Below are 55,880 nucleotides of genomic sequence, written 5' to 3' on the forward strand. Positions count from 1 at the left end.
CCGGTTTCCGTCCATTGTGTTGCAGTGCGCAGGGAACGGGGATCCACGGGCAGCGCCAGACTTTCAAAACCACCCCAGCTATAGCCGATCGTAAACAGCTTCAGACCGTCGATCATAGCTGCCACGAAATCGGATGACGGACTACGGGTCACGAATGACAGCAAGCCGCTGGCCCCTCGGAAATCCCGCTGCCACAGAGCATGATCCGGATGAGACGGGAGCGCGGGATAAAAGACACGCGAGACTTCAGGCCGCTGTTCCAGCCAGTGGGCAATGGTCAACGCACTTTCCTGATGCCGTTGCAGACGGACATCGAGGGTACGAAGCCCGCGCAGAACAAGCGTCACATCGTCTGGTCCGACGTACTGGCCAAGCTGGAAATGCATGTCTCTGACCTGCTCCCACGCCCGGGGGCCACAGGCGATCGTGCCCAGCATCACGTCGGAATGACCACCGATATATTTCGTTGCCGCCATGATGGACAGATCAACACCCAGTTCCAGTGGCTTCAGGAACAGAGGCGTTGCCCAGCTATTATTCATCAGGACGAAGATATCACGCTCATGGGCTACGGCGGCGATAGCGGGAACATCCTGAATTTCGAACGTGCCAGAGCCAGGAGATTCGAGGAAGACGGCACGGGTATTGGGTTGGAGCAGTTCGGCAATGCCAGCCCCAACGCGCGGATCGTAATAGGTGGTCTCGATATTCATTCGTCGCGCCGCCGTATCACAGAAATGTCGGACCGGGCCGTAAACGCTGTCGGGAACCAGCAGATGATCGCCTGCACCACATACCGCCAGGATCGCTGTGGTGCAGGCCGTCAGACCGGACGGGCAGAGCACCGTGCCGATAGCTCCTTCCAGCGCGTTGATAGCCTCACACAGTGCGGTTGAGGTTGGGTTACCCCACCGACCGTAACGATAGGGCTGCGTCCTCCCAGCCAGAGCAGCGACAGTGGGAAAGGCGACAGTCGAACCGCGATAAAGGGGGGGATTGATGAACCCATGGTGCTCTGATGGATTGACAGCAGCATGGGCTAGGAGCGTGCGATCATTCATTTTCTTACTCATTTTGTCTCCATTTCCTTTGAACGTAGGAAATCCCTGACAAAATGTGTTTTCAAAAATCTGACTTCATCGACGTATTCGGGAAAGAATATTAACTTTGCCCGATGATAAAGCTGGATCAGATCGACCGTACGATTTTACAGACGCTTCAGGCGGATGGACGCCTGAGCAACAGCGATCTGGCGCAGCGGGTCGGTATTTCCGCGCCCGCGTGCTGGAAACGGCTGAAGCGGCTGGAAGCCGACTGCATTGCGGGATACCATGCAGAACTGGACGCAAAAGCGCTTGGCCTCAATCTTCTGGCGTTTCTCAGCATCATGCTCGACGACCATTCAGAAGAAACGATGACCGGGTTTGAAAGCGCAGTCTCGAAAATGCCCGGAGTGATCGCCTGTCATAATGTCTCGGGAAAATATGATTATCTGCTACAGATCGTCGTCCGGGACATGGACGATTTTCATAACCTCTCAATGCGGCAAATCCGGATGCTGGGGTGCATCAAGGAAATGCATACGCATTTCTCAATCCGCGAAATCAAACGGTCCGGCAGCTTGCCCCTGTGAAATCACGCCGGAAGCCCCTCTGATCAGGGCCTCCCTACCGCATGAAAATAAAGGTTTTTTGACGTGTCATTGATGGGCAATCCTCACCCAGCTTCGCTCCGGGCCCAGCACTCGACCCGTTTGGCATTCCTCATCGCCGGTTTTTCGGGTGCGGCATGGGCGCCGATCATTCCCTATGTCAAACTGCGATGCGGCCTCACAGACGCCCATCTTGGTCTGCTCCTTTTATGTCTGGGGATGGGATCGATCATCGCCATGCCCGTTGCTGGAAGTCTGGCTGGACGCTTCGGCTGCCGGTGGATCATTGCAATGGCCACCCTGGCCGTCTGCTGCGCTTTGCCTGTTCTGGCGTCTTCAGACTTTATGCCTTTCCTTGTCGCTGCCCTGGTTATTTTCGGCGCGGGGGTTGGATCGATTGACTGCGTCGTCAATGTCCAGGCTGTTATTGTCGAGCGCGCGTGCCAAAAAACCATGATGTCGGGCTTTCATGGCCTTTTCAGCGTAGGTGGCCTCCTCGGAGCCATAGGCGTGAGCAGCCTGCTCAGCCTTGGCTGCACGCCCACTCAGGCCTCTCTTGTCGTTGTTGTTTTGCTGTTTCTGAGTGCATGTCTGGCGCTCCCTGGTCTACTGACCGGGCGAACCAGTTCGGACGCCGGGACCGCCTTTGCTCTCCCTCATGGGATCGTTCTGATCATAGGGATTATGTGCTTTATCGTCTTTCTGGCGGAAGGAGCTGCCATCGACTGGAGCGCGGTCTTCCTAGCGACAGTGCGCCACGTCGAGATGCGCTATACGGGGCTAGGATACGTTGCGTTTGCTTCCACAATGACAGTCGGGAGATTGCTGGGAGATCGGCTGGTTCGCCACATCCCCGGCCGTGTGCTGGTCGTAGGTGGAAGTCTTCTGGCTGCCATGGGAATGTTTCTGGTGACGATGTTTCCGGTCTGGCAGCTGACCCTTGTGGGCTACGCACTGGTTGGCGCAGGGTGTGCCAACGTAGTTCCAGTGCTTTATTCAGCCGTTGGAAGACAGACTTTCATGCCAGAACATCTTGCAGTGTCGGCCATAACAATGCTCGGATATTCAGGAATTCTGGTTGGCCCTGCGGCCCTGGGGTTTGTCGCCCAGAGTGCAAACCTTCCCATCGCGCTCGGAAGCGTGGGGGTTTTGCTCATCTTTGTCGCCTTGATGGGGCTGATACTTCCCCAAGCTCTCATCAGTGGTGAAACTTCGCGCTAAGAAACACGAACCATGGAGATGGATCGAAAATCCCCTATGGCTTCTTCTCACCCAGTATTTCCGGAGTGTTCATTCAGCGGCCGAAAAGGAGTCAATGACAGGCCAAAATGCTTCGTCCTGACCTTTGCAGCCCGCAGGATCGGGCTTGAAAACCGTATGTTCGTCCCCCCATTTCTTGAGCGCCATGATGACGGGTTCGAGAGTCTGGCCGCGTGGGGTCAGGCTGTACTCCACCTTGGGCGGAACTTCGGGATAAACCGTCCGTAACACGAACCCGTCACGCTCCAGTTCGCGAAGCTGGGTTGTCAGCATTCTCTGCGTGATGTTGGGCAGTCGCTTGCGGATGGCGTTGAAGCGTAAGGTCCTCTGAAGCAGATGATAGAGGATCACGCCTTTCCATTTCCCGTCGATGAGCTGAAGCGTTGCCTCAACAGCGCAGCCGGGGCTGCAATCAAGTGACTGATGGCGGATACGGGTCATAACGGTATCATTTCCGACACTATGGGCGTTAAAAGTGCGTTCTTGTCTGAAAACAGCATAGTGCTCACTCTTCTCCTCATTCAACAGAGGAGCAGACATCATGCGGGCCATCGGTTATCAGACGCCGCTTCCCATCGAAAATCCGGCGTCTCTTCAGGATATTGATCTACCGAAACCCGTCCCTTCGGGCCGGGATCTTCTGGTGGAAATCAGGGCCGTGTCGGTCAATCCGGTTGATACAAAAGTCCGCCGCAGCGCAACACCGGAGGCGGGTCAGTGGCGCGTTCTGGGCTGGGATGCGGCAGGCGTTGTCGTGGGCACTGGACCGGACGTCACGGATTTCTCTGTCGGCGATGAGGTCTTTTATGCGGGGGCGATCAATCGCTCAGGGATCAACGCGGAGTTTCATCTGGTCGATGAGCGGATTATCGGTCGCAAACCCCGCTCCCTGAACTGGGCCGAAGCCGCGGCCTTACCGCTGACAGCAATCACCGCCTGGGAGATGCTTTTCGATCGCCTGGACGTTCGTCGGCCTGTCCCGGGAGCGACGCCGTCCATATTGATCATTGGAGGCGCAGGTGGAGTCAGTTCCATGGCGATCCAGCTGGCCAAGGTTCTGACTGATATCACGGTCATTGCCACGGCTTCGCGCCCCGAAACGCAGGACTGGGTCACATCTCTCGGGGCAGATTACGTAATCGATCACAGTAAGCCTCTGGCCACACAGGTTGCTGCCCTTCCTACGGGTGCCCCCGGTTTTGTTTTTTCAACGACGCAGACAGATCGGCATCTGGCAGAGATCGTCGAACTTCTTGCCCCTCAGGGACATTTCGGCCTGATTGATGATCCTGCTGAACTCAATGCCGTATCACTCAAGCGCAAAAGCCTCTCCCTGCACTGGGAGCTGATGTTTACCCGCTCACTGTTCGGAACGGTAGACATCAGCGCACAGGGGAAACTCCTGAACGATGTGTCGCGTCTAATAGATGAAGGCCGTCTTCGCACGACGCTCGGCAAAAATCTCGGGCATATCACCGCCGCCAATCTGAGGGAGGCTCACGCTCTGATCGAGAGTGGTCAGGCAAAAGGCAAGATCGTGCTCGAAGGTTTTCCTGCCTGAACGGAGACGATCATGGCGAAAACAGTCAAAGCGCTTGAGAGGAGCAGACCTCATGAATGACGAAGAGCATCTGATGACCCTGAACCGGACGGGAGGTCGCTTCGATCTCAATAAAATTGCGACGGCGTTTCCCGAAACGGCAGACACGATGCTGCTGGACACTTATCTGACGGACAAGCCGGAAGCCAGCATCCGGGTCTTCCGGATCTATCGGGAGGTGCCGCCGCATTACCATACCCAGTGCGATGAAGTGCTTCATGTCCTGTCCGGGACAGGCACATTCTGGATAGATGATCCCAAGGAGGAGGCGCCGTTTGCCCCCGGCCATCTTCTGGTGTTCCCCCGTCGGGCCGTGCATGCCGTACCCCGCATTCTGAGCCATCCAGTCGTTTTTCTGGCCATTGATACGCCGCGACGGGCTCCAGACGACGTGGTGTTCGTCGATCCTGCTGACGGTACGCCGTCCGGTTTTATTGCCGGGATCTGACATCATGGGAGTCATGAAGCAACGTCCACGGCATGCTTTCCTAGAAAAAGGCCTGCGCAGGATCGCCATTGCCGTTTTCACGGGTTTCGTTGGGGTATGCGGGCATCCTGATCCTTCCCGTGCTCAGACCATCAGGATTGAGGCGACTACTAACGCAATAGACTGGAACGCCGTAGCGCTTGCTGGCGGTCATGTGTTTGTCTCAGGCCCTCGCTGGAGCGGGTTTTCCGGACCGGCCGTGGGTCTTCTGACAAAGAATGGAAAGATAAAGCCTTTTCCAGATGCTGACTGGAATGGCTGGAAACCCGGGCAGGATGCAACGCATCGGTTTGTCAGCGTCAATGCCCTCCACGTTGCTCCTGACGGCACGCTCTGGGTTGTTGATACTGGAACTCCGTCTTTTGGAGGTGCTCCCATACCTGAAGGAGCCAAACTGGTCCGCATTGATCCGGCAACAAGTCATGTGCTGCGGATCTATCCTCTGGGGCCAGAGATCGCGCAGGCAGGCAGCTATATCGACGATATCCGTTTCAACGGGAGGCATGCTTATCTGACGGATGCGGGCAAAGCAGCGCTGATCGTTCTTGATATCAAAACAGGTCAGGCACGTCGTGTTCTGGACAACGATGTTTCCACACGCGCACGGACAGATCGACCGATTGTCATGGACGGACACGTCGTGGAGAGCCACCCGCATCAGCCGCTTCTGGTGAACGTCGATCCGCTTGAAGTCAGTCCGGACGGGAAATGGCTGTATTTCGGGCCGCTTGAAGGGCCGTGCTCTCAAGTTCCGACAGCTTTGCTCGATGATCCCAATGTGTCGTCAACCGATCTGTCTGCGGCTGTGAGACCCTGGGCAGATTTACCTCCGATCGGAGGCAGCGCCATGGATGCTGCAGGAAACTTTTACTTCACCAATCTGAAGGATAACGGCGTCTATCGCAGGGACGCTTCCGGAAAGATCACGAAACTGATCTCGGATTCACGTCTGCACTGGGCTGATGCACCTTGCCTTGCTCCGGACGGTCGTCTCTGGCTGCCCGTCGCGCAACTGGATCGTCTTTCGATGTTCCATCAGGGACATTCCCGCAGTCACCAGCCGTTTTTGCTGGTATCTATCGATCCTCATGTTGGTCAGGTCAAACCCGGGCGATAGGGCTATGATGACCGTCAAACGCCGCGATAGTCGCCTGCGTGATGCTTTCTCGCGTGCAAAGGTACCCGCGAAGTCGCCGTGCTTTGGCGGACGTGTTCACCTGTAATACCACCGATGTTTACCAGGATCTCTCTTCGGAAAATCAGGGGGAGCAATCCATCGGCGCGTCTGGGCGGTACGATGCCGTCGCCATCCAAGATATGTCAAAGCACGGGCAAGAATAAGCTGCTCGTCAGATCGTATCGGCCTTTTATAAAACAGAACTTGCTCCGCGATAACGTTCAGCGGCAGCCCTCCAGACGGGGACTGATCATGGACCTGGATCATCCTGCCAGAAGCCAGCTGCGGCAGGAGATCTTTAATCGTCAGTTTATCTGACCAATGCGAAGCACTGGCAAACAAAAGCTCCATGATTTCATCTACCGTTGGCTGTGCAATCGTAGATTTGTCTTTCAGGAAAAGAAATGTGTTAAGTATCTCAAAAACCTTAGTGTCTGAAAAATTACTGCTTGTTCTGTTGAATAGGAACCATCCTTTAGAAATATCCGAAGGACATGCCTCAAATAATTTATGTAAGTCATTTACGGTAGTTGGTCTTGCAAATATATTATCAGGATCATCTACTTTGTAGCAATTAGTCTTGTAATAGGGGTCAATCTCTCGAGTAACATCACACAGGATCCAGAAAACAATATCCTGATAGACGCATTTCATCTCCAGGGAGTCCCAAGGGCTGTCCCAAGCAAAGTCAATCTCAGCGACGTCAAACATAGCGCTAGCTTTCATCATGGAAAGGAAAGATCCGCAGATATCCTGCGCTGATAAAATCAGCAGCTACGACCAGACGTTGCTCAGTGTGGTCTGCATGGCGGAAGAAGCGCTGCCGTCACGACGGACGAGTCTTTCGACATCGCGCAGTCGAAACAGAGTTCGCCTTGGACCGATTTTCAAGCGTTCGAGCTCGCCCGCAGCGACATATCTGTCGATCGTCGAGAGGGACACGCGTAGTCGCTCAGAAGCTTCCCGACGCGTTATGAAGATGTCGTCAGAGCGACGAAGGGGGAAAACAGAACTCATGATACGCCTTTCCAACCAGCCCCTCAGGGGACTAACGATGATACTAATTTCGTTTGGTTTTTTTCGGCGTTCAGTGTTCTACAGGGTCTCTGCTTGAAGCGGTGGCAGAGAGCCTTCTGGGCTTGCTAGAAGTTTTTCGTACTGTAGTGTCAGCTAACTTAAGAACGTTAGCCGAACACGGACGACGATTTCAAGAAATTTCTGAGCGAGTTTTTGCGGATCGCTGCTTCAGTTGCGTCCTCAGATTATCTGGATGCCCCTGAGAAACACAGGATTTCAGTCACAGGTCGCATCGATAAATTTACAGGACGACGCATATCGCGTCCGGGCGCTGCACGATGACGCATTTTTTAAGATGGGACCCAAGATGGGATCGATTTTGATAAATCAGATAACTGCCTGAAAAATTTTGGGTTTTTTGATTCATCTGGCGGAGAGGGTGGGATTCGAACCCACGGTACGCTTCCACGCACGGCGGTTTTCAAGACCGCTGCCTTCAACCACTCGGCCACCTCTCCATCCGGCAGACTTCATTTCTGAAGACTTCTGTTCGGATCTGGATGCTTCATGCGACGGGAAGCATTTGCCGTCAAGTCGCTATGTTACATATACCCTCTCTCCTTACTCTTTGAAACGGAGGAGGGGGAACTCAGCAACATTGAAGCATGCCATCTAGAACGTCATGGAAGGCGCCTTGTGCGTTTCCGGCTGCCATAACCTCCAAGGATATGACGTCCATGACGATCCTTCGTCCTGTTGTTTTTCTTCCCGTCATTGCGGCTCTAGGCCTGATGGGAACTCCTCTTCTGGCTTCGGCGCAGGCGCACCATGCGTCCGATTGGGTTCAGCCGCCTCCGGGAGGTCCGCGTGGCGCTCCCGGCCATATGATGCCTCCTGTTCCTCCCGGCGTTACGCTGACGGCGGCTCAGAAAACAAAGCTCAAGGCCATTTTTGAAAAGGCTCATCAGGATGAGCGCGCGCTTCGTCTCGAAGGGCGGGCGATTGAGGACAAGATCCACGATGCCCTCAGTGCTGTCGGCGATCTGGATCGTGTAACGCTGACGGATCTGAGTGGGCAGGAAAACGCCCTCAAGGCGAAAGTCTCCGCGCTGCATCTCGAAACCATGGAGCAGCTTCATGATCTATTGACGCCTGCTCAGCGCCAGCAGGGCAAAGAGACCATGGACAAGCTCAAGGACCTTCATGAACAGATGAAGGCTCTGATGGGGCATCCGCCAGAAGGCGAACCGGACGACATGCCCTGAAAACCGAGGTTTCTGCGTCTATCGCTTGACGCCTCGGCGGCAAGGCGATAGACGAACTCTGTTTCCGGACACGCCACCTCGCGAAGACTCGCGCAGTGGCGTGTTTCTGTTTGCTTTTAAGGTGACCCGTTGTTCGATCAACTCTCAGGCAAGATGTCCGGTGTCCTCGAAGGGCTTTCCAAGAACGGGAAGCTCTCGGAGGCTGATGTCACCGAGGCCATGCGTGAAGTACGTCTCGCCATGCTGGAGGCAGACGTTGCTCTGCCTGTGGTGCGGGACTTCGTCAACAAGGTTCGTGAGCGGTCTGTTGGGCAGGAAGTGCTGGAAAGCGTTTCTCCTGGTCAGGCTGTCGCCAAGATCGTCAACGATGCCCTGATCGACGCATTGGGCGGGGCAGGGGCGGTTCCGCTGAACCTGTCCGCTAATCCGCCGGTTCCGGTGCTGATGGTGGGTCTGCAGGGTTCGGGTAAGACGACGACGTCCGGCAAGATCGCCCTGCGCCTGTCCGGTCGTGAGAACAAGAAAGTCCTTCTGGCCAGTCTCGACGTCCAGCGTCCGGCCGCGCAGCTTCAGCTTCAGCAGCTGGCCGAGCGCGTCAACGCCAAGACGGGTCGCGTTCAGGCTCTGCCGATCATTGCCGGACAGTCGCCTGTCCAGATCGCAAAGCGTGCGCTCGAGACCGGTCGTCTCGAAGGTTATGACGTCGTCATTCTCGATACGGCAGGCCGTCTGTCCATCGACGAAGCGCTGATGGATGAAGTGCGGGAAATCCGCACGCTCACCAAGCCTGCCGAGACATTGCTGGTCGTTGATGCGATGACCGGTCAGGACGCCGTCAACACCGCAAAGGCCTTCAACGAAGCTGTCGGCATTACCGGTGTTGTCATGAGCCGGATGGACGGCGACGCCCGCGGTGGCGCGGCCCTGTCCATGAAGGCCATCACGGGCGCGCCGATCAAGCTGACCGGTTCGGGCGAGAACCTCGAAGCGCTTGAAGAATTCCATCCCGAGCGTGTCGCGGGCCGTATTCTCGGCCTGGGTGACGTTGCCGGGTTGGTGGAACGTGCTGCTGAAACCCTCGATCACGAGGAAGGTGAGCGCGTCGCCAAGAAGATGCTCGCGGGGAAGTTCGATCTGGATGACTATGTGTCCCAGATCAACCAGATCAACCGCATGGGCTCGATTTCCGGCATTCTCGGCATGATGCCGGGGATGGGAAAGATCAAGGATATGCTGGGCGACAAGGAGCTCGATACGTCGATCTTCAAGCGTCACAAAGCCATCATTTCCTCGATGACGAAGCAGGAGCGCAAGACGCCGGAGATCATCAAGGCGTCCCGCAAAAAGCGCATTGCGGCAGGCTCGGGAACCACGGTTCCGGAGATCAACCGCCTGCTCAAACAGTTCAACGACATGTCCACCATGATGAAACGCATCAGCAAGATGGGCCTTGGTGGCCTGATGCGCGGCATGGGTGGTGCAGGAGGTCTGGCGGATCTGATGAAGGGCATGGGTGGCCCCGGGGGTAAACCCGGCGGACGCCCGCCTTTCGCCTGATCTGTCCCGTTTTTTTACAAGTTCTGTCTCTCAGGAGTATTTCATGAGCCTCAAGATCCGCCTTGCACGTGCAGGTGCCAAGAAGCGTCCCTACTACCACATCGTTGTCGCCGACAGCCGCAGCCCGCGCGATGGCCGTTTCATCGAGAAGGTTGGTTCCTACAACCCGATGCTGCCGGCTGATCACGCCGACCGTATCCGTCTGGTTGACGAGCGCATCAAGCACTGGCTGTCCAACGGTGCCCTCGCCACGGACCGTGTTGCCCGCTTCCTCGGCAATGCAGGCCTGGCTCCGAAGCCGACCTACAACGAGCAGCCCAAGCAGTCCGCTCCGAAGGCGAAGGCTCAGGAACGCGCCAAGGCTGCTGCTGCCGCTGCTGCGGCCTGATTGAGCTGCTTTTCAGGAAGCCCGAGACGTGCCCCGCTTCAACCCTGACAGCGATGTCCTGATTGCCACCGTCGGTCGTCCGCACGGTGTTCGCGGTCTGGTGCATCTGCATGCTGCCACAGATGATCCGGCTTCGGTCGAGACGCTGGGCGTGCTGCATGACGGGCAGGGCAGGGCATGGACGGCACGCTGGATTTCGGCGGGCGTGGCTGCACTGACGGATGCCGAGGGTCAGGATCTCCCTGACCGTACGGCCGCCGAACGTCTGGTTAATGCCAAGCTGTATGTTCCGCGCACCGTTCTTCCAGAAACCGGAGACGACGAATTCTATCATGCCGATCTGATCGGCATGACGGCTGTCTCGGAAGACGGAGAGGTTCTCGGGACGGTGTCGGTCGTTCACGATTACGGCGCAGGCGTCAGCCTCGAAGTGGATCGTGGTCTGATCGTGCCGTTCACGCTGGCTTGCGTACCGCGCGTTGATCTTGCGAAACGGGAAGTGACGCTTGTCCCTCCTGTTGAAGTCGAGGTCGAAGGGGATCTCTCCGGCGAGGTCCAGGTGCGGGCATGAGCTGGCGCGCGGACATCCTGACCCTTTTCCCTGACATGTTCCCGGGGCCGCTGGGGTTCTCCCTTGCGGGCCGGGCGCTGGAGCGGGGGATCTGGTCCTGTGAAGCGCATGATCTGCGCCAGCATGGACTGGGACGTCACCGGGCCGTCGATGATACGCCTTTTGGTGGCGGAGCCGGCATGGTGATGCGGGCAGACGTTCTGGATACGGCCCTCTCGGCGCTTCCCGCGCTGGATGGGCGTCCGGTTGTCTACCCGACGCCACGGGGGAAGCGCATGTCGCATGAAGATGCGGAGCGCCTGTCGTCCGGACCGGGGGTCGTCGTTCTCTGTGGGCGCTTTGAAGGCGTGGACGAGCGCGTTCTGGAGAAGCACGATATCGAACAGCTCTGCATGGGCGATGTCGTGCTGTCGGGCGGAGAAATTCCTGCCCTGACTCTTCTGGATGCGTGCGTACGGCTCCTTCCCGGCGTCATGGGGTCAGATGTCAGCGGTCAGGACGAGAGCTTCGCCGAAGGGCTTCTTGAATATCCACAATACACCAAGCCGGCAGTGTGGGACGGGCGGGACGTGCCCGACATTCTTCTCTCCGGCAACCATGGTGCCATCGCCCGCTGGCGCCATGAACAGTCAATCGCCGTCACGAAGGCGCGCCGCCCGGACCTCTGGGATGCGTATCTGGCACGACAGCAGGTCCATTGAAGTTTTGTTTTCAGGAGTTTGGTCATGAACATTATCCAGCAGTATGAGGCGCGCGAAATCGAGCGTCTTTCCGGCGTCCGCGCTGTTCCCGAGTTCATTGCAGGTGACACGGTCCGCGTTGGCGTCCGCGTTGTCGAAGGCACGCGTGAGCGTGTCCAGAGCTTCGAAGGTGTTGTTATCGCCCGTTCCAACAAGGGTCTGAACAGCAACTTCACGGTTCGCAAGATCTCCAACGGTGAAGGCGTTGAGCGCGTGTTCCCGCTGTATGCACCGTCGATCGCCAGCATCGAAGTCGTGCGTCGCGGTAAGGTCCGTCGCGCAAAGCTGTATTATCTGCGTGGCCGTTCGGGCAAGTCCGCCCGTATTGCCGAGCGTCCCCGCGATCTGCCGAAGGCGGACAGCAAGGCCGCTTCCTAAACCGTTCGGAGTAGAGACAGGATGCCCGTTACCAATTCGCCCAGAACCCTTTTTGACAAGATCTGGGACGATCATGTCGTCGAACGTCTCGAAGACGGGACGTGCATCCTCTACATCGACCGGCACCTCGTTCACGAGGTGACAAGCCCGCAGGCCTTTGAAGGTCTGCGGCTGTCCGGGCGTCGCGTGCGTCGTCCGGATGCCACGGTGGCCGTGGTGGACCACAATGTCCCCACGTCCGACCGTTCCAAGCCGATCGAGGAGCCGCAGAGCCGCCTCCAGATCGAAACGCTTGAGAAGAATGTTGCCGAATTCGGCATCCCCTATTTCCCGCTGCGCTCCGCCTCTCAGGGGATCGTGCATGTTGTCGGGCCGGAACAGGGTATTTCGCTGCCGGGCATGACGATTGTCTGCGGTGACAGTCACACGTCAACGCATGGCGCTCTTGGTTCGCTGGCGTTCGGGATCGGCACGTCCGAGGTCGAGCATGTGCTCGCGACCCAGACGATCCTGCAGAAGCCCGCGAAGAACATGCGTGTTTCGGTTGAAGGCAAGGTCGGTCCGGGTGTGACGGCCAAGGACATCATGCTGGCCATCATCGGCCGCATCGGTACCGCCGGTGGCACAGGTCATGTTATTGAATTTGCAGGATCTGCGATCCGCGATCTGGACATGGCGGGGCGTATGACGCTGTGCAACATGTCCATCGAAGCCGGTGCGCGTGCTGGTCTGGTTGCGCCTGACGAGACAACCTTTGCTTATGTGAAGGGGCGGCCGTTCGCGCCGAAGGGCGAAGCGTTCGAGCAGGCCTGTGAGTACTGGCGTAGTCTGGCGTCTGACGAAGGTGCTTATTTCGATACCGAAGTCACGCTCGCTGCGGAGGAGATCATCCCGTCCGTCACATGGGGTACCAGCCCGCAGGACGTGCTGCCGATCGATGGTTCCGTTCCGTCTCCGTCAGACGTTGCCGATCCGGCCCGTGCTGCCCAGATCCAGCGTGCTCTGGATTATATGGGTCTTGAAGCCGGGCAGAAAATTGCCGGGACGCCAGTGGATGTCGTGTTCATCGGCTCCTGTACGAACAGCCGTCTGGAAGATCTGCGCGCTGCTGCGGACGTGGTGCGTGGTCGCCATGTTGCCGAGGGCGTTCGGGCCATGATCGTTCCCGGCTCCGGTCTGGTGAAACATGCGGCTGAAGTGGAAGGACTGGACAAGGTGTTCCTTGATGCCGGTTTTGAATGGCGTGAGGCAGGCTGTTCGATGTGTCTGGGGATGAACCCGGATCGTCTGACGCCGGGCCAGCGCTGTGCTTCGACATCCAACCGTAATTTTGAAGGCCGTCAGGGCCCGGATGGTCGCACGCATCTCTGCTCGCCTGCCATGGCGGCAGCCGCGGCTGTGACGGGACGTTTGTGCGATGTGCGTGAACTGGTGAAGGAGACTGTCTGATGGACAAGTTCACGGAACTGACCGCCATTGCGGCGCCTATGCCGACCGAGAACATCGACACGGACCAGATCATTCCAGCCCGCTTTCTCAAGACCATCCAGCGGACCGGTCTGGGAAAGAATGCTTTCGCGGCCCAGCGATATGACGCCGATGGCAATGAAAAGCCGGATTTCGTGCTTAATCAGGAACCATACCGGCACGCCGAAATCCTGATTACCTACGACAATCTGGGCTGCGGATCTTCGCGCGAGCATGCCCCGTGGGCGTTGCTGGATTTCGGGATCCGTTGTGTGATCGCGCCCAGCTTTGCCGATATCTTTTTCAATAACTGCTTCAAGAACGGTATCCTGCCGATCCCGCTGCCGCGCGAGATCTGCGACGAACTGATGGACGATGCCCGTCAGGGGTCGAATTCGCGTCTGACGGTGGATCTGGAGCGTCAGGTGATCGTGCGTCCGAATGGCGAGACCATCGCGTTCGAGGTCGATCCGTTTCGTCGCCACATGTTGCTGGAAGGGCTGGACGATATCGGACAGACCATGGCCCATGATGCCGAAATCAGCAGCTTCGAACATCGCACCAGCCGTGCGTGGGTGCCGTCAATTACCATAGGGACTGTGAAATGAGCGACGCACACAAGCTTCTGGTTCTGGCCGGAGACGGAATCGGCCCGGAAGTCATGCGCGAAGTTGCGCGGATCGTGCACTGGATGAGTGCGCATCGCGGACTGAAGCTTGAAATCACGGAAGAACTCGTTGGTGCAGCCTCGCTTGCCGTGCATGGGGTCCCCATCCGCGATGAGGTTGTTGAACTGGCCCGTCAGTCTGACGCGGTGCTGTTCGGCTCTGTGGGCGATCCGGCCTGGAGCCATGTCGGGTTCGACAAGCGCCCGGAAGTGGCGATCCTTAAGCTCCGCAAAGAACTTGAATTGTTCGCCAATCTGCGTCCGGCCAAGCTGTTTGATGCCCTGATTGACGCCTCCGCGCTGAAGCCGGAAGTGGTGCGCGGACTTGACCTGATGATCGTTCGCGAAACGGTCGGCGGCATTTATTTCGGTGAGCCGCGTGGAATCGAAACGCTGCCTGACGGCTCCCGTCGCGGCATTAACACGGAAGTTTACACAACGTCCGAAATCGAGCGTGTGGCGCGTGTAGCGTTCGATCTGGCCCGCAAGCGCGACAATCGCGTGTGTTCGGTCGAGAAGTGCAATGTCATGGAAAGCGGCCTTCTGTGGAAGGAGGTCGTAACCGACCTTCACAAGCGCGAATATTCCGACGTTCAGCTTTCGCATATGCTGGCCGATAACTGCGCGATGCAGCTCGTGCGTGACCCGAACCAGTTTGATGTCATTGTAACTGGGAACCTGTTCGGAGACATCCTGTCCGATCTGGCGTCGATGCTGACGGGTTCACTCGGGATGCTGCCGTCTGCAACGCTTGGCCCGGTTCGCGCCTATGGCAAACGCAATGCTCTGTATGAGCCGATCCATGGCAGCGCGCCGGACATCGCAGGCAAGGGGATTGCCAATCCGCTGGCCCAGATTCTGTCTTTCGCCATGCTGCTGCGGTATTCGCTCAATCGCGCCGAGGATGCGGATCTGATTGAAACAGCTGTGTCGAACGTGCTGGCTTCGGGCCTGCGGACCGGAGACATCATGTCTCCGGGTATGGCTCGAGTCGGAACCGAAATGATGGGGCAGGCCGTCCTGCGCGAGATGGAAAAGCTCGCCTGACTTTTTACGGGACCTGTCTGGCACATATCAGGCGCCTTCCTTAGGGAAGGTGCCTTTTTTGTTGGTCGCAGCCCGGCTGCCTGTGGTCAAAACTGTTGGAACATGCCTAGGATCGCGTCATCGAAATGATCCGGAACCCTGTCATGTCCTTTATTGCCGACCGTCTGAACCGCATTCTTCCCAGTCAGACGATTGCCGTGACCCAGAAAGCGCGTGCCCTCAAGGCAGAGGGCCGTGATATCATCAGCCTTTCTGCGGGTGAGCCGGATTTCGATACCCCCGACTTCATCAAGCGTGCGGCAATTCGGGCAATCGAGGCCGGCAAGACAAAATATACGGATGTTCCGGGCACGATCGAACTGCGCAAGGCTGTCGCGGCTCGTCTGAACGCCGACTTCGATCTAGACTACAAGGCCGAGGAAATCTGCGTTTCCACGGGTGGCAAGCAGGTTATCTATAATGTCATGGTCTCGACCCTGAACGCAGGCGATGAGGTCATCATCCCGGCTCCTGCATGGGTGTCTTATCCCGACATCGTAACGCTGGCCGATGGAACGCCTGTCATTATCCAGACGGCCCCCGAAAATGGCTTTCGCCTGACGGCAGAACAGCTTCGTGCGGCCATCACGCCTCGTACGAAATGGCTCTGCCTGAATTCGCCCTGCAATCCGACAGGGGCGGCGTATGACGAGGTAGCCCTGAAGGAATTGACGGATGTCCTGCTGGACTATCCGGATATCTGGATCCTGACGGACGATATGTACGCCAAGCTCCTGTATGATGGGGCTGTTGCCAAGACCGTTGTGCAGGTCGAGCCGCGTCTGCGGTCCCGGACCGTGACGATGAATGGTGTCTCCAAAGCCTATGCCATGACAGGCTGGCGGATCGGGTTTGCCGCAGCGCCGGTGGAGTTCACAAAACAGCTTATCAAGCTGCAGGGACAGAGCACGAGCAATCCCTGTTCCATCGCGCAGGCGGCAGCGCAGGAGGCCGTATCCGGCCCGCAGGATTTCATTTCGGAGATGGTGGCGGTCTATCAGGAGCGGCGCAATCTGGTGATCGGCATGCTCAATGATGCACCCGGTCTGACCTGCGCTCTCCCTGAAGGGGCGTTCTACGCCTTTCCGTCCATTGCTGGCGTTCTGGGCAAGACCAGCAAGGGCGGTCGCCTGATTGATAGTGACGAGGCTTTTGTAACGGCTCTTCTGGAAGAAACCGGCGTGGCGGCCGTGCATGGAACGGCGTTCCTGACCCCGGGATATTTCCGGATTTCCTATGCCACCAGCACGGATCTGCTGGTCGAAGCCTGCACACGGATTCAGAAGTTCTGTCAGGGTCTTTCATGAGTTTTACCATCGCATCACGCCTTGCGGACCTGCCGCGCCCTGCAACGATCGCTATGGCTGCCCGCGCCCGTGAACTGAGGGCGCAGGGCGCGGATGTCATTTCGCTCGCTCTGGGACAGCCAGACTTTCCATCTCCTCCAGAGGCGATTAAAGCCGCTTATGTAGCCGCAAAATCCGGGGATACGGGCTATCCACCAATTCCCGGGCAGAAGCCACTGATCGATGCCATTATCCGCAAGTTCAGGCGTGATAACGATCTGGACGTTGCGCCTAATCGGATCATGGTTGCGAATGGCGGCAAGCAGATCATTTTCAATGCACTGATGGCCTCACTGGAAATTGGCGACGAGGTCATCATTCCTGCGCCGTACTGGGTGAGCTATCCGCTGATCACCCGGATGCTGGGCGGGGTTCCGGTTGAGATCCGCTGCCGGGAAGAGGACGGCTTTCGCCCGGACCCGGAAGCTATCCGCGAGGCGATTACGCCGCGTACGAAATGGTTGATTCTGAATTTTCCGAACAACCCGACCGGTGCCATTCTGGAACGGCAGGACCTTGAAGCCATAGCGGACGTGCTGCGTAAAGCGCCGCATGTTCTCGTGATGAGCGACGAGATCTATGAACATCTGACGTTCGACGGCCGCAAACACCTCTCCTTGCTGAATGTCGCGCCTGATCTTGCGGATCGGATTCTGATCGTGAACGGGATGGCGAAAGCTTACGCCATGACGGGATGGCGCGTTGGGTTTGCCTGTGGTCCTACCCCGCTGATTCAAGCCATGGTGGCAGTGCAGGGCAATTCCACGTCGGGCGTTTGCACGCTTGCACAGGCCGGATCGGTGGCCGCGCTTGATGGGGACGCTGACGGAATTGCACACATGCTGGCGACGTATGAGCGACGTCGGGCTCTGGTTGTAGGTGCCTTGCAGAACGTGCCCGGACTGACCTGCGTGATGCCGGAAGGGGCGTTTTATGCCTATCCGGGGATTGAAGCGCTGATCGGCAGAACATCCGGGCAGGGGCGTCTTTTGGAGACGGATGTGGCGTTCGCGGAAGCCCTTCTTGAAGAGGCGCATGTCGCGACGGTTCCGGGTTCGGCGTTCGGATATAGCCCGTATCTTCGCCTGTCTTTTGCGGCGTCTGATGAGCAGCTTGCAGAAGCCTGCCGCCGTATTGCACAGTTTGTGGGCGAGATCCGGCAAGTCTGACGGCAACAAAGACAGGGCATGGACGCAGAAGCAGGGGAGTGTCAGACTTGCATCATGACGAAGACACTCCCTCCCTTTTCCGAACTGTCTTTCCCCCGGCCTGACGAGCAGTCGCTCAAAGCGCGCTACGATGCCATCGCGTTTCTGCTGGATGCCGGGGACCGGGTGGAAGCCCTGAAGGCTTTTGATGCTGTCCGACGCGAGTATGAGGCGTGGGCATCGCACGTTCATCTGCAATTTTCGCGCAATACACAGGATGAGACCGCCAAGGCAGATCGGGATTATGCGGATCGGTTGTCTCCGGTCGCAACTGATCATGAGGTGACGGTCAAGAAGCGCCTTCTGGCCAATCCTGATCGCGCGGGCCTGGAAGCCATTGTAACGCCACATGTGGTGCGGCTCTGGGAAGCTGATACGACCACATTCGATCCGCGTATCAGTACGGATCTGGAAGAGGAAGCCCGTCTTTCAGGGGAATACACGGCGCTTCTGGCGGCTGCGAAAATCTCTTTCGATGGCAAAGTCCTGAATCTGTCGGGGTTGGTGCCTTATCTTCAGGGCATGGATCGGGATGTCCGTCATGCGGCTGAGAAGGCGCGCTGGGATTTTTTCGAGCAGAACGGCGCTGAACTGGATGCCCTTTACGGCAAACTGGTCGCTCTGCGGGACCGGATGGCGAAAACCCTTGGTTTCGATAACTATATCGAACTCGGGTATCGCCGGATGCGCCGGACAGATTATGGTCCTGAGCAGGTTGCAGCCTTTCGGGAGAAGGTTCTGGCTTATGTCACACCCCTGATCAGCGCGCTCATGGAGCGTCGTCGTCTGAAAATGGGCTGGGACAAGGTGATGGCGTGGGATGAGGCTCTGATTGACCTTCAGGGTAATCCCGAGCCCGCTGGCGATCATGACCTGCTGGTGGCGCACGCTGAAACCATGTTCCGCGACCTCGATCCTTCAGGGGAAATGGCGGATTTTTACGTCCAGATGCGCGATCTTGGGTATCTCGATCTGAAAAATCGAGAGGGCAAGGCGGGAGGCGGCTTCTGTACGTCTTTTCCGACGGTCGGGACGCCTTATATTTTCGCTAACTTCAATGGCACCCATAACGATATCGGCGTTTTCACCCATGAAATGGGTCATGCGTTCCAGAACTGGAAAAGCCGTGATCTGCCGTGGATCGATCAACTCTGGCCGACCATGGAAGCGGCGGAAATCCACTCCATGGGCCTTGAGTTCCTGAGCTGGCCGCAGATTGGAGACCTGGTCGAGGATGGCGCGGCAGAACGATATCGGCGCATGCATCTGATTGATGCGCTGTCGTTCTTTCCCTATGGCGTCTGTGTGGATCACTTCCAGCATGAGATTTATGCCCATCCTGACATGACGCCAGAAGAACGGCATCAGACTTGGGAGCGGCTTGAGAAACTCTACATGCCCTGGCGGGACTGGGGCGATCTGGCCTATCCGGCCAAGGGTGGCCGCTGGCAGGCCCAGCTCCATATTTACCGGCTGCCGTTTTATTATATCGACTATGCATTAGCACAGTGCTGTGCGCTGCAACTCTGGCTGGGGTCGCGTCTGGACCGGGAAGGGACGCTGGAAATCTACCGCAGGCTCTGCGCCGAAGGTGGGTCGAAACCGTTCGCGCAACTTGTGTCCGAAGCGGGGCTGACCTCTCCGTTTGAAGCGGATGTACTCGCTGAAGTCGTCCATGAAGCCGAGCAGGTGCTCGCGCTCTGAAAATTCTGTAAGGCTCCGGAAAAAACCGGAGCCTCAAGGACTTATCCGCGTTTGTTCCAATCGGAAATGAGGTCAAGAACAGCCTGCGGTGACATGCTGCGGGCATTGCCAAGCGCCTTGGAGCCGTCGCCGTTCAGGGCATGGCCTTCCGGTGTTACGATAATGACGGTCGGGACGGCCTTGATGGTCACGCCATAGCGTTCCGCCAGATCGAGATTGGTGTTGATGCGCCCGACATTGATCGGCACCACCACGAACTGGCTGTCCAGCCAACGTGCCGCATCAGGTAGTGCGAAAATACCGCTGAGCATTTTGCAGTCCGGGCACCAGTTGCCGCCAAAATCGAGCAGAACCTTACGATGCGTTTTCTTCGCGAGCGCGAAGGCCTGTTCCACCTGTTCGTGCGCTACAGCCGTGTCAGGATAGGGTTCGGCGACGGGAGGAGCGGATGTTTCGGTCAGTTTGGGGGCAGGGACTGCTGGCGTTGTGGACGCGGCATGTGCCGGAAGGGTTGCAGTCAGCGCCAGACCAAGGCCGGCGGCAAGAAGGGAACGGTTCATGAAAAAGGCTTTCATTGATGTTGTCCTCTGCATGCCATAACGCAGAATGACAGGAACAGATGATTAAAGCCCAATTTTCAGGAAAGGTCATGCGTTTGAAAAAAGCAGCACCCCGCCCGCAAGTCGCGTCTCCGCGTGAAGTCAGTGTTACGGAAACCCTGATCCGGACAGCAATCCTAGTGGCGTTAACGCTGGCCTTTGCATCGGTCTTCCGTTTCTGGCAACCGGCCATCAAGGCCGCGCAGCATATCGCTGGAACGTCTGTCTGGCAGGAACTCTACAGCCTGTTTCATATCGACTCAGGGGTCGGGCGCGAGCAACTGATTCTGACCGGAATCATGGTGGCCTGTTTTCTGCTGGCACTTGCCGTCCAGTCCATCGGATTTCTGATCTTTCGGAGACTCAGAAAAAACCGGGCCTGACTTTCAGGGCCGAAACGGCTGCCAGACACCAAGCAATTATGAGCATCGTCCCGCCATAAGGTGCGATCCGGCCAATCGAGACTGGCCCCAGCTTCAGGTCAAACAGCGCAAGCAGGGTGACGGGCACGCAGAACAGAACCATGCCGACTGCCATGCACAGACACGCCATGCGGATCAGCCGCGGCGACAGGCGAGCTGCGTTCAGAGAAAGTAGACACAGCCCGAGAGCATGCCACATCTGGATTTCCACTGCGGAATGCAGCATGGCCCTGCCGCCCGGAACGGCAAACAGCCGGTCCGGCAGATGGGCGGACAGGGCGCCAAGCATGACGCCGAACGCTGCGGACAGGGCAGCGAAAACGAAACTGCCTCGAAGCAGAACTGGTGTACCGGGCTGGATGGGGTTTGCGGACATGCCGTGAATGTATCATGTGTTGTCTGAACAGCGAATGAGAGACTGTCATGAGTGCATTGTCAGTCTGTCGCGGCCTGTCTTTTCGAGGCAGGCGCGTTTGAAAAAGGAAGCTTCGATGACTGTTTCGTATCTCCGCCTGTGTCTGTCCGCGGGCCTTCTGGTCGGTCTTGCGGCCTGTAACGCTCCCGATGCGCCGCCTGCGCCGGCGTTGCCGAGCGTCGCTTCGACTTACAAGCTGACGACGGCAGATGCGGCGTTCCTCCAGCAGGTGGATGAGATGGATCAGACCCAGATCGCCATTGCGACACTGGCCGCGACCCATAGCAACAGTGACGTGGTCAAAGCCTTCGGTTCGACCGTTCAGGGTGATTACACGACCAATCAGAAAGCCGTCGCCAAGATCGCCTCAGACGCCAATCTGACGGTTGCCGCCAAGATTGATGCGGCCGATCAGGAGCATGTCGAGTCGTTTTCCCATCTTTACGGTGCTGCATTCGACCGGATGTTCCTGCGCGATATCGTCAGTATCCGGACACCGGATCTGAGCAAGGCCATCGCGACGGCTCAGGCTTCGGGCGGCTCGCCGGACATCAAGACCCTCGCTACGGACACGGACAAAATGCTGACGGATCACACGTCCCGCGCCCGTGATCTGATGGGCGATCGCAGCATCGGTCATCACGCAAAGCATAAAAGAAGCCACTGAGACCAGCGCGGAGGATTAGACAGGTCATGACGATCCGCATCGATAAGATCGTAACACGGGGTGGAGACGGCGGGCAGACGTCTCTTGGAGATGGCACACGCGTCCCCAAGTCTTCAGACCGGATCGAAGCGATGGGGACTGTTGATGAGCTGAATGCCCAGTTGGGAATTTTGTGCTGTACCATGGCGCAGGATTCCCGGATGGCTGTGCTTGAAGACGAGATCCGTCAGATCCAGTCCTGTCTGTTCGATCTTGGTGCGGACCTTTGTCTGCCTGACCCAGAACGTACCCCCAGCCTGCCTTCGGAAGCCATTATATGGCTGGAAAGCAGGCTGGAGGCTCTGCGCCGACACCAGAAGGAACTCAGAAGCTTCGTGCTGCCAGGGGGCTGTTCCGTCGCGGCTCAGGCACATCTTGTCAGAACCGTTGCGCGCCGGGCAGAACGGCGTGTTGCGCTTCTTGAACAGAGGCCGGTAGAGGGACTTCGTTTTTTGAACAGATTGTCTGATTACTTCTTTGTTCTTGCGCGTCACGCGAACAATCATGGTGAAACCGATATTCTCTGGTCGCCGGGTCGTTGGCATGAAAAGAAAATATAAATAAACGCTTATTGCCCCGATGGACAGAATGGGCGTGAAGTGCTAGGAAAACCTCGTCAGAACGCTGGGGTTTCTCTAGGCGAGTCGACTTTTCATATCCTTGTCAGGACATGTTTCGGCTGAGCGGGTTTAAATCCGGTCAGCTTTTCTGCCTTTCGGCAGACCTGTTTTGCAGGGGAAAATCCATAAATATCATATTGGTTGAAGAATACAGAATGCAGGACGAGCATCAGGCTAACGAAGAAGACAAACTGCGACAGGCTTTGGCCCGTCTGGGTGCCGGGGCGTCCTCACGCACTCCAAACAAGTCAAGGCCCGTTCCCCCGACTGCCGAGCGCAGGCGTCGTTTCGTCCGCGACGGGCAGGTTGTGGTCGAACATCAGGGCGGTCGTGGAATTGCAGCGCGTAATGTCGGGCAAGACGATCAGGAAGAACTTGAGCGTCTTCGTCAGTCGGTCAAGCGTGAACAGCGTCGCTGGGAAGAGGCCGAGCGGAGCCTCGGGGAAATTCGCAGCCAGCTCAAGGCGTTCGAGACGCGCGAAGCCCATGCGAAAATCCAGATCAGTGAACTGAACCGCGAGTTACGCGAAAATCAGGACACGATCCAGACATTGAAGGCATCTCTTCATCAGGCGCGTGAGCAGGCTGCCGAAGCAGCACGCCGTACACCGCGCCCTGTTGGACGTCCTCGCAAGGAGCCTGCTCCGCAGGTGGTGGATGTGGCGGAAGCCGAGATTGCCGAACAGGAACCTGTGCAGTGGTGGGTGAAGGCCTGAACTCAGGCCTTCATTTATTTACTCTGAATGTCTGACCCGGCGTCCGAACCAGAGCAGAACACCACAGAAAACAGCCCATCCTAATCCGGCATTCAACAGGGCTGGAACGGGAAGCGCCAGAGTATCGGAGCTTCCCGTAGCGCCTGTCATCGCCGCAAGTGCTACGCCGATCAGGCTTTCCCCGACAATGAAACCTGAGGCGATCATCGTTCCCTGTTCCCGTGGGAAACGGCGTAGAAGCCACGCAAGCCCCGCACCAATCCCGATGGTTACCGAGACCTCTGCTGGGAGATAGATGCCCATTCCTACGGCTAAGGGCGGGAGAGCAAGGTTGCGGCGGTTCAGCACGATATCCACTACGACCAGACAGATGCCAATAACTGCTCCGATTTCCAGCATCACCCAGTCCAGTTGATGTGTCAGGATTCCGGTGGCGATAGCAGCCATCAGGGCGGGCTGGGGTGCGGCGAGTGCGCGCGTCGGGTCCATGTCGGCGCGCGGCATCGCGCCGACGAAACCATAGGCGTGATACAACACCTGAAGCACCCAAGGTATGACAATCGCGCCAACGGCACAGCCGATAAGCAGGGCAACTTCCTGCCTCCAAGGCGCCGCACCGACGAGCTGGCCTGTCTTGAGATCCTGCAGATTATCGTTGGAAACGGCGGCTGAGGCAGTGATGGCGGAGAGGACGAACAAGCCGAACGCGATGGCGATCGGGCGCTGGTCCACCGTCAGGATACCGCCGCTCTCCAGCCCCCAGAGGGCAACCGAAATAACAATGATGGCGATAATACCAACACCGGATATTGGTGACGAAGACGATCCGATGATACCAGCCATATAGCCGCACGCGCTGGCGACCAGAAAACCCAGCCCGAAACAGGCGATCAATCCCAGAACGACCAGTGTTCCCAAAGCGCCACCATGCGGCATGACAGGCCACAGGAAATAGCCGAACAGCGCAGCGAGCAGTATTGCAAGACCTGCGCAAAGACCAATCAGTGTAGGAGGAGAAAGATCGCGGTCGCTGTCATCGCCGGTTGCCAGATGGGTGACGGAAAGCGCTTCTTTCAACCCTTGTGCGACCGGACGGGCAAGAGCGAGCAGCGTCCAGACCGCTGCCACCGCAATGGTGCCAGCACCGATGAAACGCACCTTGTTTAGCCAAAGTCCCGAGGCTTCGGCCAGTGGCGTGGCTGAGGGGGCGAGGTGGCCCAGAACCGGCACCATGACGCCCCAGGCTAGAAACACGCCGAGGAGCATCGCAATACCGCCGCCGATGCCGACCAGATAGCCGGTGCCCAGCAGGGCCAGCGAAAAACTTCCGTTCAGACGAAATGCCGATGACCCGACGACGGTAGCAGCAGAAAATCCGTCCGACAGAAGGCGCAGCCCAGATGTGGCAAACGCCACAGCACCCGAGACAAGAGTGCCGAGCGTGAGGGATTTGAGGCTCCGGGCATCACCTTCCGGCGAGGAGGCGCGCAGGATTTCCGCACAGGCTGTGCCTTCTGGGTAGGGCAGATCGGAGTTGCTCACGAGGGCCCGGCGCAGCGGGATGGTGAAGACAACGCCCGTCATACCGCCCGCCATCGTCAGCAGCAGAGTGATGACATACGGAAATTCATGCCAGTATCCGACCATGATGAGGGCCGGGAGGGCCGCAAACACGCAGGACAGGGTACCGGCAGCAGAAGCCTGCGTCTGGACCATGTTGTTTTCCAGCATGGTCCCGCCGCCCATGAGGCGCAGGACGGCCATCGAAATGATGGTGGCTGGAATGGACGAGCCGAAAGTCAGACCGATTTTTAGGCCTAGATAGACGTTTGCTGCCGTAAAGACGACCGTGATGAGGGCTCCGAGAATAATCCCCCGGAGGGTCAGTTCGCGATTGTCCATGTATTTCTGTTCCGAAATGATGGCAGGCACAGAGCAGCTCGCTGTGACTGCATGTCGGGGCTGATGCTTCAGCCCCGCCGATTTTCATTGGTATTTTTACTGGGTGTGGCTGTGGAAAGCGACCGGGGAGAGGTGTTCGCGGTTATAGCCCAGTTCGCCGTGTGTCAGCTGATACCCGATTTCGAGCGTATAAGGATTTTCCTGCGCCATGTTGTCGGTGGCTGGCAGGTCGATCAGGCGCAGGTCCGTGCGGACGGACTGTGTGCTGACATTCGGCGGGAAGCGGAACGTGTCCGTGAAGACTTTCTTGTCCACGATCTTGCCGTCCCGCATGATGACAATGAAATACGGCACATCGATCGTATTGCTGGTCGCCGCCGGGCCACGGGTCAGGTTCATGGCAAGGCTCAGGCGTGTGCGGACCGTCTGATGGCCATGTGGCCCTTCCGGACCGCGCTCGCAGTCTCCGGACAGAGATGTGATCTGCGCGTGGCTGACGAGGCTTCCGATATCCGCGCTCTTGCCGTCATAGACGAACTGGTCCGCTGCAGATCCTGGGATATCGAGCGCCGGACAGGCGGGGGCGAAGAAACTCTGGTTGGATTCGTCGCAGCCGGCCAGACTCGAAAGGGCCAGGAGGGCGAAAGCCGGAGCAAACAGGGGCGAGGCGAAGCGCCGGATGGCTGGCATCAGCTGAAGAAACTCCTACAAAGAGGCTCGGCAAAGAAGCCCGGACGTTGCGACGAGAGGCAATCCGGTCGATACTGGTCCTACATATCGAACTCCGCCCGCTTGGGGAACACCATGTCAGAACAGACGACTTTCGCTCCTGCCCGCACCAATGGTGTGGGCGCTCCTCCAACCCTTCGCGTCCTGCTTGCCGGTCCGCGTGGATTCTGTGCCGGTGTGGACCGCGCCATCCGTGTCGTGGAAGAAGCGCTGCGTCGTTATGGCGCTCCGGTCTACGTCCGTCACGAGATTGTCCATAACCGGACGGTCGTTGAGGGGCTTGAGGCCAAGGGGGCCATTTTCGTCGAGGAGCTGGACGAGGTGCCCGAGGACGGACATGTTGTTTTCTCTGCGCATGGCGTTCCAAAATCCGTTCCCGCCGAAGCCCAGCGCCGGAACCTGCTGTATCTGGATGCGACCTGCCCGCTGGTGTCGAAGGTCCATCGTGAGGCCGAGCGTCACTTTGCGGGCGGTGGTCCGGACCAGCTCCATATCCTCATGATCGGCCATGCGGGCCATCCGGAAGTTGTTGGCACGATGGGGCAGCTCCCGCCGGGCGCCGTCACGCTCATCAATGATGCGGAAGAAGCCCGCACGATCCAGCCGGAAGACCCCGCGAAACTGGCCTTCATCACGCAGACCACCTTGTCGGTCGACGATACGGCCGAGATCGTGGACATCCTGCGCTCACGCTTTCCGCTCATCGAGGGGCCGAAGCGCGAAGACATCTGCTACGCGACGACCAACCGTCAGGAAGCCGTGAAGGCGATTGCGCCTGAGAGCGATCTGGTGATTGTGATCGGTTCTCCGAACTCGTCCAACTCGCAGCGCCTGCGCGAAGTGGCTGAACGGTCGGGTGCGCGGCGCGCGCTTCTGGTGCCGAAGCTCGAAAATCTGGACTGGAGCGTCCTTGAAGGCGTGGAAACGCTGGGCATCAGTGCCGGTGCATCCGCTCCCGAGAGCCTTGTGCAGGAAATGGTGACAGCTCTGGCCGAGAAATATTCGCTCAAGATCGAAGAGCGGATCGTCAAGGAAGAGAACATCAACTTCCGTCTGCCCGGTCCGCTGGCTGGCGAGGAAGACTGATTTCTCATGGCCGTCTATACGGAACTGGCGGCCGAGACGCTTGAAGCGTTTCTTGGCACTTACGCGATCGGCACTCTGGTCTCATTTCATGGCATCGCCGAGGGTGTCGAAAACAGCAATTTCCTCCTCCGTACGACGGAGGGGGATTTTATTCTTACGCTGTTCGAGCGTCGGGTAAATGCCAGTGAGCTTCCATGGTTTCTGGGGCTTATGCAGCATCTTGCGGGCAGGGGCCTGAACTGCCCGCTTCCCGTATCCGACCGGAATGGCACCGCGCTGCGGACACTGGCAGACCGTCCGGCTGCCATCACGACATTCCTTCCCGGTGTGTCCGCCACACAGCTCGATGGGGGGCTGTGTCTGGAACTCGGCAAGGCGCTGGCCCGGCTGCATATTGCTGGTGAGGGATATAGCGCTGTTCGTCCGAATGCGCTGTCTCCGGCGGCGTGGGGGCCGCTGCTTGACAGCTGCGGAGAGAGTGGAGACGTACTGTCGCCCGGCCTGACAGCTGAAGTGCGGGCTGCGCTGCAGCTGATCGAAAGCGCATGGCCTCTGCCGGATGAACTGCCGCGTGGGCAGATCCATGCGGATCTGTTTCCGGATAATGTTTTCTTCCAGAACGGGCAGGTGTCGGGGCTGATCGACTTCTATTTCGCCTGTACGGATTTTCTGGCTTACGATCTGGCGATCTGCCTGAATGCCTGGTGTTTCCGGGACGAAAAGACATTCGCGCCGTCATTCGCTGCGGCCATTCTTCAGGGTTATGAAAGTGTTCGCCCGCTGACTGAGGCGGAGAAATCGGCGCTTCCCCTGCTGTGTCAGGGGGCTTCGATCCGCTTTCTGCTGACGCGTCTGTATGACTGGATCAACACTCCGGCCAATGCACTCGTGACTCGCAAAGACCCGCTGGCCTATCTGGTGCGCCTGCGGCATTTCGCAGGTGTTTCCCATGTCTGAGGCCTCTGCGGAGCGGCCTCAGGTGGAAATCTGGACGGATGGCGGGTGCAAACCCAATCCCGGCCCGGGGGGCTGGGGTGCGCTTCTGGTCTGCCGCGGTCAGGAAAAAGAGCTTCTGGGCGGGCATCCGGAAACGACCAACAACCGTATGGAAATGACGGCTGCCGCCGAGGCGCTGGAGGCTCTGAAACGCCCCTGCATCGTGACGCTGCATACGGACAGCGAATATCTGCGGAATGGCATCACCCGCTGGCATACGGGCTGGGTGCGCCGGAAATGGCGGAATGCGGCTGGGGACCCTGTCGCCAATATGGATCTGTGGCAGCGTATTCTGGAAGCTGCGAAGCCGCACGAGATTGAATGGCTCTGGGTCAAAGGGCATTCGGGCGATGAAAACAACGAACGCGTGGATCAGCTTGCAACGCGGGGACGTGAAGAGCTCTGAAAATAGCGGTTTTTCTCAGGTCTTTGAAGAAAAACGAAAAAATCTCCAAAAAAGTTCATTTAGGGGCTTTACCGACCCCGGTCATTTGGCTACATACCACCTCGCCGGTCCCGAATAGCTCAGTTGGTAGAGCAAGCGACTGTTAATCGCTGGGTCGTAGGTTCGAGTCCTACTTCGGGAGCCAGCCTTTCTTTTGAAAAGCTGCTTCGACCGCAATAAAAAGCTCCCTTTCGGGAGCTTTTTGCGTTTCTGGCCTTACTGTTCTTCGGGAAAGACGTCTTCCAGACGATCCAGCGCCCAGAGTCGCGGGAAAAGCCGCGCCCATGCGGCGGCCACCAGAATGGTGCCAACGCCGCCCGCGATCACGGCTGCCTCTGGTCCGATCGCCGTTCCGAGCATCCCGCTCTCAAATTCGCCAAGCTGGTTGCTGGACCCGATGAACAGCGTATTGACGGCTGAGACACGTCCACGCATCGAATCCGGTGTTGCAAGCTGGATCAACGAGGAACGGATGACGACGCTGATGACGTCAGCAGCTCCAAGGATCATCAATGCGACAATCGAGACCCAGACCGTGTGGGACGCGCCAAAGACAATCGTCGCTATGCCGAACACGACGACCGACACGAACATGACGAGACCTGCACGCCCCTTGAGGGGGTAACGGGACAGGCCCCAGGACATCAGGAGTGCGCCAATCGCCGGAGCCGCGCGAAGCAGTCCCAACCCGACCGGACCGACATGCAGGATGCCGTCGGCATAAACCGGGAGCATGGCTGTAGCGCCGCCCAAAAGAACGGCGAATAGATCGAGCGTAATCGCCCCCAGCAGGTCACGGCGGCGGTTAAGAAAGGAGAGACCGGCAAAGACCGAGGCGAATGTGATGGGTTCTTTTGGAGGAACGGTGTGCACCAGTTTCAGGGAAAATGTTCCCGAGAAAGCCACGGCAAACCCGATGGTTGAAAGGCCATAACAGACGACTGGCCCAATGCCGTAAAGCAGGCCGCCAAGGCTCGGGCCGACGATGGAGGCTGTCATGAAGAGCGAGGAGAGTAGGGCCTGTGCGCGGGGCAGAAGGGATGGAGGTGCGATGGCGGGGAGAAATGCCTGCTGGCAGGGCATCTCGAAGCTGCGCAGAACGCCATAGAAGGCTGCGAACGCATAGATGCCGCCCGTCGTCAGCCCGTGAAGTGCGGCGGCAACGGCAAGGGCGGCCGTAGAAAGAATTTCGCAGATCTGACAGACAAGGACGATGGTGCGCCGGTTGAAGCGGTCCGCAACGTGTCCTGCGACGAATGTCAGCGGGATCATGGGCAGGAACTGTGCCAGCCCCAGATAGCCCAGAGAGGCTACGTCATGCGTCAGCGCATAGATCTGCCATCCGATGGCGATCGTCATGGTGGTCGCGGAAAGCTGTGAGAAAATTCTTCCGACGATAAGAGCCGGAAGGCCGGGGAGGGTGCGCAGGGCCGGATCGATCATTGCGGCACTTTAGGCACTTCCGTCTCTCAAGTTTATTGCAAAATTGCGAGACGGAAGGCAGAGGAAGATCATGACAGCCAATCAGCCCCCCCAAACCGTTCATTATGCGACCGTCACCTGGGACCAACTCCATCGTGATGCGCGTCTTCTGGCCTCAACCCTCATGCAGAAACATGGGCCTTTCCGCGGGATCGTCGCCATTACCCGTGGTGGCCTGATCCCCGCCGCCATTCTTGGCCGCGAGATGGGCTGCCGCCTGATCGAAAGCGTTTCGGTCATCAGCTATGCGGGCGAAGAAGGCACGCAGCATGAGCCGAAAGTCGTCAAGCCGCCTGTTGCTGCGGGAGATGGCGATGGCTTCTTGATCGTGGACGACCTCGTGGATTCGGGTGTGACCGCCCGTATCGTGCGCGAACTGCTGCCCAAGGCAGTCTTCGCGTGCCTCTATGCTAAGCCTGAGGGCAAACCCTTCACGGATCATTATGTGACGGAAGTTGCGCAGGACACCTGGGTGCTCTTTCCGTGGGACACAGCGCCGCTTTTCGTGCCGCCGCTCGTAAGAAGCGAAGGCGAGTAAAAAAACCCTCTTGCCTCGACCGGCCAGACATCCTAGGTTCCGGCCGGTTCGGGGCGTGGCGCAGCCTGGTAGCGCGCTTGTTTTGGGTACAAGAGGCCCCCGGTTCGAGTCCGGGCGCCCCGACCAGTTAACGGCCAATTGATGCGCCCTTAGCTCAGATGGATAGAGCAACAGCCTTCTAAGCTGTGGGTCGATGGTTCGAATCCATCAGGGCGCACCAGCCATTTCAGAGACATCGGCTGGCGCTCCATTTTCCTTTAAATTCAGTCTGCTGGATTATTGTCCTGATAGGCTTTGAGAAGCACTTTCTGCATCTCGGCATCGGGTGCGCCCAGAAAAGTCTGTTTCAAAGGCCCCTCCCGTTTGATGCTCAGCAGGCCCCATGCGGCTGAATGGTCTTTCGCAAAAATAACCTCAAGTTGCTCTGCTGCACAGTCATGCTGGCGGCACATATGCCCCAGAAGATAAGCCTTGCCCCCGATGCTGAAATCGCTAACCGGCACGGAGGTCGCATGCGCCGTCATCACCCATGATGGCAGTGTCACCATAGCCTGATAGGCCTGTCGAAACCCTTGCGTGTTCGCCAGATCTGCCGTTATTGGAGGTGTCGCTGCCGAGGCAGTCTGGAATGCCGCACATGCAAGTATTGCAGGAAGCAGTCGGGTTATATGCATGATTGTGCCCTTCAGAAGGTATTCAGGTTTTTCAACCGAACGCCTTGTTCTTCAAGTTTTTCCAAGGTGGCCGTTGGATCAGTCGAAATCCCTCGACAGGCTTCCGGCACTATGTCGGTTTGATAGCCGCAACTTACGGCATCCAGCGCTGTCGCTATGACGCAGTAATCCAGAGCCAGCCCACAGACGACTACATGGTCTATGCCAAGACCTTTCAATAACCCGTCGAGCCCTGTTGAAGTTGCACGATCATTGTCGAGAAACCCGGAATAGCTGTCCCGCTCCTTCAGAACGCCTTTGCGGATAATGTGCGTTATTGGCTCGGGCGTGAGTGCTTCAGGAAAATCAGCTCCATGGGTGCCTGCAACGCAGTGAACCGGCCAAGGACCGCCCTGAGAGCTGAAGGAGCAGTGATAGGAAGGGTGCCAGTCCTGCGTTGCGATCACTGCCCTGAAGGGGTGTCTGGCAAGCGTATTGACGGCCTCAAGAATGCTGTCGCCGTCCGGTACGGCTAGGGTACCGCCGGGCAGGAAATCATTCTGGATATCGACAAGGATAAGAGCGGAGCAACTGAGATCGATCATGTCACGATCTAAGCAGTCTGCGTCCAGCAGAGGAAGTCAGTTCAAACGTGTCACCAGTAACTGGTTGATTCTGAAGCCTTCCACGTCAACCACTTCAAACCGGAATCCGGACGATTGCACACTGTCCGCCTTGCGGGCCATGCGACGCAGGCGGTTCATGACAAAGCCGCCGACCGTGTCGAAGTTCTGGGCATCGTCGAACATGGGAATGTCCAGTTCGCGGATGACGTCGCCGATAGGGGCTGCGCCGTCGATCAGCCAGGATTTATCGTCACGGCGGACGATGGCCTGTTCTTCAAACGGACTGACCAGACCGTCCATCAGGGCGCCCATAATGTCCTTGTAGGTGATGAGGCCGACCACGAGACCATATTCGTTGACGATCAGGGCAAAGCCTGCCGAGTGCGCCTCGAATTGTGCGAGGGTTTCCCACAAATTCAGGGTGTCGGGGAGCGAGAGGACATCGCGGCGCATGCGGAAGATCTGACTGGCGATGGTGGTCAGACCCGTGCTTTTGGGCTGGGGTTCGTCAACAACGGCAACCAGAACGTCTTCTGCGCGAATGGAGCCGATGACCTTGTCGAGACCGCCGTCGCAGAGCGGGTAGCGCGAGTAGGGCCGAACTCGCACTTTGTCGCGTTGGCTTTCAGGGCTTTCCTGTACGTCCAGAAAAACGATCTCGTCGCGCGGGGTCATGGCGGACGTGACGGCGCGGTCCTGAAGGCCGAGCACGTTCTGGATCATCTGGTGCTCTTCTTCCAAAAGCACGCCGGAAGCTGTTCCGGCCGCGAGAATGGCGCGCAGGTCTTCAGGCGTGACGGGCTCGACGGTTGCGGCGGCCGGGATCTTGAGAAGTTTGAGCAGCCAGTCGGAGATTTTCGAGAAAACCAGAACCGCCGGGTAGAGAATTTTTAGGGCGATGGCAGGAAACCAGCCGACCTTGAGCGCGATCCGGTCGGGCGCGTTCATGGCAATCCGCTTGGGCAGAAGATCCGCAAACAGGACGAAAAGGCCGGTGATCAGCATAAAGGAACAGGCTGAACCCAGCTTGCTGGCAAGTGCTGGGCGTGTGCCCATCGCACGAAAGCCTGCCGCGATCGGGTCGCTCAGCATGGATTCGCTGATGATGCCGCCCAGAACGCCGACCGCGTTCAGGCAGATCTGAAGGACCGTGATGACCTGACCGCTGTTGCGTCGCAGTTTGAGAAACGCGACAGCACGGGGGTCTCCTGCTTCGGCTCTGGAGCGAAGGCGCACATCGCGTGCCGCAGCAAAAGAGATCTCCGATAGCGAGATCAGGATGGAGACGCCAATCAGCGCGACCGTGGCGGCTAAGCCCAGCAGGAGGAAAACGATCTGTTGCTGGGATGAAGGAAGGACTGACATGCGGGAGGCGTTATACCCTGAAAAAGTGAAATATTACCAACTTTCTCACGGTTTTGGTTTTGCAGTTCTGTTACAGCCCTGCCAAGTTGCGCCAGCCGTCCTCATCCGTGGTTTCGATCCCGAGTTCGGCGGCTTTCTTGGCTTTCGAGCCTGCTTTTTCACCGAGGACGACCAGAGACGTTTTTTTCGAAACGCTATCCGTCACCTGCGCGCCCAGCCGTTCGGCGATGGCTTTGGCTTCCGGACGGGACATGGTTGTCATGGTCCCTGTGAACACGATGACTTTTCCGGAAAGATGGCCTTCCTGAGGGGCGTCTTCGGGAGTGATCTCCGTTAGTTCCGTTGCCAGATCATCAAGAGTTTCGACGTTATGGCTTTCGGCGAAAAAGGCGGACAGTTCGTCGGCGATCGCATCGCCTACGCCCATAATCGCGCCGAGGGCGGCCCGCTCTTCTGAATCCGGGCGGGCGGCCAGCATGGCGTCGCGCCAGTTTTCGAAAGTCTGGTAGTGTCGTGCCAGAAGCTGGGCATTGCGTTCGCCAATGCGACGGATGCCAAGGCCGAAAACAAGACGTGCCAGCGGGATCGTCCGTCGTTCGTCAATTGCACGGAACAGGTTGTCGACCGACAGTCGCCCCCAGCCGTCGCGCTGGAGCAGGGCGTCTTCATGCGCTCGCAGGCGGAAAATGTCGCCCGGTGTGCGGATATATCCAGCGTCGTGGAATTCGCGGATGCTGCGTTCGCCAAGGCCATCGATGTCGAAGGCATTGCGCGAGACCATGTGGATCAGCCGTTCCACGACTTGGGCTTCACAGGTCAGACCACCCGTGCAGCGACGGACGACTTCCCCATGAACACGCTCGGCGAGAGATCCGCAGACCGGGCAGTGATCGGGATAGACGAACGGTTCCGAGCGCGGTTCCTCGCTTGGCACCGGGCCAAGGATTTGCGGGATGACGTCTCCAGCGCGCTGAAGGCGGACCAGATCGCCGATGCGCACGTCCTTGCGGGCAATTTCGTCTTCGTTATGCAGCGTGGCGCGGGAGACGATGACACCGCCGACATTCACCGGCTCCAGATGCGCGACTGGCGTCAGGGCACCTGTGCGGCCCACCTGAATTTCAATTTCCAGTAGGCGGGTGATGGCCTGCTCAGCCGGAAATTTCCAGGCTACGGCCCAGCGCGGCGCCCGACCGACGAAACCCAGCCGCTCCTGCAAGCTAATATCGTCCAGTTTGAAGACGATACCGTCGATATCGTAGTCCAGCCCTGACCGCTCGCGGGCCAGCTTGTCGACATAGGCGGGAATGTCGCTGGCATGGCTGATCATTTCAGAGAGTGGATTGACCCTGAAGCCCCAGCTCCGCAGTTTTTCGAGATAGTCCCAGTGCGTCGTGGCAACGGGCGAGGATGTATAGCCCTGAGCGTAAGCAAAGAGAGAAAGCGGTCGGCTGCGGGTGATTTCGGCGTCCAGCTGTCGCAGAGAACCCGCGGCTGCGTTGCGGGGGTTGGCGAAGGGACGTGCGCCGCGTGCGACCTGCTGTTCGTTTAGGGTGAGGAAGCTACTTTTGGAGAGGAAGACTTCGCCACGGATTTCGAGATGTTCGGGAACAGGGCCGGTGAGTTCGTGAGGAATATCGTTCAGGGTCAGAAGGTTGGCGGTAACATCCTCACCTTCGATACCGTCTCCGCGTGTGGTGCCACGGACGAAACGACCGTGTTCGTAGGTCAGGCTGATGGAAAGGCCGTCGATCTTGGGTTCAGCAACGAACTGGAGGGCCTGAAGGCGTTGTTCGTCCAGCCCGAGAAAGCGCCCGACCTTCGAGACAAAGCCGTCAAAGCCTTCCGGGTCGAAGACGTTGTCGAGGGACAGCATTGGAACGAGGTGACGGTATTTCCCGAAAGCGGAATCAGGCGCCGATCCGACCCGCTGGCTGAAGCCATTTTCAGATCGAAGGTCCGGGTGTGCCTCTTCCAGAGCCAGAAGTTCGCGCCGGGCAGTATCATAGACGGCATCAGACACTTCCGGCTCGTCGCGCCCATGATAGGCCTCGTCCCACCGTGCGAGGTCCGCTTCGAGTTCAGCGTGACGCTCGGCGGCGGAGACTGGGGCAGTGGTCATGAAATCTGATGTCCAAGAAGGCTGTCGGCGGCCCCGCGGGCCGCGTCGGTAATGATGTCACCCGCAAGCATCCGGGCGATTTCTTCACGCCGGGCGTCATGAGGCAGAGGTTCGGCCAGTGTTTCGGTCCGGTCGTTACGGACACGTTTGGCGATTCGCAGATGGTGGTCGCCACGCGCCGCAACCTGTGGGCTATGGGTGACGACCAGAACCTGCACGTCCTGCGCGACCTTGTGAAGCCGGTCGCCGATTGAGGATGCCGTGGCACCGCCTACGCCAGAATCGACTTCATCGAATACCAGTGTGCCGATATCGGAGCGTTCTGCCAGCACCACTTTCAATGCCAGCATCAGGCGTGATAGCTCGCCACCGGATGCCACCTTGGCGAGCGGGCCGGGAGACTGTCCGGGGTTGGCAGCGATCAGGAACGAAGCCTGTTCCATGCCCTGACTGTTCCAGTGATCGGGTTCCAAAGGCAGAAGCGAGACGATGAAGCGCGCGCGTTCCAGTTTGACGGGGCGCAACTCCATGCTGACGGCTTTTTCAAGCTTTTCGGCTGCTTTCTGGCGAGCAGCAGAGAGGGTGCGGGCAGCGTCTTCATAGGCCAGACGGGCTTCGGTCAGGGCTGTCTGAAGGCGGGCCAGTTCGGCGTTACCGGAATCCAGTGCGCTCAGTCGTGTTTTCAGAGCGGCGAGAAAGCCGGGCAGTTCGGCCACGGAAATATTGTGTTTGCGAGCTTCTGCCCGAAGCGCAAATAGCCGCTCTTCCGTTTCTTCCAGCAGGCGCGGATCCCCTTCCGTGTCTGCGGCAAGGCGGCTCAGCAGCATCTCGGCTTCAGCAAGGGCTTCTTCAGCTTTTCCGAGGGCGTCGAGCGCGTCCTGTGCCTGTGTCTGGTGGCTGTCTGAGAGGGTTTCCGTTTCTGTCGGGGCTGGCAGCAGTCTTGCGAGCGCGCGGCTGGCTGCACGGAGGGCGGCAGCAGGCGCGGATGAGCGGCGGTCACGGGGGGTGAGTTCTGACAGGGCGGCAGCAACGGCTTCGCCTCGGCGTTCATCACGCTGGAGGCTGACGCGCGTGGCCGCGAGCGCATCTTCCTCGCCTTCCTGTGGGGCCAGACGCTCCAAGTCGTCCACTGTCTGACGCAGCCATTCTTCCTCGCGTGCTGCGGCTTCCATGTCGGTGCGCGCGGCTTTGAGGGCATTGCGTGCTGCGGCCCATTGCCGGAAGGTGCTGGCTGTTTTTTCCCGCAGCGGCGGGGCAATTCCGAATGCGTCCAGCAGATCGAGATGGGTGCTATGATCGGCAAGCCCCATCTGTTCGTGCTGGCCCTGAATCTCCACAAGATGGGCGCCCACGCGACGTAACAGGCCGACGCCGACCGGCTGGTCGCAGACATAAGCTCGGGAACGGGCATCCGGCGTTACGATCCGTCGCAGGACGATCGGGTCCGACGGGTCTTCGCGGACAATGCCGTGTTCGTCGAGCAGGGCAAGAACGGGGTGACGGGTGTCGACTTCAAAAATAGCCGAAACGCTGGCCTGCGTGGCGCCTGAGCGTACGAGGCCACCGCTGGCGCGTTCTCCGAGGGCCAGCCCCAGACTGTCGAGCAGGATGGATTTTCCTGCCCCGGTCTCGCCAGTCAGAACGGTCAGACCGGGGGCGAGACCAAGATCGAGTTTTTCGATCAGAACGACGTCGCGGATCGAGAGATGGGTCAGCATGACAGCAATGTTGGGAGTGGTGTGACCAGTTTTAAAGGGCTGGTATCAGAAGACGCTGTGCCACATCCGGGAGAAAAATCCACGATGGTCCTGCTGGCCCGGACGGACGACAGGCTTCTTGAGATCGCCATTGAGCAGCTTATTCTCCCGAAGATCATTATAGGCATAACGATACCACTGGCTGTCGGGATAGTTGTAGCCGAGAACGGAAGCAGTCTGGCGGGCCTGATCCTTGAGACCAAGGGACAGATAGACTTCCACGAGACGCTCAAGAGCCTCGGCAACGTGGTTGGTCGTCTGGTAGTCCTGCACGACGCGCTGGTAACGTGTCATGGCGGCTTCGTAGTTGCGCTGTTGCTGATACCAGCGGCCAACAAGCATTTCTTTGCCAGCCAGATGGTCGCGGCATAGATCGATTTTCAGCTGGGCATCGCGGGCATATGAGGTTTGGGGGAAGCGGGTGATCACTTCTTCAAGTGCGTCGAGTGCCTCAACCGTACCCTGCTGGTCACGTTCGACATTGGCGATCTGTTCGTAATAGCAGAGGGCGCGCAGATAAAAGGCGTAGGCTGCATCAGGGCTGGTCGGATGCAGCTGGAGATAACGTTCGAGCTGCTGAACCGAAAGTGCGTATTCGCCTTGAAGGTAATACGCATATCCCTCCATCAGCTCCGCATTTCCAGTGAAGCCGGAATAGGGGTAATTTTGCTGAAGCAATTCGAATTCGCCACCAGCCAGTTCGTAATGGCCCGTATGCAGCGCATCGATTCCGTAATTATACAGAGTCTCGGCATCAGCGGTTTTTGGAATCGCGGGTTTTTCGTGCTGATGCGAAAACAGGGAGCAGCCGGACAGCAGCAGAAGCCCGCTGACAGCCGCAGCTCTCAGAATGAAACCACCATTCGTGACCGATGCTTCAAAATGACGCTGAGTGCTGCTTGTCATACCTGCTCTTCCCGTGGAAGCCCGTCTTATATCACGGGAATGCGCTGACGAAAGACCTGCCATGCGGCCTCAAGCGGCAACGCGCGTGCGCAAAGCTTTTGTAACGGACCGGGAAGGGGCTGTGGAAACGAAACGCCAGTTGGAAGCATCTGAAAAAACGGTTCGCAGAAGCTTGTTGTTGAGCGTATGTCCGGATTTATGGCCAATAAATCCAGCCTGCATCCGGTGTCCGGCACAATAAAGGTCGCCAATGGCATCAAGTAATTTATGGCGGGCAAACTCGCGTTCGATTTTCAGCCCAGCAGGATTGAGGATGTTTTCGCCATCCACGACGACGGCATTTTCCAGTGATCCACCGCGCGCAAGACCAATACTCTGAAGATATTCAATATCCTGACGATTAACGAATGTCCGGCAGAACGCCACTTCTTCCATGAAGCGCTGCTCGTTGAGCTGCATGGCGTAACGCTGATTTCCGATGGCCTGTGCTGCAAAGCTCAGGGAAATGGCCAGTGACAGTCCGCGCTGGGCAGGGCGCAGTTCGGCAAATGCTCCGTCTTCGCCTTCGACGCGAACATTACGCAGGATCTCAATGACCTGGCGAGGTGTATCAAGGATCTTGCGACCAGCGCACTGGATCAGGAATGCAAAGGCGTCAGAAGAGCCGTCGAGAACCGGCAGTTCAGGACCGCTGACCGAAATCAGGATATTGTCGATCTCGCAGGCATTGAGTGCCGCCATCAAATGTTCGATCGTCGCGACACGCAGGGAGGGATCGGCCTCGCACGCGACGACAGTTGAAAGGCGCGTGTCCACGATGTGGTCATAGGTCGCCGTAAAAGAAGGTGACCCTTCTCTGTCGGAACGCTGGAACCGGATTCCCGTATTGGCAGCAGCAGGAGAAAGATGGAGGTCGACCGTGAGACCGCTATGCAGGGCGATCCCCTGACAGTGAATGGGGTGTGCAAGAGTTGTCTGCAGATTTTTTGAAACGCTGCGCTCAGTGCGGGAAGGCGAACCATCAAGGCCCGATGCCGTCTCTGGCTTTATGATATCAACGCCACGCGCCGTTTTTACACCTTGCTTGGGCGTCACCTGCATAAAGCCTCCGAAAAATCTGGTTCCGGAGACTAGAAAACAGATACTGGACTTTGGTTCCAGTCAACGATTGTTGCCGGATATTACCCCTCTTGCCCTGCGAGCAAGAGGGGGTGTTGATCAGCGACGCAGATAGGTTGGGATATCCAGATTGGAATCATCGCCGCCGCTCGAAGGCTGTTCGGGATGCTGCGGGGCCTGATGCTGATAATTGTCGCGTGTGCTGGGTTCCGCACGCTGCGTGGGCTGCTGGCCCTGTTGCGGCTGGGGCGGACGGCTGCGGAAGGCACCTGTGACCATGCCAAACAGGCTGCGGGGCGGTTCGGCCTGCTGCTGGGGAGCGTGGCGGGAGGGATCTGAAAACAGACCAGCCCGCGGAGAAGGCTGATGAGCGCTCTCCTGCCTGTGCGTCGGGTTTTCAGGGGCAGTCTGCTCGGGAGCAGGGGCTTCCTGCGCGGACAGAGGAGCTGTGTTGTGAGCCTGTGTCTGTTGTGCGTCGAGTGCGAAATTCGGGCGCGGCGGGCCACCAGCATAGGTCGAGCCGGGCTGGAAAGACGGTGCGCTGGCACGGGAAGACGATGTTTCCCGGGCAGCAGGCTGGGACATGGGGTTTGCGTGAGGCGCGGAGGCCTGAACAGGTTCGGGAGGAGCTGACGGGTCCTGAGAGGGCTGGGTGTCGATGCCGGTTGCGACAACCGAGACGCGCACGCGACCGTTCAGCTTCTCGTCAATCAGGGCGCCGAAGATGATGTTTGCATCGTCGGCCACTTCCTCACGAATACGGTCTGCGGCGGCGTTGACTTCGTACAGCGTCAGGTCTTCGCCACCAGTAATATTGATGAGAAGGCCGCGTGCGCCTGCCATGGAGGCGTCTTCCAGCAGCGGGTTGGAAATCGCACGCTCGGCTGCGAGAACTGCGCGGTCTTCAGCGTCTTCTTCGCTGGAAGCTTCGCCCGTACCCATCATGGCCTTGCCCATCTCTTCCATCACGGCTTTGACGTCCGCGAAATCGAGATTGATCAGGCCGGGGGAGACCATAAGGTCCGTAATGCCGCGAACGCCCATGTTCAGAACGTTGTCGGCCATCCGGAAGGCTTCGCGGAATGTCGTGTTCTGCGTTGCGGAATTGAAAAGATTCTGGTTCGGGATGACGATCAGCGTATCGACGTGCTTCTGAAGCTCGGCAATGCCTTTTTCAGCAGCCGTTGTGCGGCGACGCCCCTCGAAATTGAAGGGCTTCGAGACGACGCCGACTGTCAGGACGCCGCGTTCGCGTGCCATGCGCGCGATGACCGGAGCCGCACCCGTACCCGTACCGCCGCCCATGCCAGCCGTGATGAAGACCAGATTCGCGCCTTCAAGCTGCCGGTCGATTTCCTGAGCGGCTTCTTCGGCGGCTTCACGACCGATTTCCGGCTTTGCGCCTGCACCCAGGCCGCGCGTCAGATGTGGGCCGAGCTGGACGCGGCGTTCGGCCTTGGAATGGGCCAACTGCTGGGCGTCGGTGTTGGCAACGACGAATTCGACGCCCTTGAGATCAGACGCAATCATGTTGTCGACGGCGTTCGTCCCGCCGCCGCCAACGCCGATCACGGTAATCCGCGGTGCCAGTTCAACATGGGAATTGGGAGTAGGGGTAAGGTTCAGCGTCATGATCTGGTCCGGAACTTCAGGAAAGCGACAGGTGAGGGCGTTATGATCTGTATTAGCTTATACATTATTGCGTATGAAGCCTACGAGACGTTTAACAAGTCCGCGAGGTCTTGGTTCGGGTGCGGAAATATCTCCGAAATCCCGATCCGCACCCGCTGCCCAGGCCAGAAGCCCCGCAGCGGTTGAAAAGCCTGCCGAAGCCGCGGCTGTCTCGGGCAGGCCGTAGATGTTCTGGGGTTTTCCCATCCGGACAGGACGGCCCAGAATACGGGTAGCGACAGGTACGATCCCCTCAAGTAGGGATGCTCCGCCTGTCAGGACGACCCTGCCGTTGGCCAGTCGGCCCAGTCCGGCATTGTCGAGGGACTGTCGGACGAGTTCAAGGGTTTCCTCAATCCGGGGCTGGATAACGGAAATGACCTTGGAACGCTGTAGGCGCACCAAACGGTCGCTGTTTTCGCCGATCAGGGGAACCGACAGGATTTCCCGCTGGTCGTCAGAACCCATCTGGGCTGCGCCATACATCGTCTTGAGACGTTCGGCCGTTTCCAGAGACGTTGACAGGACGCCTGCGATATCGCGCGTGACATGCAGGCCGCCGACGCGGATCTGGGCCGTGTGTAGCAGTTTGCCTTCGCAGAAAACGGCCAGAGAGGTGGTGCCACCGCCCATTTCCACAACCGTGACGCCAAGCTCCCGCTCTTCCGCCGCGAGAACCGAAATGCCCGAGGCAAAGGGGCTTGCAACCAGCCCGTCCAGCTTGAGTTCTGCATGTTGCAGAACGGCGTCCAGAGTGCGCAGGGCGCTGGAGTTCATGTCCACGACATGCATCCGGGTCGCCAGTTCTTCGCACTGGTGGCCGATGGGATCGGCAATTCCGGGAATGGAATCCACGACATATCCGATGGGGAGCGTATGGATGACCTCCCGGCCCTCCATCCAGGCGCGGGCCTGTCCTTCCGCAATGAGGCGTTGAACGTCCCCGGCCGTTACCTCACGTCCACCGATCGGGATCTGGGCGTCCACCAACCGGCTCAGCGGTCTGCCGCAAGACAGGTTGACGACGAGGGAGTCCATGCGTCGTTCGGCGGCTTCCTCGGCCTGACCGACCGTTGCCCGGATTGCGGCTTCGGCTTCGCGGATATCGACGATCGATCCTGAACGGATACCGTGAGAACGGCGCCATCCGTGACCCAGAACCTGAATGGAACCGTCGGCCTCGCCCTTGCCGATCAGACAGGTCATTTTCGTCGTGCCGATATCCAGCGCGCCGAAAATCCCCGGACGCCATGCGATACTACGATGCGTCTCTTCTGGTGGAAGCGGCAGGATGTCGCGCGGGACACGGTTGACGCTGACGTCACGCTCGCCGCCAACGGGGATGAGGGACCGGCCTCTCAGACCACCCCGGCGCCGGAATGCCGGAAGATCTGATATGGAGGTAAGGTCATTCATGGCTGCTTCGTGCTGTCTGCTGGGGGTGGAGGAGAGGACGGAGACGGATCGGGTTTTGCTCCTTCGGCAGGCGGAGTGGCTGCAACTGGGGCGACCTGTGGAGGCTGGTGGACGACCATTCTGTCCGGGAGGCGCAGATCAATCGACTGTACCGGACGTTCCAGCAGGCGCATGCTCTGTTGGTAACGCGCCAGACGCGCAAAAGCTGCAGCTTCTTCGCCTTCAGGCAGCAAAACAGTGGTGCCATCCTTGAGCGTTGCATTCCAGCGGCGGCTTCCGACCCGGATCAGGGCCGTGACCTGAGCCTTGACCAGCGGTTCGTGGTTGAGCGCGTCAATAACGCTTGCGGCGGCAGTATTCGCGCCTTTACCCACAACGAGAGGAAGCTGGAGAAAGGCCTGCGCATTCTTTCCCGTCAGTCCCTGATCGGGAACTTCTTCACCGGCTCGGTTGATGAGCATGAAATGCCCGCGGTCCTGCCAGACGGCAATCGGGGTGCGCTCGACCAGTGTGATGATGACGGTATCGGGCATGTGCCGTTCGACCGTCGCGTGGTCGATGAAGGGAAGCTCGTCCAGTCGCTGGCGGGCGGCTTCGACGGAGAAGCCGAAAATCGGATGCCCGATGGAGGTTCCCAGCGCGTCTTGAATTGAGGCCTCGCTGGTCATGCCGCGACCATTGATGACGATATGCCGGATCGGCAGCGGCTCCATTGCGACCAGACGTTCGCGCAGGGGTGCAAAGCGTTCTTCCGAAGCTGCGTCGTACAGCAGGCGCATGCCCGCACCTGCAAGACCCATCACGACCAGAAACACGATCGCAGGCCGGACCAGCCGCCGTTGTCGGCGCCAGAACAGCTTGGCCCGGGAAGGGCGGTCTTCCTGAGGCGGCATGGCCCCGGAATAACGCTCCCGGACAAAATCGTTTTTCTGAAAGGACGGGTCTTCCCGCATCAGCGTGTCAGTGCCTCTCGGACCATCCAGTCACACAGGTCCGGATAGGGAATGCCACAATAGGCAGCCTGTTCCGGAAGCAGGGATGTGGGTGTCATGCCTGGCTGCGTGTTGACCTCGAGAATGATCAGCGTGTCGGTCTTCTCGTCATAACGGAAATCCGTACGACTAGCGCCCTGACAGCCTAGCGCCTGATGGGCGCGCAAGGCGTAGTCGAGCGCACGATCCGTTACAGCTTGGGGCAGAACCGCAGGAACAACGTGACGCGAACCGCCGGCCTTGTACTTGGCTTCGAAATCGTAGAACGCAGCCGTTTCGCAGGGCAGGATGTCGGTGACGGCGAGAGCGCGGTTTCCCATGACGCTGGCGGTCAGTTCCCGGCCGGGGATGAAGCTCTCGACCAGTGCGTCTTTTCCGAAACGCCAGGTCTGTGCGATTTCCGCACGGCGGTTGTCTCCCGCTCGGACGATCTCGACGCCCACGGAAGAGCCTTCGGCAACGGGCTTGATGACATAGGGGGCGGGAAGAGGGTCGGCTTCGGCCAGTTCCTCAACCGTCACCACACGCCCCTGCGCCACTGGCAGACCGGCAGCCGCCAGAAGGATACGGGTAGCGCCCTTGTCCATTGCGACGGCAGAGGCGCGGATTCCGGAATGCGTGTAGGGCAAGCCGAGCCATTCCAGAACGCCCTGAATGGCGCCATCTTCGCCCCGTGGGCCGTGCAGCGCATTGAAGACAACGTCCGGAGCTGCGGATTTCAGGCTGGCGATTGTCGCGGCGATGTCGGGCCCGACATCGATCGGCGTGACGTCGTGGCCTGTGTCGCGCAGGGCCTTGATCACGGCATCGCCGGTCACGAGGCTGACGGGGCGCTCGTTGGATGTTCCGCCCAGCAGGACTGCGACTTTCATAACGTCTGGTCTCCTTTGGACGGACGTCCGATCCGTTTGATTTCCCAATGCAGACTGACGCCGCTCTGTGCCAGAACTTTTTCGCGCACTGTCTCTCCCAGCGTTTCCAGATCAGCGCTGCTGGCCTGCCCCAGATTGAGCAGGAAATTGCAGTGCTTTTCGCTGACCTGCGCATCTCCGATCCGAAGACCGCGACATCCGGCTTCGTCGATCAGTTGCCAAGCCTTGTGGCCTTCGGGATTGCGGAACGTGGAGCCGCCTGTGCGTGCACGGACGGGCTGTGAGGCCTCGCGGGAGGCCCGAATGTCCGCAATGCGGCTGCGGATGGCATTCGCATCATCCGGCGTTCCGCGCAGGCAGGCCCGGATCACCACGCTCCCTGGGGGAAGCTCCGAATGGCGATATGCAAAGCCCAGTTCGTCATGTGATAGGCGTCGCAGATCGCCTTTTTCCGTCAGGATTTCGGCCCATTCGAGAATGGCATCAAGATCCGATCCGTAGGCGCCTGCGTTCATGCGGACAGCGCCGCCGATCGACCCCGGAATGCCAGCCAGAAACTCCAGACCGGCCAGACCGGCTACGGCGGCGTGTTCGGCTACGGTGATGTCGAGGGCTGCGGCCCCGACGATCAGGCTGTTGCCCTGTATGTCGATATCCGCAAAGCCACGCGCCAGACGAATGACCGTGCCTGCAATGCCGCCATCACGGATGATGACGTTCGAGCATGCCCCCAGAACCGTAGCGGGCATAGACGCAGGCTTCTCACGCAAGAAAAGTGCCAGATCGTCCTGATCTTCAGGGATGAACATCCAGTCCGCCGGGCCGCCCACGCGGAACCACGCACGCGGACCAAGAGGGGCGTTTGGCACCAGTCTTCCCCGCAGGCCTTTGACCGGAAAATCGCTGCTGTCTGTCATGCCGCGCCTTCGGTTGCGGGCTGCCGGTTCAGCGCTTCGAGTTGGGCAGGGAGCGCCTGAGCCCACTGGGTGATGGTTCCGGCACCGAGGCAGACAACATAGTCGCCCGGCTTGGCAATGGCGTTGATCATTTCCGGCAGATGTGCGGGATCGGGAAGCGGCACGACGGAGCGGTGGCCGCGATCGCGCAGACCTTCGACGAGTGCATCTCGGCCCGCGCCTTCAATAGGGGCTTCACCCGCAGCGTACACGTCTGCCACGATGACCGTATCGGCGTCGTTCATGCAGGTGCAGAATTCGTTGAACAGGACTTTCAGACGCGAATAGCGATGCGGCTGCACGACGGCGATGACGTTCTTCGCACCCGCTTGACGTGCGGCTTTCAGAACGGCGGCGATTTCAACCGGGTGATGGCCGTAATCATCGATGATGGAAATGCCGTTATAGTCGCCGGTGCGTGTAAAGCGGCGCTTGACGCCCTTGAATGTCGTCAGGGCGGAGGCGATGACGGAATCGCTGATTTCCATTTCAAGAGCGACGGCGATGGCGGCCAGCGAATTCAGGACGTTATGGTGCCCGAGCATCGGCAGACGGAACGGACCCGCCCTGCGGGAGCGGTTGCGCTGGCGGTTCGTGACCACGACCTCGAACGTGGCACCGCGCTTGTCCATAACGACTTTTTCGGCGCGGATATCGGCCTGTGGGCTGAAGCCGTAGGTAATGACGCGATGATCGGACAGGCGCGGGATCATCTGCTGGACCTGCGGATGGTCCACGCACAGGACGGCAAAACCATAGAACGGGATGTTGGAGACAAACTGGTCGTAACCGGCCTGCATGGCCTCTTCCGTGCCCCAGTGATCCAGATGTTCCGGGTCCATGTTCGTCACGACCGCGATCACGGCGGGCAGACGCAGGAAGGAGCCGTCGCTTTCGTCAGCCTCGACCACCATCCAGTCGCCTGAGCCCATGCGCGTATTGGTGCCATAGGCTTCGATGATGCCGCCGTTGATGACGGTCGGATCGAGTTTTGCATGTTCCAGAACGCAGGCGACGAGGCTGGTCGTGGTAGTTTTGCCGTGTGTGCCGCCGATGGCGACGGACCAGCGCAGACGCATTAGTTCGGCCAGCATTTCTGCGCGTCGGACGACCGGAATGAGCTTGGCACGCGCCGCCACGACTTCGGGGTTGTCTTTCTTCACCGCCGTAGACGTTACGACAACCTGTGCATCACCCAGATTGGCAGCGTCATGGCCGATATGAACGACAATTCCGGACTGTCGCAGGCGTTGCACATTCGCGCCCTCCGCGATGTCTGAACCCTGCACCCTGTAGCCCAGCATATGCAGCACTTCGGCGATGCCGGACATGCCGATGCCGCCGATACCGACGAAGTGAATGGTTCCAATGTTCAGGGGCAGGGCGCGCATGGGGCAGGTACTCTTGGGTAGAAGCGGAGGATCAGGGACGAAGAGCGGATTCAATCAGATCCGCGACTTTTGCGGCAGCATGAGGGCGCGCGCAGGAATGAGCGGCTTTTGCTGCATTTTCGAGCTTTTCAGGATGGAAAAACAGGTCTGTCAGCAGAGTGGTCAGCGCTGTGGGCGTGAAATCCGGCTGGCGGATCAGCCAGGCGGCCCCTGCATCGACGAGCGCCTGACCATTCGCGCCCTGTTCATCGGAGGCCGCGATGGGCAGCGGAACGAGAATGGAGGGGCGGCCTGACATGGTCAGTTCCGCGACCGAAGAGCCGCCCGCGCGACCGATGACGAGATGTGCGTCTCTGAGGCAGGTTGGCACATCGGTGAAAAACGGGGCGGCTTCGACCTCAATACCGGCCTCCGTATAGATGGCGCGGACGCGGTCCAGATCGTCAGCCTTGATCTGCTGCGTCACTTTGAGGCGCTTGCGGAGTTCTTCGGGAAGAGCAGCAAGGGCTTGTGGGACGATCTCGGAAAAGACCCGCGCTCCGAGAGAGCCACCCCAAACCAGAAGATTGATCTGCTCTTCGGGCGCCGCATAGGCGTTTTCAAAGAGCGCTTCGATGCCTGCGCGGACAGGCATACCGGTGAGTGTCGTCTGTGCGTTTTGCGGGAGGCGCGCAACCGTCGCGTAGGATGTGGCGATCAACGGAGAAAAGCGGGACAGAAAAGCATTGGCCTGTCCAAGAACCGCATTGCCCTCATGAACGACCATGCGTGGCCGTTTTGCGGAGGGCAGAAACCGGGATGCGGTCAGGGGAGGAATGGAGGGATATCCGCCAAATCCCACAACGGCTGCCGCATCAAGGGATTTGAGGACGCGACGTGCTTCTCCTATGCCGCGCAGCAATGCGAGCACGCCACGGATTTTTCCGCCAAGACCCTTGCCTGCCACACCTGCACCATCCAGCACATATTGCGGAAGATCTTTGAACAGGCCCGTGTCTCGGCGTCCATGCCGGGCGTCGGTCATGAGAACGAGGTCATGGCCTCGCTGTGCAAGAACGGTTGCGACGGCTTCGGCTGGAAAGAAATGTCCCCCGGTGCCACCGGCGGCAATAACGATGGGGCGACTCACGGCGCATTCCTCTCAAACAACGGGTTCTGGCCGTAAGATGCAGCGGCTCTTTGTGCGATTTTGCTCTGGCCGACATGATGGCGGGTCAGGGCCAGAACCATTCCCATGGTCAGGGCGACCGACATTGCCGAACTGCCACCATAGGAAATGAAGGGGAGGGTCATGCCCTTTGTCGGGATCAGATGCAATGTCGAACCCATGTTGACGAAGGCCTGAAGGCCAAAACCGGTCACCAGCCCCGCAGCAGAAACGATGACGAACGGATCGTCTTCATGCATCAGCTTGAGGAGGGTCCGTAAAACGATTGTTCCGAAAAGCAGAATGATGATCACGCACAGGATCAGGCCGTATTCTTCACCAGCAACGGCGAAGACAAAGTCAGCATGGGCGTCGGGCAGCAGGTCCTTCACCCGCCCTTCGCCGGGGCCGCGCCCCAGAAGGCCGCCGTTTCCGAAAGCGCGCAGTGCGGTGTCGATCTGGTAATGGTCACCGACATCGGGATGCAGGAAGCGCTGGACGCGGGACTGGACGTGCGGAAAGACGATATAGGCGACCGCGAAGGCGCCTGCCATGCCTGCAACGCACAGTCCGACCCAGTAGAGTTTGAGGCCATCCACGAAAAGCTGGGTCATGAAGACCATTGTGATGACGGAGAGCATCCCGATATCCGGCTGTGATTTCAGCAGGAGCAGGATGAAGCCGAAGCACAGAAACGCAATCAGCATGCCCGGAAAGGCGATATTGCCCCACATGACGACCGAACGTCGTGCGGAAAGCAGCCAGCCTGTCACGACCGCAAAACAGGGCTTGAGGAATTCGGAGGGCTGCACGGACATCATCGGCAGCGCGATCCATCGGCGCGCGCCCTTGATTTCCATACCATGAACCAGCGTCATGGCCGTAGCACCGAGTGCGATGATCCCGCCGATGATCGCCAGTCTTTTGATGGCTTTGCGGGACAGATACGACGTGCCGAGCACGATCCCACCAGCCAGCGCCAGAAAGATCACCTGCTTGAGAATGAACATGTTGCGTGAAGCGCCGATACGCGACGCCACCGCAGGACTGGCGGCGAGCATCAGCACATAGCCAAGTCCAATCAGCAGGCCGACGCAGGCCAGCGTGACGCGATCAAGGTTTCGCCACCAGCGGGCGACAGCGGAGGTCTCGACACGGGACAGTCCCGACATGGTGTCAATTCTCCAGCTTTTGCGTGAGCGTGGTGCCCGAATGGCCTGATTTCACAATATTATCGCAAATATGAAGAAAGTGTGACCCACGATCCTCGAAACTGCGAAATTGATCAAAACTTGCGCAGGCGGGTGAAAGCAGAACAACCGGGACAGTCTGGGCGAGAGCTGCGTTGAAGGCTGCCGGAACGGCATTCTCCAGCGTTCCGCACTGCTGGAAAGGCACGCCGTGCATGGCCAGTGTCCCAGCGAGAGTGTCCGCATCCTGCCCGATCAGAAAGGCCTGTGCGATATGGTTGAAGAACGGTGCAAGGCTTTCGATGCCGCCCGCTTTTGCGACGCCGCCTGCAATCCACATGACCCTGTCATAGGAAGCAAGAGCCTTGGAGGCGGCTTCGGCATTTGTGGCTTTGCTGTCATTGATAAACGACACACCATCGCATTCCGCGACTTTCTGCAGACGATGTTCCAGACCGGGGAATGATTTCAGACCGTCGCGAAGTGCTGCCTCATCAAGGCCGAGATGACGCGCGATTGCGCAGGCTGCACCAACATTCTGGGCGTTGTGCCGGCCCGGAAGCGCCGGACCGTCGAAGGGGGGCAGCGCATCGGCGTCCAGTTCCATGACCTGCACACCGCGCGCTGCGACCTGTGACGCGATAGCGCGGCACCAGTCATCATCGGTGCCAATCACGGCGAGGTCACCGGAGCCCATATTGTCGAAGACATGTGCCTTGGCTGCGGCATAGCCGGTCATGTCGCCGTGCCGGTCCAGATGATCGGGCGTTAGGTTCAGCAGGCAGGCCGCGCTGGCGTGGAAACGGTCCAACCGTTCGAGCATGTAGGATGACATTTCGATCACATAGACGCCGTCATCGGACAGGAGCGGCAAGGCCAAAGAGGCCGTTCCGAGATTGCCACCTGCCACGCAGGCACGCCCGGCCATCGTAAAAAGATGGGCGATCAAGGCTGTTGTCGTCGATTTGCCGTTTGTGCCGGTGACGGCCACGAACGCGGCTTTTGAGCCGGATTTCCGAACGACCCGATACAGGATTTCGGCATCGGACAGGATCTGGACGCCCTGCGTGCGGGCGAGATCTGCGACAGGATGCGCCTTCGGCAGCAGATGCGGAATACCCGGTGACAGGATGAGGGCCGTCATCCCGGACAGATCGGTTAAGGGCGCGAGAGTCAGGTTCGGATGTGCAGGCAGATCGGCGTTGCGATCGTCCCAGGCCTGAACCTCTGCGCCCATTCCGAGCAGGGCTTGGACGACAGCCGCACCGTTGCGCCCCAGACCGCAGACGGCATAACGCTCGCCTGCCAGAAGGCTAGGTGAGAAGCCGTTCATCGTAGTTTTAGGGTCGCAAGGCCGCAGAGGCCGAGCACGATGGAGACGATCCAGAAGCGGATGACGATTTTAGGTTCCTGCCAGCCCTTTTTCTCGAAATGGTGGTGCAGCGGCGCCATGAGGAACACGCGGCGTCCCGTTCGTTTGAACCAGAAGACCTGAATGACGACCGAAAGGGTTTCGGCCACGAAAACGCCGCCCACGATGCACAGGACGAGTTCATGCTTGGTGGCGACGGCGATGGCGCCCAGTGCTCCGCCGAGAGACAGCGAGCCGGTATCGCCCATGAAAACGGCCGCAGGGGGGGCGTTGAACCATAGAAACCCGAGACCCGCGCCGATCAGGGCCGCGCAGAAAACTGCCAGTTCGCCCGTGCCCGGAACCGGATGCAGTTGCAGGTAGTCCGCAAAAACGTGATTGCCGACCAGATAGGAAATTAGGGCGAAAACCAGTGCAGCGATGACGACTGGAACGATGGCCAGTCCGTCGAGCCCGTCTGTGAAGTTCACGGCATTACCGAAACCGGTAATGGCGATCATCGCAAAGATCGGAAACGCATAGCCCAGCGGAAGCAGCACATCCTTGACGAATGGAAAAGCCACCATGTTGCGCAGTTCTGGTGGCGTCAGATGCTGTAGCCAGATGCCGGCAATCAGCGATGTCAGAAATTCGCAGCCCAGCCGGGTGCGCTTGGAGACGCCTGTCGTGTTGCGCTTGGAGAGCTTCAGATAGTCGTCCGCAAAACCAACGGCGCCGAAAGCGGCCGTCGTCAGCATGACGGCCCAGACGAAGCCGTTTGTGAGATCCGCCCAGAGTAGTGTTGCCGAGAAAAGCGCAATCAGGATCAACATGCCGCCCATTGTCGGTGTGCCGGCTTTTTCCAGAATATGACGCTCCGGGCCGACGGAACGGATCGGCTGACCTTCGCGCTGGATGCGTTTTAGCTGCGCGATGAAAGGTTTGCCCAGAGCTAGCGAGATGACCAGTGCCGTCAGGCAGGCGCAGCCCGAGCGGAACGTCAGGTAATGGAACAGGTTGAAGAACCCGCCATGGGACGTGTCGTGGGCGGCAATAAGATTGAAGAGCATCAGGCAGAAACCGGGCTGGAGGCATTGTCGAGGGCTGAGATCACGTCACGCATCCGGCTGCCGAAGCTGCCTTTCACGAGCAGGAGATCACCGGGGCGGAGGGTATCAAGAAGAATGGGAGCCAGGGAGGCGGCATCAGCGGCGTATCCTCCCTGAAGTTCGGAGGGAAGCGCATCGTAAAGAGCGCGCATATGGGGGCCGCAGCAGAATGTAAGAGCGCTTGCGGCCTGCACGGCGTCTGCCAGAGAGCGGTGTTCGGCATCGGCGAATGTGCCGAGTTCGCGGATGTCTCCGAGGGCCGCAACATGTCGCTGGGCCGGAAGGAGGGCAAGCGTCGCCAAAGCGGCGCGAATGCTGGGTGTGGAGGCGTTGTAGCTCTCATCCAGCAGGCGTACGTCGTTCAGGATTGTGCGGATCTGCCCTCGGCCCGCGCCGGGCACGAAAGCATGCAAAGCGCGCGATGCTGCTGTAACGTCTTCGCCGAGGGCTGCAACTGCGCCGAGGGCCAGAGCTGCGTTTCTGGCAAGATGTTCGCCGGGTGCAGTGAGCGTCACCCTCTGCTTGCCGCAAGGTGTGTGGAGCAAAAAATGACTGCCTTCCGCCGCGCAGTTCAGGGCTTCAAGGCGGAGTTCCGCTGTTGCGGAAAGGCCAGACCGCCAAAGGGTACAGCCTGTGGGAAGAGCGTCTGTAAAGACTGTCTGACCGTGAGCATCATCAGGGACGATTGCAATCCCATGGGCAGGAAGAGCGCTGAACAGGGAAGCTTTTTCCCGCGCAATCGCTTCGATGCTGCCCATATGACCGAGATGCGCGGTTCCGATCGTGGTGATGATGGCCACATCGGGACGGACCTGCGCGGCAAGGGGCGCGATTTCTCCCACATGGTTCATGCCGATCTCGCTGATGCAGAAGCGGGCATCCTGTGGCAGCCGGGCCAGCGTGAGGGGAACGCCCCAGTGATTGTTGTAGGAAGCGACGGCGGCGTGTGTCGGGCCGATCGCGGACAGGGCGACGGTCAGCATGTCCTTGGTCGTTGTCTTGCCGACGCTCCCAGTGATGGCCACGACTTTCCCGCGGAAACGGGAGCGGGCATAGCGGCCCAGATTCACCAGTGCGGTCATGGTGTCGGGAACGATCAGGAGGCGCGAATCGTTCAGACCGGCGGTGTCATGCACGAGGATGCAGGCCGCGCCCTTGTCCAGAGCCTGTCGGACATGAGCGTGGCCATCGCTGCTTTCGCCGCGCAGGGCGATGAACAGGTCTCCGGGCGCAAGCGTGCGGGTGTCGATTGAGATGCCCGTGACATGGACATCGGCCTCAAGCGTGCCACCTGTCGCTGCGCGCAGGTCTGCGCTGGTCCACAGAACGCTCATGCTGCACCTGCAAGTTCGCGGAGGACGAGACGATCGTCGAAAGGCAGGATGTCCGTGCCTACGATCTGCCCCTGTTCGTGTCCCTTGCCCGCTACGACAAGAATATCGCCGGGCTTCAGGGCCTCAAGTCCGGCTGCGATGGCGCTGCGGCGGTCTGCGATTTCCAGAGCGTCCGGGCAGGCCGCGCGGATTTCGGAACGGATCGTCATGGGGTCTTCCGTGCGGGGATTGTCGTCCGTGACGATGGCCAGATCTGCCATACGTGCCGCGACCTCTCCCATCAGCGGACGCTTGCCCCGGTCACGGTCCCCGCCTGCGCCGAATACTACGACCAGACGGCCGGTCGTATGCGGGCGCAGACTGGACAGGACGCAGTCGAGGGCATCGGGCGTGTGGGCGTAATCCACATAGGCCGCGGCACCGTTGGGCAGCTCGACCGCCCGTTCGCAGCGGCCGTGGACACCTGTCAGTCGTGGCAGAAGATCGACGACCTGCTTGGCATCGGAATCGTCCGTCCAGCACATGGCCGCTGCCAGCATGACGTTATCGGCCTGAAAGCGTCCCGGCAGCGACAAGGACATTTCGGGTAGTTCCTCGCCATACAGGGCCAGACGGAGGATTTGACCGGAGGGCGTGGGTCGGGCTTCTATCAGTCGAAGGGCCGTGCCGTTGCGCCCGACGTTACGAAGTTTCAAGGTTCTTCGGGCTGCAATCGTCTGAAGGGCTGCGAAAGTCTCGCTGTCCATATCTGCGTTGACGGCTGCAATGCCGCCCTCGGGCAGGACTTCGCCAAACAGGCGCAGTTTGGCCTTGCGGTAGGCTTCCAGCGTCAGATGATAGTCGAGGTGATCGCGCGTCAGGTTGGAAAAGCCAGCGGCTGTCAGGGTGATGCCGTCCAGGCGGTGCTGCTCCAGCCCGTGCGAGGAGGCTTCGAGCGCGACGTGGTCCACCCCGTTCCGGGCCAGTGCGGCAAGAGTCTGGGCGAGGGAGACGGGATCGGGGGTGGTGAGGCTTGGAGGGGCGGGGATTTTTGTGTCCGACACAAGCCCAAGCGTTCCCAGACTGGCCGCGCGGTTTCCCTGAAGGATCCAGAGTTGCCGGAGAAAATCGGCCGTGCTGCTTTTCCCGTTTGTCCCGGTGATCGCCGCGATACAGGAGGGCTGCGGACCGGCGAGGGCGAAGGCCATGCAGGCCAGAAGATGCTTGGCATCCGGGCGCACGATCACAGGGATCTGGGCCGAGATTTCTGCTGTATCATGATCTGCGATGACTGCGGCGGCGCCTTGCGAGAGAGCCTGTGCGATGAAGGCGCTCCCATCCTGTTTTGCGCCGCGCAGGGCAAAGAATAGTGCGCCCGGTCCGACCCTGCGGCTGTCGGCAGTGACGGTCAGAATGTCAGGATCGTCCGTCAGGGACTGCGATGTGCCGCAAAGGGCGAAGAGCTGTGAGAGGCGCATGGGACGGTTCAGTGCTGTGTCTTGGTCTTCGGGGAGGTGGTCTTGGGTTCGTGAGGCTGATTACGCGGGTCTCCGGGGTCATTTCCGGGGCCGAGGGCATGGTACCCGGCGGGAACAACCGGGTTCATCGGAATGGCCAGAGAGGCATCAATGGCATCTTTGTTCGTAAGATCCGGGAACTGGTTCAGGATCGGGCCTACGCGGGAAATGATCTTTTTCACGGTCGGGGCTGCGTTCCAGGCGGCCGTCGTCCAGCCATGGGTCGCAGCGGTTCCCTGCGGGCTGTCGAGCATGACATAGACGGCATAATGCGGGTTGTTCATCGGGAAGACGCTGGTGAAGGCCGAGACGTTGACGTGCTTCAGGTAGCCGCCATGCGCGCCGATCTTTTCCGCAGTGCCGGTTTTCCCGCCGACATAATAGCCCGGAACTTCAGCGGACTTACCGCTTCCCATCGTGACGTCGAGGCGCAGAAGTTTGCGCAGGAGGGCTGACGTCTGTTCAGACAGGACTCTTGTGCCCACAGGCGTTTCAGCGCCGATTTCGTCGCTGTCGGTGCCCGGACGATACGCGACCGGGCGAAGCTGTGCCGTGTCGGCGTCAGGTGTTGGTTTGCTATCGTCTTCGGTGTCGCGGGCCACCAGTGTTGGCTTGAGCAGGATGCCGCCATTTACGGTCGCGGCTGTTCCACGCACGATTGCAAGCGGTGGTTCGGCCACGCCATGACCGAAGCCGACTGTCATAACGGTAGAGATGCCCCAGTTGCGCGAGGCTGGTACGAGCGGTCGTCCGGCTTCGGGCAGTTCGACAGGAACACGGTTGAAGAAGCCCATGTTCCGCAGCCAGTCCTGCTGCCGGGTGGCACCAACATCAAGTGCGATATGCGCGGCGGCGGGGTTTGACGAAAACGCCAGAACGCCGGGCAGCGAGAGCCACGGGGCGAAATGGTCCGTTTTCATGTCCCGGATGGTGAAGCGCCCGACCCTGATCGGAATGGTCGAGAAGCGGTCCCAGATATGAACGACACCAAGCTGAAGGCCCATCGCGGCGGTCTGGAGCTTGAAGGTCGAACCGGGCTCGTACATGCCGGTGACAGCGCGGTTGAAGCGGGCGTCGCTGGGGGCGTGTCCGAAATCGTTGGCGTCATAATCGGGCAGGCTGACCATCGCCAGAATTTCTCCGGTACGCACATCCATGACGATCGCGCTGGCACCGATGGCGGAGAATTCGTCTTTCGCGGCCTGAAGCTCGTCATGCGCGACGGTCTGTACGCGAACGTCCAGAGACAGGCGCAGCGGAGATTTGTCGGAATTCAGGCGCTTGTCGAAATACCGCTCCACACCCGCGATGCCATGATCGTCGATATCGACGCTGCCCATGATCTGTGCGGCGGTCCGGCCCAACGGATAATGACGGCGTTCGCCCGCTTCGAAATAGATGCCCGGAATACCCAGATTATTGATGGCGATTTCCTGAACGGGGGAAATATCGCGCGCCAGATAAACGAACTGTTTTTTAAGCGACAAACGTCGGATCGTCTCATCCCGGTCCAGTTGTGGGAGGACTTTGCGGAGTTTGTCTGCCGCGTCTGCCGGGTCGATCAGTTCCATCGGGTTCGCGTAAACCTGCGCCACGGGCAGCGAGAGTGCCAGCGCCTGACCCGTCCGATCGGTGATGGTGGCGCGCTTGACCGTTGGCAGCACGAAATCACCGGACATTTCCCCGCGCGGATCGCTTTTGGGAATTTCGGGAACCTGCGGGGCGATCTGACGCTTTTCCGGTTCCATCGGCATCAGGACCGTGGCGACGGTCGCTTTGAGCGCTACGGCACCATAAATCGCCAGAAACCCCATTCCGACGCCTAGAAGGCGTCCGTGCATCTGGTCAAGATTCAGGCGGCTGCCTCTTCGTGATGCCGCACCTTTCCGGGGACGTCCTGGCGGGACATCCTGACGCGCGGGGCGCTGCGAACCGGAAGAAGGTGGCACGTCCTGGGGCATCGTGCGGGGGTGCGTCCTGTTGAAGGGCTCGCCCTAAGCTATCCGAGAATGCTGAACGAGCGGTTAACGATGGAAGGGCTTTCAGTTAGCCAACGGCACCGGCGCGGGCAATGCGTCATTTGCATTTGCCAGAGCGGAAAGTTGAGCGTGATGCGCCCGCGGACGCTCTTCCGCAAGGCGGGTCGTCACAGGCGCATGGCTGACATGAACAGTTTGCGGAT

General features: G+C 59.1%; 55 protein-coding genes and 4 tRNA genes (2 of these 59 cut by a window edge). 28 read left to right on the forward strand and 31 right to left on the reverse strand.

Going from position 1 to position 55,880, the window contains the following annotated elements:
* Positions 1 to 1,073: the 5' portion of a cystathionine beta-lyase gene (metC, locus tag JK176_RS02175; RefSeq protein WP_249194130.1), read on the reverse strand. The gene continues 109 nt to the left of window position 1, outside the view; only the first 1,073 of its 1,182 coding nucleotides appear in the window; its start codon is at positions 1,071 to 1,073; its stop codon lies beyond the left edge, outside the window.
* 101 nt (positions 1,074 to 1,174) lie between these two features.
* Here metC and JK176_RS02180 point away from each other — a divergent pair, with 101 nt between their 5' ends.
* Both JK176_RS02180 and JK176_RS02185 read left to right on the forward strand, forming a co-directional pair.
* The gene (locus tag JK176_RS02180) at positions 1,175 to 1,633 is read left to right on the forward strand and encodes an Lrp/AsnC family transcriptional regulator (RefSeq protein WP_211586211.1); all 459 of its coding nucleotides are present in this window, start codon (positions 1,175 to 1,177) and stop codon (positions 1,631 to 1,633) included.
* A 72-nt stretch (positions 1,634 to 1,705) separates the two neighbouring features.
* Positions 1,706 to 2,872 (forward strand): MFS transporter, encoded by a 1,167-nt coding sequence (locus tag JK176_RS02185; protein ID WP_211586212.1) that lies wholly within the window; start codon positions 1,706 to 1,708, stop codon positions 2,870 to 2,872.
* 69 nt (positions 2,873 to 2,941) lie between these two features.
* Here the strand turns inward: JK176_RS02185 and JK176_RS02190 are convergent, their stop codons facing one another.
* A complete protein-coding gene (locus JK176_RS02190; protein ID WP_211586213.1) occupies positions 2,942 to 3,352 on the reverse strand; it encodes a helix-turn-helix domain-containing protein in 411 nt (136 codons plus the stop codon).
* Positions 3,353 to 3,452: 100 nt separating this feature from the next.
* On the opposite strand from JK176_RS02190, the gene JK176_RS02195 reads away from it, so the two are divergent.
* From JK176_RS02195 to JK176_RS02205, 3 genes are read left to right on the forward strand one after another with little or no spacing between them, the layout of a single operon-like run.
* Complete coding sequence (locus JK176_RS02195; RefSeq protein ID WP_211586214.1) at positions 3,453 to 4,472, forward strand: zinc-binding alcohol dehydrogenase family protein; 1,020 nt, start codon at positions 3,453 to 3,455, stop codon at positions 4,470 to 4,472.
* Positions 4,473 to 4,524: 52 nt separating this feature from the next.
* A complete protein-coding gene (locus JK176_RS02200) occupies positions 4,525 to 4,959 on the forward strand; it encodes a cupin domain-containing protein (RefSeq protein WP_211586216.1) in 435 nt (144 codons plus the stop codon).
* Positions 4,960 to 4,972: 13 nt separating this feature from the next.
* Positions 4,973 to 6,115, forward strand: coding sequence for a major royal jelly family protein (locus tag JK176_RS02205; protein WP_249194131.1), 1,143 nt, complete (start codon positions 4,973 to 4,975; stop codon positions 6,113 to 6,115).
* A gap of 96 nt (positions 6,116 to 6,211) precedes the next feature.
* Here the strand turns inward: JK176_RS02205 and JK176_RS14905 are convergent, their stop codons facing one another.
* The 3 genes from JK176_RS14905 to JK176_RS02220 all read right to left on the reverse strand — a co-directional run bounded on the left by JK176_RS14905 (position 6,212) and on the right by JK176_RS02220 (position 7,710).
* Positions 6,212 to 6,904 (reverse strand): hypothetical protein, encoded by a 693-nt coding sequence (locus tag JK176_RS14905; RefSeq protein WP_249194133.1) that lies wholly within the window; start codon positions 6,902 to 6,904, stop codon positions 6,212 to 6,214.
* A 45-nt stretch (positions 6,905 to 6,949) separates the two neighbouring features.
* A complete protein-coding gene (locus JK176_RS02215) occupies positions 6,950 to 7,192 on the reverse strand; it encodes an AlpA family transcriptional regulator (RefSeq protein WP_035729032.1) in 243 nt (80 codons plus the stop codon).
* A gap of 428 nt (positions 7,193 to 7,620) precedes the next feature.
* Positions 7,621 to 7,710, reverse strand: a tRNA-Ser gene (locus tag JK176_RS02220).
* 219 nt (positions 7,711 to 7,929) lie between these two features.
* Here JK176_RS02220 and JK176_RS02225 point away from each other — a divergent pair.
* The 12 genes from JK176_RS02225 to JK176_RS02280 all read left to right on the forward strand — a co-directional run bounded on the left by JK176_RS02225 (position 7,930) and on the right by JK176_RS02280 (position 19,569).
* Entirely contained in the window at positions 7,930 to 8,457 is a 528-nt protein-coding gene (locus JK176_RS02225; protein ID WP_249194134.1) for a Spy/CpxP family protein refolding chaperone, read from the forward strand.
* A gap of 129 nt (positions 8,458 to 8,586) precedes the next feature.
* Positions 8,587 to 10,014, forward strand: coding sequence for a signal recognition particle protein (gene ffh / locus JK176_RS02230; protein ID WP_211586218.1), 1,428 nt, complete (start codon positions 8,587 to 8,589; stop codon positions 10,012 to 10,014).
* A gap of 43 nt (positions 10,015 to 10,057) precedes the next feature.
* Positions 10,058 to 10,402, forward strand: a complete 345-nt coding sequence (gene rpsP, locus JK176_RS02235) for a 30S ribosomal protein S16 (protein ID WP_062029531.1) — start codon at positions 10,058 to 10,060, stop codon at positions 10,400 to 10,402.
* A gap of 28 nt (positions 10,403 to 10,430) precedes the next feature.
* Complete coding sequence (gene rimM / locus JK176_RS02240; protein WP_211586219.1) at positions 10,431 to 10,973, forward strand: ribosome maturation factor RimM; 543 nt, start codon at positions 10,431 to 10,433, stop codon at positions 10,971 to 10,973.
* Complete coding sequence (gene trmD, locus JK176_RS02245; protein WP_062109737.1) at positions 10,970 to 11,674, forward strand: tRNA (guanosine(37)-N1)-methyltransferase TrmD; 705 nt, start codon at positions 10,970 to 10,972, stop codon at positions 11,672 to 11,674. The genes rimM and trmD overlap by 4 nt, the downstream gene beginning before the upstream one ends.
* A 24-nt stretch (positions 11,675 to 11,698) precedes the next feature.
* Positions 11,699 to 12,091, forward strand: a complete 393-nt coding sequence (rplS, locus tag JK176_RS02250; RefSeq protein ID WP_041110658.1) for a 50S ribosomal protein L19 — start codon at positions 11,699 to 11,701, stop codon at positions 12,089 to 12,091.
* A 21-nt stretch (positions 12,092 to 12,112) separates the two neighbouring features.
* Complete coding sequence (gene leuC, locus JK176_RS02255; RefSeq protein WP_211574574.1) at positions 12,113 to 13,540, forward strand: 3-isopropylmalate dehydratase large subunit; 1,428 nt, start codon at positions 12,113 to 12,115, stop codon at positions 13,538 to 13,540.
* Complete coding sequence (leuD, locus tag JK176_RS02260) at positions 13,540 to 14,166, forward strand: 3-isopropylmalate dehydratase small subunit (protein ID WP_194262170.1); 627 nt, start codon at positions 13,540 to 13,542, stop codon at positions 14,164 to 14,166. Before leuC ends, leuD begins: the two co-directional genes overlap by 1 nt.
* Positions 14,163 to 15,272 (forward strand): 3-isopropylmalate dehydrogenase, encoded by a 1,110-nt coding sequence (gene leuB, locus JK176_RS02265; protein WP_211586220.1) that lies wholly within the window; start codon positions 14,163 to 14,165, stop codon positions 15,270 to 15,272. The genes leuD and leuB overlap by 4 nt, the downstream gene beginning before the upstream one ends.
* Before the next feature lie 143 nt (positions 15,273 to 15,415).
* Entirely contained in the window at positions 15,416 to 16,618 is a 1,203-nt protein-coding gene (locus JK176_RS02270) for a pyridoxal phosphate-dependent aminotransferase (protein ID WP_211586393.1), read from the forward strand.
* The gene (locus tag JK176_RS02275) at positions 16,615 to 17,826 is read left to right on the forward strand and encodes a pyridoxal phosphate-dependent aminotransferase (protein ID WP_211586221.1); all 1,212 of its coding nucleotides are present in this window, start codon (positions 16,615 to 16,617) and stop codon (positions 17,824 to 17,826) included. Before JK176_RS02270 ends, JK176_RS02275 begins: the two co-directional genes overlap by 4 nt.
* 54 nt (positions 17,827 to 17,880) lie before the next feature.
* Positions 17,881 to 19,569, forward strand: a complete 1,689-nt coding sequence (locus JK176_RS02280) for a M3 family oligoendopeptidase (protein WP_211586222.1) — start codon at positions 17,881 to 17,883, stop codon at positions 19,567 to 19,569.
* A gap of 41 nt (positions 19,570 to 19,610) precedes the next feature.
* On the opposite strand, the gene JK176_RS02285 is transcribed toward JK176_RS02280, so the two are convergent.
* Positions 19,611 to 20,129: a thioredoxin family protein gene (locus tag JK176_RS02285; protein ID WP_228125435.1), complete on the reverse strand. Its 519-nt coding sequence runs from the start codon at positions 20,127 to 20,129 to the stop codon at positions 19,611 to 19,613.
* A gap of 89 nt (positions 20,130 to 20,218) precedes the next feature.
* Here JK176_RS02285 and JK176_RS02290 point away from each other — a divergent pair, with 89 nt between their 5' ends.
* Positions 20,219 to 20,551 carry a hypothetical protein gene (locus JK176_RS02290; protein WP_211586224.1) on the forward strand — a complete coding sequence of 111 codons (333 nt, stop codon included), beginning with the start codon at positions 20,219 to 20,221 and terminating at the stop codon, positions 20,549 to 20,551.
* Here the strand turns inward: JK176_RS02290 and JK176_RS02295 are convergent.
* Positions 20,532 to 20,966 (reverse strand): DUF423 domain-containing protein, encoded by a 435-nt coding sequence (locus JK176_RS02295; RefSeq protein ID WP_211586225.1) that lies wholly within the window; start codon positions 20,964 to 20,966, stop codon positions 20,532 to 20,534. The genes JK176_RS02290 and JK176_RS02295 overlap by 20 nt on opposite strands.
* Positions 20,967 to 21,081: 115 nt before the next feature.
* Here JK176_RS02295 and JK176_RS02300 point away from each other — a divergent pair, with 115 nt between their 5' ends.
* The 3 genes from JK176_RS02300 to JK176_RS02310 all read left to right on the forward strand — a co-directional run bounded on the left by JK176_RS02300 (position 21,082) and on the right by JK176_RS02310 (position 23,047).
* Entirely contained in the window at positions 21,082 to 21,672 is a 591-nt protein-coding gene (locus tag JK176_RS02300) for a DUF4142 domain-containing protein (protein ID WP_211586226.1), read from the forward strand.
* A 26-nt stretch (positions 21,673 to 21,698) separates the two neighbouring features.
* Positions 21,699 to 22,271, forward strand: a complete 573-nt coding sequence (locus tag JK176_RS02305; protein ID WP_211586227.1) for a cob(I)yrinic acid a,c-diamide adenosyltransferase — start codon at positions 21,699 to 21,701, stop codon at positions 22,269 to 22,271.
* A gap of 215 nt (positions 22,272 to 22,486) precedes the next feature.
* Entirely contained in the window at positions 22,487 to 23,047 is a 561-nt protein-coding gene (locus JK176_RS02310) for a hypothetical protein (RefSeq protein ID WP_194262161.1), read from the forward strand.
* Positions 23,048 to 23,065: 18 nt separating this feature from the next.
* Here JK176_RS02310 and JK176_RS02315 read toward each other — a convergent pair whose 3' ends face one another.
* Both JK176_RS02315 and JK176_RS02320 read right to left on the reverse strand, forming a co-directional pair.
* A complete protein-coding gene (locus JK176_RS02315) occupies positions 23,066 to 24,949 on the reverse strand; it encodes an OPT family oligopeptide transporter (protein ID WP_211586228.1) in 1,884 nt (627 codons plus the stop codon).
* A gap of 96 nt (positions 24,950 to 25,045) precedes the next feature.
* Positions 25,046 to 25,639 (reverse strand): hypothetical protein, encoded by a 594-nt coding sequence (locus JK176_RS02320; RefSeq protein WP_194267824.1) that lies wholly within the window; start codon positions 25,637 to 25,639, stop codon positions 25,046 to 25,048.
* A gap of 114 nt (positions 25,640 to 25,753) precedes the next feature.
* Between JK176_RS02320 and ispH the strand changes: the two genes are divergently transcribed.
* The 4 genes from ispH (at position 25,754) to JK176_RS02340 (ending at position 28,350) form a co-directional block, all read left to right on the forward strand.
* Complete coding sequence (ispH, locus tag JK176_RS02325; protein WP_211586229.1) at positions 25,754 to 26,764, forward strand: 4-hydroxy-3-methylbut-2-enyl diphosphate reductase; 1,011 nt, start codon at positions 25,754 to 25,756, stop codon at positions 26,762 to 26,764.
* A gap of 6 nt (positions 26,765 to 26,770) precedes the next feature.
* Positions 26,771 to 27,721 carry a homoserine kinase gene (locus JK176_RS02330; RefSeq protein WP_211586231.1) on the forward strand — a complete coding sequence of 317 codons (951 nt, stop codon included), beginning with the start codon at positions 26,771 to 26,773 and terminating at the stop codon, positions 27,719 to 27,721.
* Positions 27,714 to 28,166, forward strand: a complete 453-nt coding sequence (gene rnhA, locus JK176_RS02335) for a ribonuclease HI (protein WP_099286527.1) — start codon at positions 27,714 to 27,716, stop codon at positions 28,164 to 28,166. Before JK176_RS02330 ends, rnhA begins: the two co-directional genes overlap by 8 nt.
* Positions 28,167 to 28,274: 108 nt before the next feature.
* Positions 28,275 to 28,350: transfer RNA gene (locus JK176_RS02340), tRNA-Asn, on the forward strand.
* A 71-nt stretch (positions 28,351 to 28,421) separates the two neighbouring features.
* On the opposite strand, the gene JK176_RS02345 is transcribed toward JK176_RS02340, so the two are convergent.
* Entirely contained in the window at positions 28,422 to 29,648 is a 1,227-nt protein-coding gene (locus tag JK176_RS02345) for an MFS transporter (protein ID WP_194262156.1), read from the reverse strand.
* A 70-nt stretch (positions 29,649 to 29,718) separates the two neighbouring features.
* Here JK176_RS02345 and gpt point away from each other — a divergent pair, with 70 nt between their 5' ends.
* The 3 genes from gpt to JK176_RS02360 all read left to right on the forward strand — a co-directional run bounded on the left by gpt (position 29,719) and on the right by JK176_RS02360 (position 30,445).
* On the forward strand, positions 29,719 to 30,225 hold the full coding sequence (gene gpt / locus JK176_RS02350) for a xanthine phosphoribosyltransferase (RefSeq protein WP_211586232.1): 507 nt from the start codon (positions 29,719 to 29,721) through the stop codon (positions 30,223 to 30,225).
* Between the two features lie 49 nt (positions 30,226 to 30,274).
* Positions 30,275 to 30,351: transfer RNA gene (locus JK176_RS02355), tRNA-Pro, on the forward strand.
* Positions 30,352 to 30,368: 17 nt separating this feature from the next.
* Positions 30,369 to 30,445, forward strand: a tRNA-Arg gene (locus tag JK176_RS02360).
* A gap of 43 nt (positions 30,446 to 30,488) precedes the next feature.
* Here the strand turns inward: JK176_RS02360 and JK176_RS02365 are convergent.
* From JK176_RS02365 to JK176_RS02465, 21 genes are all read right to left on the reverse strand, one after another.
* Positions 30,489 to 30,899 (reverse strand): Ivy family c-type lysozyme inhibitor, encoded by a 411-nt coding sequence (locus JK176_RS02365; RefSeq protein ID WP_211586234.1) that lies wholly within the window; start codon positions 30,897 to 30,899, stop codon positions 30,489 to 30,491.
* A gap of 11 nt (positions 30,900 to 30,910) precedes the next feature.
* Complete coding sequence (locus tag JK176_RS02370; protein WP_211586236.1) at positions 30,911 to 31,483, reverse strand: nicotinamidase; 573 nt, start codon at positions 31,481 to 31,483, stop codon at positions 30,911 to 30,913.
* Positions 31,484 to 31,519: 36 nt separating this feature from the next.
* Positions 31,520 to 32,869 carry a hemolysin family protein gene (locus tag JK176_RS02375; RefSeq protein WP_211586238.1) on the reverse strand — a complete coding sequence of 450 codons (1,350 nt, stop codon included), beginning with the start codon at positions 32,867 to 32,869 and terminating at the stop codon, positions 31,520 to 31,522.
* 70 nt (positions 32,870 to 32,939) lie between these two features.
* Positions 32,940 to 34,991, reverse strand: coding sequence for an NAD-dependent DNA ligase LigA (gene ligA, locus JK176_RS02380; protein ID WP_211586239.1), 2,052 nt, complete (start codon positions 34,989 to 34,991; stop codon positions 32,940 to 32,942).
* Positions 34,988 to 36,709 (reverse strand): DNA repair protein RecN, encoded by a 1,722-nt coding sequence (recN, locus tag JK176_RS02385; protein WP_211586240.1) that lies wholly within the window; start codon positions 36,707 to 36,709, stop codon positions 34,988 to 34,990. The genes ligA and recN overlap by 4 nt, the downstream gene beginning before the upstream one ends.
* Positions 36,710 to 36,754: 45 nt before the next feature.
* Complete coding sequence (locus JK176_RS02390; RefSeq protein ID WP_099286519.1) at positions 36,755 to 37,654, reverse strand: outer membrane protein assembly factor BamD; 900 nt, start codon at positions 37,652 to 37,654, stop codon at positions 36,755 to 36,757.
* Between the two features lie 69 nt (positions 37,655 to 37,723).
* Complete coding sequence (gene lpxC / locus JK176_RS02395; protein ID WP_211586241.1) at positions 37,724 to 38,755, reverse strand: UDP-3-O-acyl-N-acetylglucosamine deacetylase; 1,032 nt, start codon at positions 38,753 to 38,755, stop codon at positions 37,724 to 37,726.
* A 117-nt stretch (positions 38,756 to 38,872) separates the two neighbouring features.
* Positions 38,873 to 40,405, reverse strand: coding sequence for a cell division protein FtsZ (gene ftsZ, locus JK176_RS02400; RefSeq protein WP_211586242.1), 1,533 nt, complete (start codon positions 40,403 to 40,405; stop codon positions 38,873 to 38,875).
* 57 nt (positions 40,406 to 40,462) lie between these two features.
* Entirely contained in the window at positions 40,463 to 41,860 is a 1,398-nt protein-coding gene (ftsA, locus tag JK176_RS02405; RefSeq protein ID WP_211586243.1) for a cell division protein FtsA, read from the reverse strand.
* Positions 41,857 to 42,813, reverse strand: coding sequence for a cell division protein FtsQ/DivIB (locus JK176_RS02410; RefSeq protein WP_211586245.1), 957 nt, complete (start codon positions 42,811 to 42,813; stop codon positions 41,857 to 41,859). The genes ftsA and JK176_RS02410 overlap by 4 nt, the downstream gene beginning before the upstream one ends.
* Positions 42,813 to 43,724, reverse strand: a complete 912-nt coding sequence (locus tag JK176_RS02415) for a D-alanine--D-alanine ligase (protein ID WP_211586246.1) — start codon at positions 43,722 to 43,724, stop codon at positions 42,813 to 42,815. Before JK176_RS02415 ends, JK176_RS02410 begins: the two co-directional genes overlap by 1 nt.
* A complete protein-coding gene (gene murB / locus JK176_RS02420; protein ID WP_211586247.1) occupies positions 43,721 to 44,641 on the reverse strand; it encodes a UDP-N-acetylmuramate dehydrogenase in 921 nt (306 codons plus the stop codon). The genes JK176_RS02415 and murB overlap by 4 nt, the downstream gene beginning before the upstream one ends.
* Positions 44,638 to 46,071 (reverse strand): UDP-N-acetylmuramate--L-alanine ligase, encoded by a 1,434-nt coding sequence (murC, locus tag JK176_RS02425; protein ID WP_211586248.1) that lies wholly within the window; start codon positions 46,069 to 46,071, stop codon positions 44,638 to 44,640. The genes murB and murC overlap by 4 nt, the downstream gene beginning before the upstream one ends.
* Before the next feature lie 31 nt (positions 46,072 to 46,102).
* Positions 46,103 to 47,200: an undecaprenyldiphospho-muramoylpentapeptide beta-N-acetylglucosaminyltransferase gene (gene murG, locus JK176_RS02430; RefSeq protein WP_211586249.1), complete on the reverse strand. Its 1,098-nt coding sequence runs from the start codon at positions 47,198 to 47,200 to the stop codon at positions 46,103 to 46,105.
* Positions 47,197 to 48,390 carry an FtsW/RodA/SpoVE family cell cycle protein gene (locus JK176_RS02435; RefSeq protein WP_194262142.1) on the reverse strand — a complete coding sequence of 398 codons (1,194 nt, stop codon included), beginning with the start codon at positions 48,388 to 48,390 and terminating at the stop codon, positions 47,197 to 47,199. The genes murG and JK176_RS02435 overlap by 4 nt, the downstream gene beginning before the upstream one ends.
* A gap of 4 nt (positions 48,391 to 48,394) precedes the next feature.
* On the reverse strand, positions 48,395 to 49,741 hold the full coding sequence (gene murD / locus JK176_RS02440) for a UDP-N-acetylmuramoyl-L-alanine--D-glutamate ligase (protein ID WP_211586251.1): 1,347 nt from the start codon (positions 49,739 to 49,741) through the stop codon (positions 48,395 to 48,397).
* Positions 49,738 to 50,829: a phospho-N-acetylmuramoyl-pentapeptide-transferase gene (mraY, locus tag JK176_RS02445; protein ID WP_062028551.1), complete on the reverse strand. Its 1,092-nt coding sequence runs from the start codon at positions 50,827 to 50,829 to the stop codon at positions 49,738 to 49,740. The genes murD and mraY overlap by 4 nt, the downstream gene beginning before the upstream one ends.
* Complete coding sequence (gene murF / locus JK176_RS02450) at positions 50,829 to 52,202, reverse strand: UDP-N-acetylmuramoyl-tripeptide--D-alanyl-D-alanine ligase (protein WP_211586253.1); 1,374 nt, start codon at positions 52,200 to 52,202, stop codon at positions 50,829 to 50,831. The genes mraY and murF overlap by 1 nt, the downstream gene beginning before the upstream one ends.
* Positions 52,199 to 53,659: a UDP-N-acetylmuramoyl-L-alanyl-D-glutamate--2,6-diaminopimelate ligase gene (locus tag JK176_RS02455; protein WP_211586255.1), complete on the reverse strand. Its 1,461-nt coding sequence runs from the start codon at positions 53,657 to 53,659 to the stop codon at positions 52,199 to 52,201. The genes murF and JK176_RS02455 overlap by 4 nt, the downstream gene beginning before the upstream one ends.
* An 8-nt stretch (positions 53,660 to 53,667) precedes the next feature.
* Positions 53,668 to 55,659 carry a penicillin-binding protein 2 gene (locus JK176_RS02460; protein ID WP_211586256.1) on the reverse strand — a complete coding sequence of 664 codons (1,992 nt, stop codon included), beginning with the start codon at positions 55,657 to 55,659 and terminating at the stop codon, positions 53,668 to 53,670.
* Positions 55,660 to 55,740: 81 nt separating this feature from the next.
* Positions 55,741 to 55,880, reverse strand: the 3' end of a protein-coding gene (locus tag JK176_RS02465) for a hypothetical protein (protein ID WP_211586257.1). It continues 658 nt past the right edge of the window; only the last 140 of its 798 coding nucleotides appear in the window; its start codon lies off the right edge, out of view — the gene reads right to left on this strand; it ends in the stop codon at positions 55,741 to 55,743.

It is taken from the genome of Gluconobacter sp. Dm-73 (genome assembly GCF_018256215.1).
Taxonomy (GTDB): Bacteria; Pseudomonadota; Alphaproteobacteria; order Acetobacterales; family Acetobacteraceae; genus Gluconobacter; species Gluconobacter cadivus.

Bases quoted from the DNA above. Each gene is read 5' to 3' on its own strand.
- JK176_RS02225 (WP_249194134.1), top strand. From the start codon at position 7,930: ATGACGATCCTTCGTCCTGTTGTTTTTCTTCCCGTCATTGCGGCTCTA.
- JK176_RS02280 (WP_211586222.1), top strand. From the start codon at position 17,881: ATGACGAAGACACTCCCTCCCTTTTCCGAACTGTCTTTCCCCCGGCCT.
- JK176_RS02190 (WP_211586213.1), bottom strand. From the start codon at position 3,352: ATGACCCGTATCCGCCATCAGTCACTTGATTGCAGCCCCGGCTGCGCT.
- murD (WP_211586251.1), bottom strand. From the start codon at position 49,741: ATGAACGGCTTCTCACCTAGCCTTCTGGCAGGCGAGCGTTATGCCGTC.
- gpt (WP_211586232.1), top strand. From the start codon at position 29,719: ATGACAGCCAATCAGCCCCCCCAAACCGTTCATTATGCGACCGTCACC.
- JK176_RS02200 (WP_211586216.1), top strand. From the start codon at position 4,525: ATGAATGACGAAGAGCATCTGATGACCCTGAACCGGACGGGAGGTCGC.
- leuB (WP_211586220.1), top strand. From the start codon at position 14,163: ATGAGCGACGCACACAAGCTTCTGGTTCTGGCCGGAGACGGAATCGGC.
- JK176_RS02370 (WP_211586236.1), bottom strand. From the start codon at position 31,483: ATGATCGATCTCAGTTGCTCCGCTCTTATCCTTGTCGATATCCAGAAT.
- JK176_RS02415 (WP_211586246.1), bottom strand. From the start codon at position 43,724: ATGAAAGTCGCAGTCCTGCTGGGCGGAACATCCAACGAGCGCCCCGTC.
- JK176_RS02295 (WP_211586225.1), bottom strand. From the start codon at position 20,966: ATGTCCGCAAACCCCATCCAGCCCGGTACACCAGTTCTGCTTCGAGGC.
- JK176_RS02300 (WP_211586226.1), top strand. From the start codon at position 21,082: ATGACTGTTTCGTATCTCCGCCTGTGTCTGTCCGCGGGCCTTCTGGTC.
- JK176_RS02285 (WP_228125435.1), bottom strand. From the start codon at position 20,129: ATGAACCGTTCCCTTCTTGCCGCCGGCCTTGGTCTGGCGCTGACTGCA.
- recN (WP_211586240.1), bottom strand. From the start codon at position 36,709: ATGCTGACCCATCTCTCGATCCGCGACGTCGTTCTGATCGAAAAACTC.
- JK176_RS02365 (WP_211586234.1), bottom strand. From the start codon at position 30,899: ATGCATATAACCCGACTGCTTCCTGCAATACTTGCATGTGCGGCATTC.
- JK176_RS02205 (WP_249194131.1), top strand. From the start codon at position 4,973: ATGAAGCAACGTCCACGGCATGCTTTCCTAGAAAAAGGCCTGCGCAGG.
- rpsP (WP_062029531.1), top strand. From the start codon at position 10,058: ATGAGCCTCAAGATCCGCCTTGCACGTGCAGGTGCCAAGAAGCGTCCC.
- leuC (WP_211574574.1), top strand. From the start codon at position 12,113: ATGCCCGTTACCAATTCGCCCAGAACCCTTTTTGACAAGATCTGGGAC.
- JK176_RS02435 (WP_194262142.1), bottom strand. From the start codon at position 48,390: ATGTCGGGACTGTCCCGTGTCGAGACCTCCGCTGTCGCCCGCTGGTGG.
- JK176_RS02270 (WP_211586393.1), top strand. From the start codon at position 15,416: ATGTCCTTTATTGCCGACCGTCTGAACCGCATTCTTCCCAGTCAGACG.
- rnhA (WP_099286527.1), top strand. From the start codon at position 27,714: ATGTCTGAGGCCTCTGCGGAGCGGCCTCAGGTGGAAATCTGGACGGAT.
- mraY (WP_062028551.1), bottom strand. From the start codon at position 50,829: ATGCTCTTCAATCTTATTGCCGCCCACGACACGTCCCATGGCGGGTTC.
- ftsZ (WP_211586242.1), bottom strand. From the start codon at position 40,405: ATGACGCTGAACCTTACCCCTACTCCCAATTCCCATGTTGAACTGGCA.
- JK176_RS02180 (WP_211586211.1), top strand. From the start codon at position 1,175: ATGATAAAGCTGGATCAGATCGACCGTACGATTTTACAGACGCTTCAG.
- murF (WP_211586253.1), bottom strand. From the start codon at position 52,202: ATGAGCGTTCTGTGGACCAGCGCAGACCTGCGCGCAGCGACAGGTGGC.
- JK176_RS02195 (WP_211586214.1), top strand. From the start codon at position 3,453: ATGCGGGCCATCGGTTATCAGACGCCGCTTCCCATCGAAAATCCGGCG.
- ftsA (WP_211586243.1), bottom strand. From the start codon at position 41,860: ATGAATGACCTTACCTCCATATCAGATCTTCCGGCATTCCGGCGCCGG.
- murB (WP_211586247.1), bottom strand. From the start codon at position 44,641: ATGACAGACAGCAGCGATTTTCCGGTCAAAGGCCTGCGGGGAAGACTG.
- JK176_RS02290 (WP_211586224.1), top strand. From the start codon at position 20,219: ATGCGTTTGAAAAAAGCAGCACCCCGCCCGCAAGTCGCGTCTCCGCGT.
- JK176_RS02320 (WP_194267824.1), bottom strand. From the start codon at position 25,639: ATGCCAGCCATCCGGCGCTTCGCCTCGCCCCTGTTTGCTCCGGCTTTC.
- JK176_RS02215 (WP_035729032.1), bottom strand. From the start codon at position 7,192: ATGAGTTCTGTTTTCCCCCTTCGTCGCTCTGACGACATCTTCATAACG.
- JK176_RS14905 (WP_249194133.1), bottom strand. From the start codon at position 6,904: ATGATGAAAGCTAGCGCTATGTTTGACGTCGCTGAGATTGACTTTGCT.
- JK176_RS02275 (WP_211586221.1), top strand. From the start codon at position 16,615: ATGAGTTTTACCATCGCATCACGCCTTGCGGACCTGCCGCGCCCTGCA.
- rplS (WP_041110658.1), top strand. From the start codon at position 11,699: ATGAACATTATCCAGCAGTATGAGGCGCGCGAAATCGAGCGTCTTTCC.
- leuD (WP_194262170.1), top strand. From the start codon at position 13,540: ATGGACAAGTTCACGGAACTGACCGCCATTGCGGCGCCTATGCCGACC.
- JK176_RS02375 (WP_211586238.1), bottom strand. From the start codon at position 32,869: ATGTCAGTCCTTCCTTCATCCCAGCAACAGATCGTTTTCCTCCTGCTG.
- JK176_RS02345 (WP_194262156.1), bottom strand. From the start codon at position 29,648: ATGATCGATCCGGCCCTGCGCACCCTCCCCGGCCTTCCGGCTCTTATC.
- JK176_RS02390 (WP_099286519.1), bottom strand. From the start codon at position 37,654: ATGACAAGCAGCACTCAGCGTCATTTTGAAGCATCGGTCACGAATGGT.
- JK176_RS02310 (WP_194262161.1), top strand. From the start codon at position 22,487: ATGCAGGACGAGCATCAGGCTAACGAAGAAGACAAACTGCGACAGGCT.
- JK176_RS02455 (WP_211586255.1), bottom strand. From the start codon at position 53,659: ATGCGCCTCTCACAGCTCTTCGCCCTTTGCGGCACATCGCAGTCCCTG.
- ispH (WP_211586229.1), top strand. From the start codon at position 25,754: ATGTCAGAACAGACGACTTTCGCTCCTGCCCGCACCAATGGTGTGGGC.
- JK176_RS02315 (WP_211586228.1), bottom strand. From the start codon at position 24,949: ATGGACAATCGCGAACTGACCCTCCGGGGGATTATTCTCGGAGCCCTC.
- JK176_RS02460 (WP_211586256.1), bottom strand. From the start codon at position 55,659: ATGCCCCAGGACGTGCCACCTTCTTCCGGTTCGCAGCGCCCCGCGCGT.
- JK176_RS02330 (WP_211586231.1), top strand. From the start codon at position 26,771: ATGGCCGTCTATACGGAACTGGCGGCCGAGACGCTTGAAGCGTTTCTT.
- JK176_RS02185 (WP_211586212.1), top strand. From the start codon at position 1,706: ATGGGCAATCCTCACCCAGCTTCGCTCCGGGCCCAGCACTCGACCCGT.
- lpxC (WP_211586241.1), bottom strand. From the start codon at position 38,755: ATGCAGGTGACGCCCAAGCAAGGTGTAAAAACGGCGCGTGGCGTTGAT.
- JK176_RS02410 (WP_211586245.1), bottom strand. From the start codon at position 42,813: ATGCGGGAAGACCCGTCCTTTCAGAAAAACGATTTTGTCCGGGAGCGT.
- JK176_RS02305 (WP_211586227.1), top strand. From the start codon at position 21,699: ATGACGATCCGCATCGATAAGATCGTAACACGGGGTGGAGACGGCGGG.
- ligA (WP_211586239.1), bottom strand. From the start codon at position 34,991: ATGACCACTGCCCCAGTCTCCGCCGCCGAGCGTCACGCTGAACTCGAA.
- murC (WP_211586248.1), bottom strand. From the start codon at position 46,071: ATGCGCGCCCTGCCCCTGAACATTGGAACCATTCACTTCGTCGGTATC.
- trmD (WP_062109737.1), top strand. From the start codon at position 10,970: ATGAGCTGGCGCGCGGACATCCTGACCCTTTTCCCTGACATGTTCCCG.